Source organism: Azospirillum sp. TSH58 (assembly GCF_003119115.1).
Classification (GTDB): Bacteria; Pseudomonadota; Alphaproteobacteria; order Azospirillales; family Azospirillaceae; genus Azospirillum.
On record NZ_CP022363.1, the window covers coordinates 604693 to 662363 of the forward strand.

General features: G+C 69.3%; 37 protein-coding genes and 1 tRNA gene (2 of these 38 only partly in view). 21 read left to right on the plus strand and 17 right to left on the minus strand.

Annotated features, from left to right (window positions below):
- The 9 genes from TSH58p_RS02530 to TSH58p_RS02570 form a co-directional block, all read right to left on the minus strand.
- Nucleotides 1-965, minus strand: the 5' end (the start) of a protein-coding gene (locus TSH58p_RS02530) for an adenylate/guanylate cyclase domain-containing protein (protein ID WP_109068704.1). It extends 1177 nt beyond the left edge of the window; only the first 965 of its 2142 coding nucleotides appear in the window; its start codon is at nt 963-965; the stop codon falls past the left edge of the window.
- A gap of 53 nt (nt 966-1018) precedes the next feature.
- A complete protein-coding gene (locus TSH58p_RS02535) occupies nt 1019-1546 on the minus strand; it encodes an N-acetyltransferase (RefSeq protein WP_109068703.1) in 528 nt (175 codons plus the stop codon).
- Nucleotides 1543-4086, minus strand: a complete 2544-nt coding sequence (locus tag TSH58p_RS02540) for an MFS transporter (RefSeq protein ID WP_109068702.1) — start codon at nt 4084-4086, stop codon at nt 1543-1545. The genes TSH58p_RS02535 and TSH58p_RS02540 overlap by 4 nt, the downstream gene beginning before the upstream one ends.
- A gap of 2 nt (nt 4087-4088) precedes the next feature.
- Nucleotides 4089-5120: an ABC transporter substrate binding protein gene (locus tag TSH58p_RS02545; protein ID WP_247895485.1), complete on the minus strand. Its 1032-nt coding sequence runs from the start codon at nt 5118-5120 to the stop codon at nt 4089-4091.
- 157 nt (nt 5121-5277) lie between these two features.
- Complete coding sequence (gene alr, locus TSH58p_RS02550) at nt 5278-6459, minus strand: alanine racemase (protein WP_109068700.1); 1182 nt, start codon at nt 6457-6459, stop codon at nt 5278-5280.
- Nucleotides 6456-7520 carry a patatin-like phospholipase family protein gene (locus TSH58p_RS02555; RefSeq protein WP_109068699.1) on the minus strand — a complete coding sequence of 355 codons (1065 nt, stop codon included), beginning with the start codon at nt 7518-7520 and terminating at the stop codon, nt 6456-6458. Before TSH58p_RS02555 ends, alr begins: the two co-directional genes overlap by 4 nt.
- Before the next feature lie 79 nt (nt 7521-7599).
- Nucleotides 7600-8334, minus strand: coding sequence for an RNA polymerase sigma factor (locus TSH58p_RS02560; RefSeq protein ID WP_109068698.1), 735 nt, complete (start codon nt 8332-8334; stop codon nt 7600-7602).
- A gap of 499 nt (nt 8335-8833) precedes the next feature.
- Nucleotides 8834-8909, minus strand: a tRNA-Trp gene (locus tag TSH58p_RS02565).
- A gap of 336 nt (nt 8910-9245) precedes the next feature.
- A complete protein-coding gene (locus tag TSH58p_RS02570; RefSeq protein ID WP_158282570.1) occupies nt 9246-10004 on the minus strand; it encodes a molybdate ABC transporter substrate-binding protein in 759 nt (252 codons plus the stop codon).
- 591 nt (nt 10005-10595) lie between these two features.
- Here TSH58p_RS02570 and TSH58p_RS02575 point away from each other — a divergent pair.
- The 3 genes from TSH58p_RS02575 to TSH58p_RS02585 are packed head-to-tail and all read left to right on the plus strand — an operon-like array spanning nt 10596 to nt 32288.
- Nucleotides 10596-12155: a ShlB/FhaC/HecB family hemolysin secretion/activation protein gene (locus TSH58p_RS02575; RefSeq protein WP_247873881.1), complete on the plus strand. Its 1560-nt coding sequence runs from the start codon at nt 10596-10598 to the stop codon at nt 12153-12155.
- A 21-nt stretch (nt 12156-12176) separates the two neighbouring features.
- Nucleotides 12177-31514 carry a filamentous hemagglutinin N-terminal domain-containing protein gene (locus TSH58p_RS02580; RefSeq protein WP_109469063.1) on the plus strand — a complete coding sequence of 6446 codons (19338 nt, stop codon included), beginning with the start codon at nt 12177-12179 and terminating at the stop codon, nt 31512-31514.
- Between the two features lie 48 nt (nt 31515-31562).
- Nucleotides 31563-32288, plus strand: a complete 726-nt coding sequence (locus TSH58p_RS02585) for a SapC family protein (RefSeq protein ID WP_109070888.1) — start codon at nt 31563-31565, stop codon at nt 32286-32288.
- Nucleotides 32289-32371: 83 nt separating this feature from the next.
- Here TSH58p_RS02585 and TSH58p_RS02590 read toward each other — a convergent pair whose 3' ends face one another.
- Both TSH58p_RS02590 and TSH58p_RS33790 read right to left on the minus strand, forming a co-directional pair.
- A complete protein-coding gene (locus TSH58p_RS02590; RefSeq protein WP_109070887.1) occupies nt 32372-33142 on the minus strand; it encodes a hypothetical protein in 771 nt (256 codons plus the stop codon).
- A 176-nt stretch (nt 33143-33318) separates the two neighbouring features.
- Nucleotides 33319-33978: a hypothetical protein gene (locus tag TSH58p_RS33790; protein ID WP_247895486.1), complete on the minus strand. Its 660-nt coding sequence runs from the start codon at nt 33976-33978 to the stop codon at nt 33319-33321.
- A gap of 44 nt (nt 33979-34022) precedes the next feature.
- Here TSH58p_RS33790 and TSH58p_RS02600 point away from each other — a divergent pair, with 44 nt between their 5' ends.
- Complete coding sequence (locus tag TSH58p_RS02600; protein WP_109070885.1) at nt 34023-35477, plus strand: TrkH family potassium uptake protein; 1455 nt, start codon at nt 34023-34025, stop codon at nt 35475-35477.
- Here the strand turns inward: TSH58p_RS02600 and TSH58p_RS02605 are convergent.
- Entirely contained in the window at nt 35452-37089 is a 1638-nt protein-coding gene (locus TSH58p_RS02605) for a lysylphosphatidylglycerol synthase domain-containing protein (RefSeq protein ID WP_109070884.1), read from the minus strand. The two genes, TSH58p_RS02600 and TSH58p_RS02605, sit on opposite strands and share 26 nt — an antisense overlap.
- A gap of 107 nt (nt 37090-37196) precedes the next feature.
- On the opposite strand from TSH58p_RS02605, the gene TSH58p_RS02610 reads away from it, so the two are divergent.
- The 6 genes from TSH58p_RS02610 to TSH58p_RS02635 all read left to right on the plus strand — a co-directional run bounded on the left by TSH58p_RS02610 (nt 37197) and on the right by TSH58p_RS02635 (nt 43680).
- The gene (locus tag TSH58p_RS02610) at nt 37197-37436 is read left to right on the plus strand and encodes a hypothetical protein (protein WP_109070883.1); all 240 of its coding nucleotides are present in this window, start codon (nt 37197-37199) and stop codon (nt 37434-37436) included.
- Between the two features lie 132 nt (nt 37437-37568).
- Complete coding sequence (locus TSH58p_RS02615; RefSeq protein ID WP_109070882.1) at nt 37569-39557, plus strand: BCCT family transporter; 1989 nt, start codon at nt 37569-37571, stop codon at nt 39555-39557.
- A gap of 97 nt (nt 39558-39654) precedes the next feature.
- On the plus strand, nt 39655-41415 hold the full coding sequence (locus tag TSH58p_RS02620) for a sensor domain-containing diguanylate cyclase (RefSeq protein WP_109070881.1): 1761 nt from the start codon (nt 39655-39657) through the stop codon (nt 41413-41415).
- Nucleotides 41416-41499: 84 nt separating this feature from the next.
- Nucleotides 41500-41889: a hypothetical protein gene (locus tag TSH58p_RS02625; protein WP_109070880.1), complete on the plus strand. Its 390-nt coding sequence runs from the start codon at nt 41500-41502 to the stop codon at nt 41887-41889.
- A 109-nt stretch (nt 41890-41998) separates the two neighbouring features.
- Complete coding sequence (locus TSH58p_RS02630) at nt 41999-42775, plus strand: histidine phosphatase family protein (RefSeq protein ID WP_109070879.1); 777 nt, start codon at nt 41999-42001, stop codon at nt 42773-42775.
- 11 nt (nt 42776-42786) lie between these two features.
- Entirely contained in the window at nt 42787-43680 is an 894-nt protein-coding gene (locus TSH58p_RS02635) for an NAD(P)H-hydrate dehydratase (RefSeq protein WP_109070878.1), read from the plus strand.
- Nucleotides 43681-43691: 11 nt separating this feature from the next.
- On the opposite strand, the gene TSH58p_RS33540 is transcribed toward TSH58p_RS02635, so the two are convergent.
- Entirely contained in the window at nt 43692-43859 is a 168-nt protein-coding gene (locus tag TSH58p_RS33540) for a hypothetical protein (RefSeq protein WP_199230157.1), read from the minus strand.
- 205 nt (nt 43860-44064) lie between these two features.
- Here TSH58p_RS33540 and TSH58p_RS02640 point away from each other — a divergent pair, with 205 nt between their 5' ends.
- Entirely contained in the window at nt 44065-44316 is a 252-nt protein-coding gene (locus tag TSH58p_RS02640; RefSeq protein ID WP_109070877.1) for a type II toxin-antitoxin system ParD family antitoxin, read from the plus strand.
- Nucleotides 44317-44319: 3 nt separating this feature from the next.
- Nucleotides 44320-44670 (plus strand): type II toxin-antitoxin system RelE/ParE family toxin, encoded by a 351-nt coding sequence (locus tag TSH58p_RS02645; RefSeq protein WP_109070876.1) that lies wholly within the window; start codon nt 44320-44322, stop codon nt 44668-44670.
- Between the two features lie 30 nt (nt 44671-44700).
- Here TSH58p_RS02645 and TSH58p_RS02650 read toward each other — a convergent pair whose 3' ends face one another.
- Entirely contained in the window at nt 44701-46008 is a 1308-nt protein-coding gene (locus tag TSH58p_RS02650) for an MFS transporter (protein WP_109070875.1), read from the minus strand.
- A gap of 210 nt (nt 46009-46218) precedes the next feature.
- On the opposite strand from TSH58p_RS02650, the gene cyoA reads away from it, so the two are divergent.
- From cyoA to TSH58p_RS02695, 9 genes are all read left to right on the plus strand, one after another.
- Entirely contained in the window at nt 46219-47406 is a 1188-nt protein-coding gene (gene cyoA, locus TSH58p_RS02655; protein ID WP_109070874.1) for a ubiquinol oxidase subunit II, read from the plus strand.
- Between the two features lie 13 nt (nt 47407-47419).
- The gene (cyoB, locus tag TSH58p_RS02660) at nt 47420-49426 is read left to right on the plus strand and encodes a cytochrome o ubiquinol oxidase subunit I (protein WP_109070873.1); all 2007 of its coding nucleotides are present in this window, start codon (nt 47420-47422) and stop codon (nt 49424-49426) included.
- Nucleotides 49427-49429: 3 nt separating this feature from the next.
- Nucleotides 49430-50065 carry a cytochrome o ubiquinol oxidase subunit III gene (cyoC, locus tag TSH58p_RS02665; protein ID WP_109070872.1) on the plus strand — a complete coding sequence of 212 codons (636 nt, stop codon included), beginning with the start codon at nt 49430-49432 and terminating at the stop codon, nt 50063-50065.
- Entirely contained in the window at nt 50062-50457 is a 396-nt protein-coding gene (gene cyoD / locus TSH58p_RS02670; RefSeq protein WP_109070871.1) for a cytochrome o ubiquinol oxidase subunit IV, read from the plus strand. Before cyoC ends, cyoD begins: the two co-directional genes overlap by 4 nt.
- Nucleotides 50454-51188, plus strand: coding sequence for an SURF1 family protein (locus TSH58p_RS02675; RefSeq protein WP_199230156.1), 735 nt, complete (start codon nt 50454-50456; stop codon nt 51186-51188). Before cyoD ends, TSH58p_RS02675 begins: the two co-directional genes overlap by 4 nt.
- Nucleotides 51189-51371: 183 nt before the next feature.
- A complete protein-coding gene (locus TSH58p_RS02680; RefSeq protein WP_109070870.1) occupies nt 51372-52646 on the plus strand; it encodes an ATP-binding protein in 1275 nt (424 codons plus the stop codon).
- Nucleotides 52636-53169, plus strand: coding sequence for a response regulator transcription factor (locus tag TSH58p_RS02685; RefSeq protein ID WP_109070869.1), 534 nt, complete (start codon nt 52636-52638; stop codon nt 53167-53169). The genes TSH58p_RS02680 and TSH58p_RS02685 overlap by 11 nt, the downstream gene beginning before the upstream one ends.
- Before the next feature lie 138 nt (nt 53170-53307).
- Complete coding sequence (locus TSH58p_RS02690) at nt 53308-53661, plus strand: hypothetical protein (RefSeq protein ID WP_094307207.1); 354 nt, start codon at nt 53308-53310, stop codon at nt 53659-53661.
- A 205-nt stretch (nt 53662-53866) separates the two neighbouring features.
- A complete protein-coding gene (locus TSH58p_RS02695; RefSeq protein WP_014241890.1) occupies nt 53867-54151 on the plus strand; it encodes an HU family DNA-binding protein in 285 nt (94 codons plus the stop codon).
- A gap of 204 nt (nt 54152-54355) precedes the next feature.
- On the opposite strand, the gene TSH58p_RS02700 is transcribed toward TSH58p_RS02695, so the two are convergent.
- The 3 genes in view from TSH58p_RS02700 to napA are tightly spaced (at most 15 nt apart) and all read right to left on the minus strand, a layout consistent with a single transcriptional unit that may run on beyond the window.
- Entirely contained in the window at nt 54356-55030 is a 675-nt protein-coding gene (locus TSH58p_RS02700) for a cytochrome c3 family protein (RefSeq protein WP_109469064.1), read from the minus strand.
- The gene (locus tag TSH58p_RS02705; protein ID WP_109469065.1) at nt 55027-55521 is read right to left on the minus strand and encodes a nitrate reductase cytochrome c-type subunit; all 495 of its coding nucleotides are present in this window, start codon (nt 55519-55521) and stop codon (nt 55027-55029) included. Before TSH58p_RS02705 ends, TSH58p_RS02700 begins: the two co-directional genes overlap by 4 nt.
- 15 nt (nt 55522-55536) lie before the next feature.
- Nucleotides 55537-57671, minus strand: partial view of a periplasmic nitrate reductase subunit alpha gene (gene napA, locus TSH58p_RS02710; protein WP_109469066.1) — the 3' portion only. Its footprint extends 358 nt past the window's final position; 2135 of the gene's 2493 nt are visible here — the last part of the coding sequence; its start codon lies off the right edge, out of view; it ends in the stop codon at nt 55537-55539.

Below are 57671 nucleotides of genomic sequence, written 5' to 3' on the forward strand. Positions count from 1 at the left end.
AGGGTCGCGAACTCGACGATGTAGTCGCGGCCCAGCGGTCCCAGCGGGGCGATGAAGCGGTCGCCGGCCCCGCCGGCGCGGCGCTCCACCGCCTCGGCCACCACCGGATCGGGGAAGGACGCGGTGGTGTGGAGCGCCGCCGCCGCGCCGTCGCCGCCGACCAGCAGGTCGGACCGGTTGTGGCAGATCACCCGCCCGTTGCCGTCGATCACGAACACCGCGCCGGACGGCCCGATGCGCAGGGCGTCCAGCCGGGCCGCCAGCCTGTCCAGCGAGACGTCGGCCCCGATGGTGCCGATGGGCACCCCGTCGTCGGTGGCCATCCGGTAGGAGACGGTGACCACCGGGCGCCGGGTCGCCGGCAGGACGAAGGCGTCGGACATCACCGCCGTCCCCGCCTTCTGCGCCGCCACATACCATGGGGCGGTGCGCGGGTCCTCCGTCGCCTCCGTCCGCTCCACGCCGGTGACCTGTCCCCAGGAGCGCAGATAGAAATAGGAGTCGGCGAACCGGCCCGAGCTGGAATCCTGCATGCGCAGGGCGAGCGCGCTGCCCGGCGGCGGAGTGGCGGGGCCGAAGCGCCCGCCGTCGGGGGCCAGCCGCGCCATCTGGAAGAAGGCCCCGTCGCCGGCGAAGCCGACATAGAGGGAGGCGAGCTGCGGCAGGGTGGCCAGGGCATCGGAGAAGTAGCGCAGCGATTCGATGCGGCGCAGCCCGTTCCGGTCGATCCGTCCGAATCCGGCCATCGCCTCGGCGACGCGGGCCACCGGGCTGACCAGACCGTTCAGGTCGTTGGTGACCGTCTGGGTGGTGCGCGCGATGGACTGCGACGCCACCTCCAGCGCCGTGCGGGAGTTCTCGTGGTGGAGGTAGCTGAGCATCACCGCGATCAGCGGCACCGTCGTCAGCAGGAAGGCCAGCGCGATCCCCACGCGCAGGCGTATCCGGTACGGGGTTTGGGACATCGGGCGGTCTCCGGAAGGCCAAAGGGGCGGTGGCGACGATGACAAAGGGGGCCTCAGCCGCCGGCCGGGGCGGACAGGTCGCGCACGAAGAGGAGGCGGTCGTGCCCGTCGTGCTTGGGCTTGCGCGCGAAGACGCGCATGCCGACCGACAGCATCCCGCGCACGCTGGCGGTGTTCTCGGGCCGGACGGTGGCGAACCAGTAGCGGTGCCGGCCCGGCGGCAGGACCCCCTGCGCGGCGGTTTCGATCAGGCGCCGGTGCAGACCCTGCCCACGCCGGTCCGGATGCACCAGGATTCCGGTGAAATGCAGGGCCCGGTCGAGGTCCCCGTCCCGAAGGCCGTAATCCCGGCCCAGATTGTGGGTGGCCCGGCCGGGAAACTGCACGGCGAGGAAGGCGGCGAGCGCGCCGCCGGCCAGCGCGCCGAGCACCACCCCATGCCCGATCCGCGGGCCGGCCAGCATGTCCGACAGCTCGGACTCGCTGAGCGGGTGCATCAGCGGGCCGCAGGCCTCCCGCTGCAGCGCCAGGACGGCGCCCAGGGTGTCCGGGGTCAGCGGGGCGAAGCGCAGGCCGGTCATCGCCCTTCCTCCCGCCGCCGGCGCGCCGTGCGGGACGGGACGGTCCGCCGCCACGTCAGCAGGGCGAAGAGGAACAGGCTGCCGGCCAGCAGCCCGCCGATCAGGCCCACCCCCTCCGGTCCGGCGCCCAGCGGGACGGCGGCGGCCAGCGTGCCGAACAGCAGCGGCCCGGCGGCCTGCCCGAGCTTGCGGGTGTTGACGTGCAGGGCCAGCACGGAATCGCGCCGCCGGGCCTCGCGCGCCGCGAGAAGCTCGGCATGGCGGATCTGGGCGGACAGGCCGAAGCTCTCCGCCAGACCGATCGCGAACACCGTGGCGAAGGCCGTCCACAGCGACGCCTGGAGACCGAACAGGGCCAGCGCCCCGGCGATCATCGCCGCCGACAGCAGGGTCACCCCCGGGATCGGCAGGCGCCGCGCCGCCATCCGGGTCAGCAGCGGCCCGGCCAGCACGACGCACAGGCCGTGCAGCAGGTAGGCACGGCCCACCGTCGCCGACGACAGGCCGAGGTCCGCGATGAACAGCGGCAGATAGAAGGGCAGGAACATCGCCGCCACCGCGGTGGGCAGAGAGATCAGCGCCAGGAACAGCGGCACCTTAATGCGCCGTCGCCGTGGGTGAACCGTCCCGCATGGCGTGGGAACCGCCGCGGGTGCGCAGTGCGCGTCCGGCGAAACGGCTCCGGGCAGGCGGGGGATGCCGAAGGCGGTGTAGAGCAGCCCGGCGACCGGGATCAGCGCGCCGGCGGCGAACACCGTCACCGGCCCGTAGGTGGTGGAGAGCAGGGCGCCCGACACCGCCCCGCAGTTGACCCCGGCGTACATGCCGGCGAACAGGCCGGGTTGCAGAGCGGAGCTGTCGGCAACCCCGCGCAGCCGCCCGATCAGGGCGTTCGCGGCGATCAGCCCGGCCATGCCGCCCGCCCCGCTCAGCCCGCGGGCCAGGACGAACAGCAGCGGGTCGGCGGCCACCGCCGCCACGGCGGCCAGCGCCATGCCCGCCGCCGCCGCCGCGAAGCCGGCCAGCGAGACCGCCCGCCAGCCGAACCGTCCGGTCAGCCGTCCGGCGATCAGCGCCGCGGCGACTCCGCACAGCATCTCCGCCGTCAAGGGCGCCGCGGCGACCTGGGACGGCGACAGGAAGGGAAAGGGTTGCCCGCCGAAGCTGGTCATCAGCAGCGGCACGAAGGACACCGGCAGAAAGGCGCCGAAATACATCAGAAAGGCCGAGAAGCGGATGGAGCCGGCGAAGTCGCCGATTCGGACGTCCACGGCCTTGCCATGTCCGGCCCGCCCGTCGCCCGAACGGCGGGCCATCCGCGTCCGCCCGCCGAGCGCGCGGTCCATCTCGAACATGAACAGCAGCGAGGTGACGAGGATGGTCGCCATGTCCAGCCCGAACTCGCCCAGCTGCGCCGCCACCCGGTCGCCGTCGACCACGGCGACCAGTTCGCGGGTCTCGCCGCCGCGGTCCTGGGCGAGCGGCCAGCGCAGCGTCACGTCCGGCATGTCCGACAGGAAGGGAACGCCGCTCACGGTGTGGCGGGCCTCCTGGCCCGGCGGGGTTGCGCCGGGCACGGCCAGCTCGATGGAGCGGAGGGTGGGCATGCCGGCGCTGATGCGCTCGAAATAGCCGTCCACCCCGGCCAGGGACCCATAGTCCAGCCCGCGCCGGACCACCGACTCGACGTCGTTGCGGATCATCCGGGCGACGATCTGGGTCGCCTGTTCGGCGGCCTCCAGATGGGCGGTGGAGATCAGCGTGTAGCATTCCGCCGCCGCCGCGGTCTGGGCGGCCAGCATCGCGCCGAGCGCCAGCAGCCGGCGCAGGCGTTCCAGCCGGACCCGGCGGCCTTCCGACGCGCGGCGCAGCCCGAAGGCCATCGCCAGTCCGGTCAGGCCGAGGAAGCCGACCGTCCCCAGCCCCGTCCACAGGAGCTGCGGCAGGGTGCGGTCACGGAAATCCTCGACGCGGTCGTCCACCGTGGCGCTGTCGGACTGGATGACGAGAAAGCCGGCGGGAGCGTCGGCCGTCCGTCGGTCCTGCTCCCCGCCCCGCTCCCCTCCCTGTTCCGCGTCGCCGGGATCGCGGAGCGGCAGATAGAGGACGTAGGCGCCGCGGTCGGGGTCGTGCCGGAACCAGTGGGGGCGCCGCTCCAGTTCCGCGCGGGCGCGGCGCAGGGTGGCCTCCGGCAGCGGCTCCACGGGCCGCCCCCTGGCGGTGGCGACGACGCGCCCGTCCGCCACCGCGACCCCGATTCCCCGCGCCCAGGGCAGGTTGGCGGCGAGCTGGTCGAGGATCGCCTCCAGCCCGTAGAAGTCGTCGAGCGGCTTGCCGTAGCCCAGCGCGTCCTGGATGTTCTCCGCGGTCTTGCCGCCGACCACCGCGAAGGCGGCCATCAGCGTGCCCGCGTAATTCTGGCGGAAGGAGCCGAGGTTGATGCTCAGGCTGAAGGCCAGCGTCACACCCACCAGAAGCACGGACACCAGGAAGGCGCGGAGGGGGCCGGAGCGGCCGTGCGGGGCACCGGGCGAGGCCATGGCTAGAGCACTCCGTGCAGTGAATCCGCCGCCAGCAGAGCCGGGAAGGGGATGCGGTAGCCGATGGCCGCCGCCGTCGCGGCGTTCCAGGCGATGGAGGGCGTGTCGAAATAGACCTGCGGCAGGCGGCGCAGCGGCTCGCCGGCCATGACGCGGGCGAGGGTGGCGGCGCCGAAATGGCCGATGCCCGCCATGTCGGCGCGGGCGATGCTCATCAGCGCGCCGCGCTCCACCTCCTCCGGGCCGAGCTGCGAGAAGGTCGGGATGCGCTGCTTCAGGAAGGGCCGGGCCAGCGCGGTGAAGCGGTCCAGCGGCCAGCGCCCGTAGGTGATGTAGACGGCCTCCGCCTCGCGCGACAGCGCCTCCCAGGCGGCGGTCAGGTCGACCTCGTAGCGGTACTGGTCGAGATGGTCGATCGGCGCGCGGACGTGCCGGCGCACCAGCGTGAAGCCGATCCGCCCGGCCGTCGCCTCGATGTCGGGCAGCGAGGCGATGGCCCGTCCCGTCGGGCTGTCGTCGTAGGCGATGCCCAGCCGCCGGAACCGGAAGGTCTTGTGGAAGATGGACAGCTGGCGCTGGAAGCGCCGCGGGTCGAGATGCGCCCACACATGGTCGCGCCCGGTGTCGGTTTCCGAGGCGACGATCCCGGCGGCGATCGGGTTGGTGCAGGAAAAGGCGAGGACCGGCACCCGGTGGGCGTCGGTCGCCAGGGCGACGCCCGCCACCGTCCCCATGACGATCATCAGGTCGATGTCGCCCGGATCCTGCAGACGCCTCGCCAGCGCGGCGGCGGCGTCGGGGGTGAGATTGGTGGCGTGGGCGTCGGCGACGAACTCCAGAACCGGGCTGCCGGCGTGGGCGGCCAGCCAGGACCACAGGGCGGCGGTGTCGGTCTGGCCCGGACGGTAGGGCATGCCGGTCAGCCCGCCGGTCCAGCCCATCCGCTCCAACTCGCCGAGGATGGCGGCGAGCGTCGCGGCGTAGTTGCCGTAGGGCATGGATTCGGCGTAGCCGACGCGCCAGCGCCGCGGCACGTCGCGGACCGACGGGAGCGGCCGGGGGCGGCCAGCGCCGCGGCCGGCGGGCAGAGGGCGCCGAGGAGGACGCCGAGGCCGGCGGCGGCGGCACCGGCCATCCAGCCGCGGCGGGTGATCGCCGCGGCTCCGCAGGCATCGGGGGAGGAATGCGGGCTCATTCCGTCTGCTCCTCCCCCGCGGCGCTGGTGCGGTAGCGGCGGACGACCCGCGGCCCGAGGAGCGGGACCGCGCTGGGGCGCAGCCCGGACCGTGCCGCGATGTCCTCCACGGTGATCCGGTGATCGCCCTGCCGCCCGATCAGGACCGCCTCGTCCCCCGGCTGGACGCCCGGAATGTCCGTCACGTCGGCCAGCAGGCTGCTCATGAAGGGACGCCCCAGCACTGGCGCCGGGCGGCCCCGGATCAGCAGGACCCTGCCGGTCAGCCGGTGCAGGTGGTGGCCGTCGGCGAAGCCGAAGGGCAGCACCGCCACCGGCGTGCGCCGGGGAGCGGCGCCGGCGGCGGCGTAATCGGCGACGTCGCCCGGCTCCAGCGCCGTCACGCGGGTGATGCGGGCCTTCAGGCTCATCACCGGGGCGAGGGGGAGGGGCGACTCCCCGTCCACCATGCGGATGCCGAACAGGGCGGCCCCGCAGCGCACCGCCGTGCAGCCGAAGCGCGCCGCCGCCCCGGTCAGCAGGGGCCGGCCGAGCGCCGGGCTGCTGAGCGCGTGGACCAGCGGCGGCAGCAGCCCGGCGGCCCGCGCCGCCTCGACCGCCCCGCCGAACCGCTCCAGCTCCGCCAAGCCGCCGTCCTCATAGGGGCCATAGGCGCCGGACAGGTGGGTGTAGAGTCCCTCCAGCCGCAGCGCCGGCGCGGCGGCGACCGCGGCCAGCAGATCGGTCAGGTCCGCCGGCGGCGCCCCGAAGCCGGCGAAGCCGGTGTTCACCCGGACATGCACGTCGACCGTCCGTCCGGCGCGGTTGGCGGCGATGGCGAGCGCCCGCGCCTCCGCCGCGCTGGTGACGGTGGCGGCCAGCCGGTGCAGGGCGGGCAGCCGGAGCTGGCTGGACAGCGGCGGGTCGATGACCAGGATGGGGGCGGTGACGCCGGCCCGCCGCAGGGTGATGCCCTCGCCCATGTCGGCGACCACCAGCCCGTCGATCCCGAACCGCTGGAGCGCCCGCCCGACCGGTCCGGCCCCGTGGCCGTAGGCGTCCGCCTTCACCACGCCGAAGACGGCCTGACCGGGGGGAAGGCTGCGGCGCAGCCGTTCCAGGTTCCGGCCGAGGGCGTGCAGATCGATGTCCGCCCAGGCGGTGGTGCTGCCCCGCCGGCCCGTCCGCGTTCCCGTCATGCAAGGAACTTCGCGCTGATGTCGGTCGAGGATTCCCTGCCGATCTTGTCGAAGTGCTGATCCAGGAACTCCTCGGCCTTGTGGCGGCCCGTTTCGAACATGTAGGTCAGGAAGTCCCAGTCGGCGTTCAGCTTGCTGGTGACGCCCAGCTTCTCCACCACCTCTTCGGCATCCACGGTGTGGATGTGCATCTTCTTGTGCTTGTCCGGGCTCAGCTCGCCGGAATCGATCAGCTTGGAGACGAAGTCGACGACGCGCAGCTCGCGCATCATGCTGGAGTTGAAGCTGAGGGTGTTGACGCGGTCCATGATCTCGCGGGCGGTGCGCGGCGGCACCGGCACGCGGACCGGGTTGATCTGGACGATCAGGATGTCGCGGCTGTCGCACTGGTCGATCAGCGGGAACAGCGGCGGGTTGCCGGAATAGCCGCCGTCCCAGTAGAAGGCGTTGCCGACCTGCACCGCCTGGAACAGGAAGGGCAGGCAGGCCGAGGCGAGGACCGCGTCCACCGAGATGTCCTTGGGGCCGAACACCTTCAGCCGGCCGGCGCAGACGTCGGTCGCCGCGATGAAGGTCTTGCAGGCCGGCGCCTTGCGCAGCCGCTTGAAGTCCACCACGTCCGACAGCACGTCGCGCAGCGGGTTCATGTTCATCGGGTTCAGCTCGTACGGCGACATCATGCGCGACAGCGCGTCGAACATCTGCCAGAGCGGGGAGAAGTCCATGTTCCCCTTGCTGAACATCTTGTCGAGCGGGGTCGGCTGGAGCGGCCCCTTCTTCGCCTCGTCGGAGATGCGGCGCCAGAATTCGCGCAGCTTGCTCCGCGCCCCTTCGTGGCCGCCGATGGTCAGGCCATAGGCGGTGACGGCGCAGTTCATGGCCCCGGCGCTGGTCCCGACGATGCCGTCGATGGTCAGGCGCCCGTCCTCCAGGATGCGGTCGATCACGCCCCAGGTGAAGGAGCCGTGGGCGCCGCCCCCCTGCAGCGCGAGGTTGATCGGCTTGGCGCCCTTCCGGCTGGCGGGCTGGACGGCGGGGGCGGGCATGGTCTGGTCGGGCATGAATGGCTCCGGTCGGTGGCGTCTCGGGTTGGAGGCCGCCAGGGTTGGGACAGGGTGTGGGACGGGCGTGCGGTGCGGGTCAGAGCGCCGGTTTCATGGCCTTCGGAGGGGCCTTGGGCGGCCGCGTTCTCGTCAGCACGCCGTGCTTGGTGGCGCGCCGCGCCTGGGGGGTGTCGGGCGGCGGCTTCGCCAGCAGGTCGCGGTGATCGGGGACGGCGCTGCGCAGATAGCTGCGGATCTGCTGGATCCACTTGCGCGCCAGCTCTTCGGAGATCGACAGCTCCGCCGCGATGTCCGCATAGGGCTGCTCCTCGATGAAGCGCATGCGGGCGGCCTGGCGCATCCGCTCGTCCCGGATGCCGTCGAGCGATTCCAAAACCTTGACGAGCAGGGCGCGGTCGGCGTTGGTGCGTTCCGGGTCCATGGCGTCCCGTCCGCTGGACAGGTCGGCGATGGAGGCGATCTCGACGAGGGAGCCGACCAGGACGGGATGGCGCTGGTGGGCGCGGTGCCGGTCGATGAAGTGGTTGATGGCGGTGCGCCGCAACCAGGTGCGCGTCTTGATGATGGAGCGCGCGTAGAGGGGAAGGGATTCGGACAGGTTGATGCAGAGGCCGCTCAGGCAGTCGTGAATCTCCTGCCTGTTTCCTTTGCACAACCTTTGATATGTCCAAAACAGGTCGGTGTAATGGCGGCACCAGAAGACCCAGAAGGCGGTCTGGTCCCCCGTCGCGATGCGTTCCAGAAGGCTGGAATCGTCCAGCTGGTGGAGATCCTCCCCGTTGTGGGAGAGGAGCCGCGGCGATCTGGCCATGGACAGGGAAGGCCAGGGGCGTTTCGGTTCCCGCCGACGATCCGACGCCGTTCCGGTGGGGATGTCCCCCAAAGGTTGCGCTCTTTGTTGCATATCACGTCCCTTGCGCGTTTTGCTCAAGGGACGCTCGCCAAGTTCTATGCGTGAACGAACTGGATATACTTTTTTTCGAAATACCTATGTATTTCGTACGATCTTATCTAAAAAAAAGCCTATCCGGCTACAACCGCACTATGTCTTGATAATCAAGCCATGGCTATGCACCCGCAACCGGATGCGTCGATTCTATGGGTTCGCGGCGAAGGATGGCGGTGGGGATAGTAACGCCGTGCGGCACCGGGCCGTTCAGGGCTTCAAGGCTAAAGGTGTATTAACCAAGAGGCGCGAATGCTCGCCCGCCGTCCCGGCAATGTTTCCGGAATTCTATATTTCAGCCGGATGTCTATAATTCAGGAGATCGAAGCCGCTGTGCGCGGGGCCATCCGATGACTTTGTCGGATGGCAGGAGTGGAGGGGCTCGAACCCCCAACCCCCGGTTTTGGAGACCGGTGCTCTACCAATTGAGCTACACTCCTGTCGCCGCTCTGCAGCGGGAAGCCGCTTTTAGGCGATTTCAGAGCGTTGCACCAGGGGAAAATTGCGGCGATCGGGTTTGAAACGCTCTTTTCCCACGGGCATGGCGTGGAGCGGGTCACCGTGAGCGTGGCCGGGTCGGCGTCGGCCTTCCTGCGTGCAACAGGGCAAGAAAATATTTACCAAAGAACGTCATCGTTTGTCGCATAACGCCCGCTTCTGCTCGCCGTTCTGCAGAATTCAGCCGTTTTTGAAAGTATCGGTTTCAATTTTAAAAGATGACGGCGCCGTGGGCACGGTTGGAGCGGGAAGGGCGGCGGTCGGTGGCGGCTTTCGCGTCACGGGACGGCGAAGCCGTGATGCTCCAGGATCGCCTTGCCGGCGGGGGACAGGATGCTCTGGGCGAGCGCTTCCGCCCGCGCGCGGCCCGTGCCGTTCAGGACGGCCAGCCCGTAGTCGGCGCCCACCGCCATCGCCGCCGGCAGGGCGACGATCCTCAACCCCGGAATTTCCAGGGCCGCGAGCCGCGCGTTGGTGCGGTAGGTCAGGAACAGGTCGGCCTTGCGCCGTTCCATCAGCCAGCCGTAGGGGGTGCGGCCCTCCGGCGTCCTCTCGCTGTCCGGCCCGCCGGTGAGCCGCAGCGCCTTCGCGTCAAGGGCCGCGAAGCTGCCGGGGCGCAGCGCCTCGGCCTTGCGGAAGACGTCCCAGGCGTAATCGCCGGCGGGATCGGCCTGCGGTGTCGAGGTGCCGAGCCGAAGGGCCGGGTCGAGCAGGCGGTCGAGCAGCGTGTCCGCCGTGACATCCATCTCCGGCTGGGCGATGACGCACAGTTGGTTGCGCGCGAAGGGCCGGACGGCCGTCGCCCGTCCGGCGTCGGCCAGCGCGCGGGGATGCGCCATGTTGGCGGAGGCGAACAGACCGCCTTCCCCACTCCGCAGCAGCCGGGCCTTCAGCAGGCCGGAGGGGGCGAAGACCGCCGTGACCGGGATGCCGTCCCGCGCTTCGACCATGGCGGCCAGTTCGCCCAGCGCCGCCTTCAGGCTGCCGGCCGCGAACAGGTTCACCGCATCCCCCGGCCGCTCCGCCGTCCTGTCCATGGAACTCCCTGTCCGCGCCGCTTCCGCCCAAACGCCGTCGTCTCCATGCATAGAGCATGGAACGGGGGCGGAAAAGCGCGAGCAACACCGCGTCCCGCCATGACGTCGCCGCGCCGCGTCCGGCGTTCCTTGCCGTCGTTCTCTTTGCCGGAGTTCATCGGTTGGTCCGCACCCTTTCATGGAGGGTTGTGCGCACGGCACCCGCAATCGGCGTGGCATCCCGGCGGCGTTCCAGCACCGCCAATGACAAGGATGTGAATGTTACAAATTCCGACAATCTAGGACTAACACCCTCTCCGAAATCGTATGATAAAAATAGCTACCTCAGATGGAGATCCGATGGGATCTTCGTTAATCAAAGGTTAGCAACGACCCCCGCGCGAAGGTATCGGTCCCATGAATTCGTCCGCCAGAGCCGTCTCCCCCACTATCGTCCTCAAAGAAGAAGTGGGTAAGAGAAAAGCGTCCTGGCGGGCATTTCTCGCGGCGGGAGCTATTGCAGCGGGTTTTGCCGCCCCGGCTCTCGCGCAACAGGTGCCGGCCCAGCTCCCTTCGGGCGCTGAACCCCGTCCGGAGGCGCCGCGCCCGGTGATGCCGCTGCCCTCCGTGCCGGGCGGGGCGGTGACCGTCCCGAAGGCGCCCGCGGCGGAAGCCCCGGCGGGGGCCGAGAACTACCGCCTGACGCTGCGGGATGTCGCCATCGAAGGCGCCACCGCCTACAGCCAGGACAGCCTCAGGTCCGCGTACCAGGACATGCTGGGCCGCGAGGTGTCGGTGGCGGACCTGTTCAAGATCGCCAACGACATCGAGTTCCGCTACCGCAACGACGGCTTCATCACCAGCCGGGTCATCGTCCCGGCCCAGACGATCGAGGACGGCACCTTCCGCCTCCAGGTGGTCGAGGGCTTCGTGTCCGACATCACCTATCCCGACGACATCGGCCCGGCGCTGGCCGCGGTGAAGCGGCTGGTGGAGCCGCTGCGCGGGGTCAAGCCGATCAACGTCGCCGAGGTCGAGCGCCGCCTTCTCCTGGCGAACGACCTTGCCGGCCTGACCGTGCGCGCCAGCCTGGAGCCGGCGCCGGACACGCTCGGCGCCTCGGTGGTGGTGGTGAAGACGGACCGCAAGGCGGCGGACGCCCTGGTGTCGGTCAGCAACCGCAACACGCCCTATCTCGGCACGGCCCAGACGACCGCGACGGTGGCGCTGAATTCCTTCGGGCCGAACGCCGACACGGTGAACCTCAGCGGGCGCGTGTCCTCTCCGGCGTCGCGGGCCTGGTCGGTCGGCGCCGGCTACCAGGCGCTGGTGACCGGCGACGGTTTGACCTTCTCCGCCACCGGCTCCTACTCCAAGTCGCGGCCCGGCCTGACGCTGGACCCGCTGGATGTGGAAAGCTGGGTGGCCGCGGGCGTGGGCACGTTCAGCTACCCGGTGATCCGCTCGCGCCTGGAGAATCTCCGCGCCGTGGGCGAGTTCGAATACCGCGACGTGAACACCGACATCTCCGGCGACCGCTTCAACCGCGACCGTCTGCGCATCCTGCGCGGCGGTTTCAGCTATGACCGGACCGACGGCTGGGACGGCATCACCGCGGTGCGCGGTCTCGTGCACCAGGGTCTGGACATCCTCGACGCGACGAAGCTCGGCTCGGCCTACGCGTCGCGCGAGCGCGGGCGCAGCGACTTCACCAAGCTCACCGCCGACATCACCCGCGTGCAGCAGCTGCCGGCCAACTTCAGCATCCTGGCGACGGCCACCATGCAGGCCGCCGGCACGCCGCTGCTGGCCAGCGAGCAGATCGCGCTGGGCGGCCCGAGCTACGGCCGCGCCTTCGACGAGGGTGAAATCTCCGGCGACAGCGGCTGGGCCGGGTCGCTGGAACTGCGCTACACGCCGGTTCTGCCGGACAACGCCTTCGCGCAGGCCGTCCAGATCTACGGCTTCGTCGATGGCGGCGAGGTGTGGAACCGCTCCAGCCTGGAGCAGAACAGCCGGAATTCGCTGGTCTCCGTGGGCGGCGGTGTGCGCGCCAGCCTCGTGGAGCGGCTGTTCGCGACGCTTGAGATCGACAAGCCGCTGACCCGCCGAGTCGCGACCGAGGGCGACAAGGACATGCGGGTCTTCTTCAACATCACTGCGCAATACTGATAGGGCCGGGGGAAACAGGACATGGGCAAGGGCAACGTCACCACCACTCCCGGCATTACCGAGATTCCCGGCGCGCGCCGCCACCGCCAGACGCTGCGCCAGCGGCTGCTGCTGTCGTCCGCGACGGAGGCGCCCCAGCGCGGCGGCGGCACCCGGCGCCAGCGCCGCGCGGCGAAGGCCAAGGGGGGCATCGACTTCGCGCGGCTGGCCCTGCGCAGCGTGATCGGCGTGGCGCTGTCCACCCTGTTCGCGGGCGCGGCCTACGCCAACCCGCTGGAGGGCACCGTCACCGCGGGCGCGGCGACCATCCAGTCGGCGACCCCGAAGTCGATGGAGATCCTGCAGTCCACCGACAAGGCCATCATCAACTGGAAGTCCTTCAGCATCGACGCCGGTGAGAAGGTCACCTTCCAGCAGCCCTCGGCCTCCAGCGTCACGCTGAACCGGGTCACCGGCAACGACCCGTCCAAGATCATGGGCAGCCTGTCGGCCAACGGCACGGTCATGCTGGTCAACCCCAACGGCGTGGTGATCGGCGCCGGGGCGAAGGTGGACGTCGGCGGGCTGGTGGCGACCACCGCCAACATCTCCGACGCCAACTTCATGGCGGGCAAGTACCAGTTCGACCAAGCCTCCACCAAGCCGAACGCGATGGTGGTGAACGAGGGCGACATCACCGTCAAGGACAGCGGCCTCGCCGCCCTGGTGGCCCCGCACGTCCGCAACTCCGGCGTCATCCGCGCGAAGCTGGGCAAGGTCGCGCTGGGCGGTGCCGAGACCTTCACGCTCGACTTCCACGGCGACGGCCTGATCAGCTTCGACGCCAGCTCCGCCGTCAAGACGGTGGCCAAGGACGCGGACGGCAAGCCGGTCGCGGCGCTGGTCGTCAATTCCGGCGAGATCGCCGCCGAAGGCGGCAGCGTCACCCTGTCGGCGCGCGCCGTGAAGGGCGTGATCGACAACGTCATCAACACCGACGGCGTCATCAAGGCCACCTCGGTCGGCAGCGCCAACGGCAAGATCGTCCTGTCGGGCGGCGACACTGGCAAGGTCAGCATCGGCGGCACCGTCGACGCCAGCGGGCGCGGGGAGGGGCAGACCGGCGGCACCGTCGTCGCCACCGGCGCCGAGATCGCCGTCAAGAAGAACGCCCGCGTCGACGCCTCCGGCAGCAAGGGCGGCGGCGAAGTCGCCATCGGCAGCAAGACGGGCCGCTCCGGCACCTGGTCGGACAAGGTGACGGTGGAGGCGGGCGCCACCCTGTCCGCCGACGCCGTGAAGTCCGGCAAGGGCGGCACCGTGACGGTGTTGTCGCAGAAAAGCACAAAGCACGCTGGTAAAATCTCCGCCCGCGGCGGTGCGGAGGGCGGTGACGGCGGCTTCGCCGAGGTGTCCAGCCACAAGGACATCACGCTGACCGGCAGCGTCGACCTGACCGCGCCCAAGGGAGCGGCCGGGACCTTCCTGCTCGACCCGGAAAGCCTGCGCATCGTCAGCACCGCCGGCGGCAGCCAGGACGGCGCCGCGGCGGACGGCACGATCGGCGTCAACGATCCCAACCTGGGCAGCGGCGACGCCGTGAACACGGTGTCGAAGCAGGTGCTGGAGAGCATCGCCGGCAACGCGAACATCGTGCTGGAGGCGTCGGGCGAGATCAAGGTGGAGACCAGTCTCGACCTCCAGACCACGGCGGGCCACAGCTTCACCCTGCGGTCGCTGACCAGCAGCGGCATCGCCTTCTCCGACGCCAGCTACGAGATCCGCACCAACGGCGGCGACATCGTGCTGGAAGCCAACGGCATGGCCAGCAACCTGACCAGCATCGGGAAGCTGACGACCCGTGGCGGCGCGGTGCGGCTGACGGCCACCAACAACGTCCAGCTCGCCAACCTGATCGACACCACGCCGGTCTCGGGCAGCGCCGGGGCGGTCTCCGTCAGCGCCCAGAGCGGGTCCCTGACGGCGCTGGCCGCGGGCCGGATCGTCGGCGGCCCGATCACCCTGACCGCCGGTGGCGACATCGGCGCCAGCGGCGCGGCGGTGTCGACCAGCAGCAGCCAGCTCGCCCTGGTCACCGGCGGCAGCCTGTTCGTCACCAACGACCGGGTGCTGACCGACCTCTCCGTCATCAGCACGCACCGGACGGCCGGGGCCAACAGCCAGCTCTCCCTGCTGTCCACCGGACTGACCTTCGCCGTGACGGATTCGGTCGGCGGCACCGCGCTTGACATGGTCGGCCAGACCGGCGGCCTGAACAGCCTCGCCTTCACCAGCGACCGCAACATCCAGGTCGGCACGGTCAACGCCGGACCGGGGTCCGTCGCGCTGACCAGCACCGCCGGCAACATCACCGGCCTCGGCTCGAGCCTGCTGACCGGCGGTGCGCTGACGCTGACGGCCAAAGGCTCGTCGGGCAGCAACGGCGCCATCGGCACGTCGTTGCAGGCGCTGAACACCGCCGGCGCCAGCCTGACCGCCACGGCCGGCAGCGGCGGTCTCAACCTGTCGAACACCGGCGCGCTGGCCCTGGCCAGCCTGACCAGCGGCGGCACGACCACCGTCGCCGCCACCGGCAACCTGACGGTCGGCTCGGTGACCAGCGGCAGCACGCTGAACCTGACCAGCGGCGGCAGCATCCTGAACGACGCCGACGCCTCGACCACCATCAGCGCCTACAGCCTGGTCCTGAACGCCGCCGGCAGCATCGGCACCAGCGGCACGGCCCTGACCGCGGGTTCCTACAACATCGACGCCACCTCCGGCGCGGGCGGCGTCTTCCTGGCCACGTCGGGCTCGGCGGTGCTGGGCTCCATCGTCTCGACCAACGGCGACGTCGCGATCACCACCGGCGGCACCACCACCATCGGGACGATCACCAGCGCCAACGGGACCAGCAGCATCGCCGTCACGGCGAACGGCACGGTGTCCGACATCACCGCGACCACGGTCGATGCCGGGGCCAACGGCAACGTCACCCTCACGACCGCCAACGGCAGCATCTCCGCCCTGTCCGGCACGATCACCGGCGACAACGTCACCCTCGCCGCCGGGGGCAACACCTCCACCGTGATGGTGAACACCGCGGCGAAGCGGCTGACGGTCACCAACAGCGGGGGCAACGTCACGGTCTCGCAGACCGGCGCGGTGACCGTTGACAACATCACCTCGTCCGGCTCGTCGGTCTCGCTCACCGTCACCGGCGGCGCCGCCACGCTGGGAACGATCAAGGCCTCGAATTCCGGCGCGATCTCCGTGACGGCGACCGGCGGCGCCATCCTCGGCAAGGACGCCAGCAACCGGCTGTCCGCCGGCGCCATCGCGCTGAGCACGGACGGCGCCATCGGCAGCGCCGCCACCCATCTGCGCACCTCGACGGGGTCGCTGACGCTGACCAACGTCGGCGATCTGTATCTCGACAACAGCGGCGTGATCCTGACCGGCCTGTCGATCACCAACCGCCATGTCGGCGGGGCGAGCAACGCGCTGGAACTCACCTCCGAATACTTCAACTTCTCGGTCAACGACAACGGCACCGCGACCATCCTGGAAGCGGTCGGCAGCCCGAAGCTGTCCACCCTCAGCTTCAACAGCGACATCGACCTGATCGTCGGCGATCTGGCCACGGTGGGGACGGGCGGCACCGTCACGCTGACCTCCACCACCGGCAGCATCCGCGACGACGGCAGCGCGAACACGCGGATCGACGCCGACACCGTGACGCTGAGCGCCGCGGCGGGCAATCTGGGTGACGCCTCCGCTCCGCTGGGGCTCAACGCCACGAAGCTGACTCTGACCACCGGTGGCGATCTGCACGTCACCAACCTGTCCGACATGGCGACGCTGAGCATCGTCAGCACGCATGCGGACACCACGGTGGTGAACAGCTATTCGATCACCGCGCCGAACTTCGCCTTCAGCCTGACCGACAACGCCACCAACGGCTATCTGCTGAGCACGCTGGTGGACACCACCGGCATGATCTTCTCCTTCAAGGGCGACCGCGACATCCGTCTGGGCCGGGTCGATCTGACTTACAAGAAAGGCGTCCTTCCCGACAACGGGACGCCCTCGCCCGGCGAAACCTACAGCATCTTCAACGCCGAGACGACGAACGGCTCCATCCTGGACGACGGGTCGAAGACCACGGTGGTGCTGGCCGGGTCGGTCAACCTGAAGGCCAGCAAGGCGATCGGCAGCGGCACCGGGACCGAGTATCTGGACGTCGTCACCCCGGTCCTGAACGCCCGCGCGTCGGACGGCGGCATCTACGTCACCCTGCCGACCTCGACGGGCGTCGACAACCAGAAGAACCTCATCACGCTGGGCAGCAGCTTCTTCAGCGCCGCCAACAACCCCATCGTGGTGACGGCGACCTGGGGCGACATCGCCTTCGGTTCCAGCTTCTCCTCCAGCGCCAGCAGCAACATCACGGTGACGGCGACCAACGGGTCGATCCTGAACCCGAACAGCGCCTATCTGTCCAGCGGGTCGGGCACGCTGACCCTCACCGCCGGGAAGAACATCGGCTCGTCGGACAAGGCGGTGAACGCCCAGGCCGGTACGGTCGTGGCCAGCGCCGGCGGTTCGATGTGGCTCGGCTTGGGCACCGGCCCGACGAGCCTGGACAGCCTGACGGCCGGCGGCGACATCACCGTCACGAAGTCCAACGGCGTCATGACCGTCGGGTCGGTCAACGCCAACAGCGGCGCCGGAACGGTCACGCTGACGAACACCAGCGGCAGCATCCAGGACGATGCGGACAGCACGACCGTCATTGCCGCCGGCAAGGTGATCCTGAGCGCCAACGGCAGCATCGGCGGCACCAACGCGCTGAACCTGGCGACGGCGAACCTGTCGATCGCGACGGGCGGGTCCATCGGCATCACCAACACGATGGCGCTGACCGACCTCACCCTGACGCGCGGCTCCTACTCCGGCGGCACCATCGGGATCAGCACGGTCAACGGGCAGGTCTTCACCCTGTCGGACAGCGCGTCGCAGTCCACGATCCAGACCGTCACCAGCAACACGGCGCTGAACTTCGCCTTCAATTCCTCGCGCGCGATCAGGGTCGGTACGGTCAACGTCGGAACGGGCGGCAGCGTCGCCATCGTCTCGTCCAACGGCGTCACCAACACCGGCAGCGGCAGCAAGATCACCGCGGGCAAGGTGTCGATGGAGGCGGGGGCCTCCTCCTCCGTCGGTGATTCGACCCTCTACGGCGCCATCAGCCTCGACACCGGCGACCTGTCGGTGACCGCCGGGCGCGACATCTACGTCGACAACAACGGGCGCGCCTTCAACAGCCTGGCGATCACCAGCACGAACGCCACCACGGCCAACGCGACCAAGAGCAACTTCTCCATCGGCAGCACCGGTGCGCAGATCTACACGCTGACCGACAGCGGCACGACGCATACGATCGACATCACAGGTGCGGGCAACAGCAACTTCAGCTTCTCCGGCAAGAAACACATCGTGGTTTCCGAGATCGTCGCCACCGGCGGCTCGGTCAGCCTGACGACGGCGGGCGGCGGGGAGAACTCGACGATCACCATGTCGGGCGGCGGGACCATCGCGGCGTCCTCCGTCACCCTGTCGGCCAACGGCAGCGGCACCAACGGCGGCTCCATCGGCACCAGCACGCGGGCGGTGAAGACCTCCGCCTCGTCGCTGACCGTGGTGAGCAACGGCGACATCTACCTCAACAACAGCAACACCGCGCTGACCGCGCTGGATGTCACCGTCACGCACAAGTCGTCCACCGCCACGGGGACCTACCAGTTCAACGCCCTCGGCTCCAACCGCAGCTTCACGGTGACGGAAGCCAGCGGCATCCAGACGCTGGCCCTGTCCACGCCGAGCAGCGGCGGCAACGCCTATATGAACCTGCGCTACAGCGTGGATCGCGGCATCGTGGCCGGCGCCATGGACGCCGGCACCAACTCCACCGGGTCGGTGGCGCTGATCTCCACCGGGTCGGCCACGGGCGCGTCCGGCGGTCCGTCGATCAACGGGTCGGGCACGATCACGGCGGGCTCGGTCTCCCTGACCGCGACCGGCAGCAACGGCAACATCGGCGGCACCAACCAGGTGCAGACCAGCACACAGAAGCTGTCCATCGCGTCGGGCGGCAACGTGACGGTCAGCAACAACACAACCCTGACCGACCTGACGCTGGACTTCCGGCACAACAAGTCCGGCGGGGGCAGCAACGCCTATTCCATCAGCTCGACCGGCCTGACCGCCAGCTTCAGCGATTCGTCGTTGCAGGAAGGCCTGACGGTGACGAACGTCACCCAGAGCGGGCTGAAGCTGAACATCAGCAACGACAAGGCCATGCGGATCGCCAAGATCGATGTCGGAAGCACCGGCACCGTCGATCTGACCGCCAATTCCGGCACGTCCGCCATCAGCGCCACGAACAGCAGCGGCACGACCGTCACCGCGGGCAGCCTGACGCTGAAGGCGACCAGCGTCGAACACACCACCAGCGGTTCCTACTTCACCACCCAGATCAACACCCTGTCGGCCAACCTGACGGGATCGCTGAAGCTCAGCAACTCCGGCACCCTGACGCTGAACGATGTGAAGGCCGGCTCCTCGGCGGACATCAAGGTGACCAACAGCGGGTCGCTGCTGCAGTCCGGAACCAAGCCGCTGCGCGCGGACAAGGTGATGCTGACGGTCGAGGGGGGCTCCATCGGGGCGTCCGGCACGCCGCTGCTGACGGAGACGCGGATCCTGGAGGTGACCGCCGGGCGCAACGTCCATCTGACGAACAGCGCCGATCTGCACGCCATGAGCCTGGATGTCAGGCACGCCTCCACCGGCGCGCAGAACGTCTACGACATCCGGTCCGAGGGGCTGACCTTCGCGCTGACCGACAGCAACACCGGCAGCCAGTACACCCTCGGCAGCGTCGTGGACGCCAGCGGCCTCGACTTCTCGTTCAAGAGCGACAACAGCGTCGCCCTGGGGACGATCAACGGCGGCCTGTCCCGCAAGGTGTCCATCGAGACCACCGGCACCGGCAAGGACATCCTCAGCAACGGCAACTCGCAGGTGACCGCCGGCACGGTCACCCTCACCGCGACCGGGACCATCGGTCAGGCGGGATCGTCCTCCAGCCACATCGCGACGATGGCCGACACGCTGGCGCTGAGCACGGCGACCGACGCCTTCGTGGACAACGGCCGGGACCTGACCGCGCTGTCGCTGACCAGCTCGCGGACGACCGGCGCCGGCACCTATCAGATCACCGCGCCGCAGCTCGTCTTCACCATGACGGACGACGGCACCACCACGACGCTGACCGAACTGACCGACGCCACCGGTCTCGCCTTCAAGCTGGACACCCAGCACGCGCTGTCCATCGGCACGCTGAACGTGCAGAGCTGGGGCACCGTCGACCTGACCAGCGCGGGGAACATCCTGGGCGCCGCCTCGGCGACGGCGGGCAACCCGGCCAACCGCATCACCGCGGGCACCGCGACCCTGAGCAGCGGTGGTGGCGCCATCGGCTCCTCCAGCAACAAGATCCACCTGTCGTCGTCGTCCGCGACCTTCAACGTCACCGGCGACCTCTACGTCGAGTCCGATACCCGCATCGGCACGCTGAAGATCAAGAGCACCTCGTCGAGCATCACCAACCGCACCTACAGCCTGGCTTCGGTCGACACGGCAGGCGCGGCCATCGCGCTGAGCGGCAGCGAGAGCAGCAGCGCGATGGCGCTCGCCTCGCTGACCGACGGCAGCGGCGTGCGCTTCACCTTCGACAGCCACCGCAAGATGATCGTCGGCGGTCTGGACGTCGGCAAGACCGGCACGATCAAGCTCGTCGCCTCCTCCGGCATCGTCGGGACCGGCGCCCCGAACCTCAAGATCAACGCCGGCATCGCGGAACTGAACGCCTCCTCCGGCTCGGTCGGCGAAACCGGTGGGCAATTCGTCGGCATCACCACCGGCAACCTCACGGTGAACGCCAACAACGGCGCCGTCATCAACCTGCACGGTTCGACGGTCGTCGACGCCATGAACCTGGGCGGCGCGCTGACCCTGAACAACTCCACCGGTGACATCGCGCTCGGCTCGATCTCGATGAACGGTGCCAACGCGGTCATCAACAACCAGGGCGGCTCGATCCTCAGCGGCACGATCAGCGGCAGCAATCTGGTGAACCTGACGGCGACCGGCTCCATCGGCAACGTCAGCGCCATCTCGATGCAGGCCAGCTCCACCAGCACCACGCTGACCGCCAGCGCCGCCGGCAGTATCACGGTGTCGGAGGGCAAGAGCCTGATCGCCCAGTCCGTGGTCAGCACCGGCGGCGGCGCCATCACGCTGAGCACCGGCTCGAGCGGGACCAGCCTCCTGACGGTCGGCACCATCACCACGACCGGAAAGGTGTCGCTGACCAGCAGCGACGGCAACATCCGCGCCAACAGCGGCAATCTGGTGAGCGGCAGCAGCGTCGAGCTGTCCGCGGTCAAGGGCGGCATCGCCGACACGGGCTCCACGCTCAACGTCGCGACGACCGATCTGACGATCAAAACGCCCGGCACCTTCACCGTCGCCGACACGCTCGATCTCGCCAAGCTGACCATCGACCGCACGCCGTCCACCGGAACCACCACCTCCGGCACGATGAGCCTGACGGCCACCAACCTGAGCTGGAACGTCACGGACAGCGGCGGCGTCACCACCTTCACCACGCTGACCGACAGCACCGGCCTGGACTTCACCTTCAAGGCGCCGGGGGCCATCGCCATCGGCACGGTGAACACGGGCGCCTCCAGCACGGTCAGCCTGACCGCCACGGGCAACAGCGCGACCGCCGGCAACATCACGGCGGTGAACAACAGCTCCATTATCACCGCCGGCTCCCTGAAGCTCGACGCGCAGAAGAAGACCAACGAGCAGAGCAACAGCAGCACCATCGGCAGCGCCGCCACGGCGCTGGGCATGAACGTGTCCAGCCTGACCGCCAGCAGCGGCACGGGCGGCCTGTTCGTGAAGAACGCGGCGGGGCTGAATCTCAGCTCCATCACCACGGGCGGCGCCCTGACGGTGATCGCGGCGACCGGCGACCTGACCGTCTCCAACCTCTCCTACGACAGCAGCAAGGCGCTGACCCTGACGGCGACGGCCGGCCGCATCCTCAATGGCGGCTCCAGCCTGAGCCTCGGCAGCGGCAGCGCCACGCTGACGGCGGGGGCCGGCATCGGAACGGCGGACTCGGCGTTCAAGGTTTCGACGTCCAGCACCGGGGCGCTGACCACCAACGTCACGGGCGCGGGCGGCGTCTATCTCAACATCGCCGGATCGCTGTCCGGCGGGCTGACGGCCGCGGTCCAGAATGGCCCGGTGGTGGTGTCGGCCAGCGGCAACATCACGCTGACCAACGTCGCCATCGCCACGGACGCGGCGGGCAACAGCATCACCGTGACCTCGACCGGTGGTTCCATCACCGCCGGGACGGTGACGGCGGGCGCCAACAACGGCTCGGTCACGCTGAGCGCCACCGGCAACGGCGGCAAAATCCTGGCCGCCAACGGCGGCTCCACGGTCACCGGCAAGACCGTCGCGCTGAACGGCGCCGGCGGCATCGGCACCTCCTCCGCCCGCGTCGGCGTGGGCGGCGCCCAGGTGCAGGTGAACGGCGGGTCGGGCGACATCTATCTGGGCACCACCGGCGCCACCGCGCTGGCCTACGCCGCGACGACCGGCGGCAAGATCGACGTGCAGGCCGGCGACCGCCTCCAGGTGGTCAACGCCAGCACCGGCGGCGGGGCGATCTCCATCTCCTCCACCGCCGTGGACGCCGACATCATCGCCGGCGGCATCAACGCCGGCACCGGGGCGGTCACCCTCAGCTCCACCGGTGGCGGCGTCTATGACGACGGCCTGGCCGAGACGCGGATCGTCGGCGGCTCGGTGGCGCTCACCGGCGGCAAGGGAATCGGCACCTCCAGCCGGTCGGTCCAGACCACCACCGGCAGCCTGACCCTGGCGAGCGCCAACGGCAGCGTCTACGTGACCGACGACACCGCCGCCGGCGTGACCGTCGCCTCGGCCACCGCCTCCAGCGGCTCGGTCACCATCGCGTCGGCCGGGACGATGACGGTCCAGTCGGTGTCGGCCAACACCACCAGCGGCGCGGTCGCCCTGACCGCCGCCGGGTCCATCCTGGGCAGCGGCAACGGCACCCACGTGACCGGCCATTCGGCCAGCCTGACCGCCACCGGCGGCAGCATCGGCGCGGTGACCGACGCCGCCACCGGCGCCGGCACGCCGATCAAGATGAACGTGGCCAGCCTGACCGGCCTGACGGCCAACGGCGCCACGCCGGTCATCTCGGTCGACAACGTCAACAGCGCCGCGCTGACGCTGGGCAACAACCTCGTCACCCTGGGGGCGGGCGGGTCCGCCTACATCCGCACGGCGGGCAACCTGGACGCCAGCGCCGGCCTGTCGATGACCAGCGGCAACCTGCTGCTGCAGTCCGGCGGGGTGCTGACGCTGCCGACCGCGGCGATCAACCTCGGCACGGGCGCGCTGACCCTGAAGGGCGCCACCGACGTGGTGGCCGCGGGGGCCTCGCCGCGGTCGCTGTCGATCACCGCGGGCTCGCTGACCTTCGCCAGCGGCTCCAACGGCGGCAACACCACCCTCAACACCACGGTCGGCACCATCGACGCCAGCCTGACCGGCTCCGGCAAGAACCTGACCGTCAACAACACCGGCACCCTGACGGCGGCGACCCTCAGCGCCAACGGCACCGTCACCGCCACCAGCAGCACCGGCATGACGGCGACCTCGGTGACCGGCGCCGGCACGGTCAGCCTGACCGCGACGACGGGCGACCTGACGGTCGGCACGGTCAGCGCAGGGCCGAGCGGCACCATCAACCTGTCGGCGGCGGGCGGCAGCCTGCTCACCGGCAACGGCACCAGCCTGACCGGCGGCACGCTGAACCTGACCTCCAACAGCGGGATCGGGACCAGCACCGCCGCCTTCACCAGCACCATCGCCAACATCTCGGCGATGGTGACCGGGACGGGCGGAATCTATCTGGCCGGCACCAGCTTCAACCTGGGCAATCTCGCAACCACCAACGGCGACATCGCGGTCACCGCCAGCGGCGCCATCACCGACACCAACGCCACCACCGGAATCAACGCCGGTGGCAGCGGCACCATCTCCCTGGTTTCCACGGGCGGCGCGGTCAGCCTGACCAAGGCGGTGACCAGCACCGGTCCGGACGACACCCGGGCGAGCGTGACGGTGCAGGGCACCAGCATCACCCTGGGCACCGTCACCAGCACGGGCGCGCAGACCTACACCGGCAACACCACGCTGGGCGGCGCGCTGTCCGGCAAGTCGGTGACCGTCACCGGGAACCTGGCCCTGTCGGGCGGCAACCGCACGGTGACCGCGACCGGCGGCGACCTGTCGGTGACCGGCACGCTGACCGGCGGCGGCTACGGGGCGACCCTGAACGCGGCGCAGGGCGGCGTGACGCTGGGCGGAGCGGCCAGCAACCTTGCCTCCCTGTCGGCCACCGCCGGGACCATCGGCCTGCGCGCCGTGACGACCACGGGGGCGCAGACCTACACCGGCGCGACCAGCCTCCAGGGCGCCTACAACACCGGAAACGGCGCCTTCACGGTGACCGGCGCGACGACGCTGGCGGGCGGCACCACGGTGAACTCGGGCAGCGGGAACGTGCTGTTCAGCGGCACGGTGAACGGGGCCAACTCCCTCGTGATCACCAGCAGCGGCGCCACCCAGTTCTCCGGCACGGTGGGCGGCACGACGGCGCTGACGACCCTGACCATCGACGCCGGCGGCACCAGCAGCCTGAAGTCGGTGACGACCACCGGCGCCCAGACCTACAGCGGCACGGTGACGTTCGACGGCACCTACACCACCGGTGCGGTCTTCGCGGCCATCGGCGCGGTGACGCTGGCCGGCAACACGACGGTGGACGGCACGTCGAGCGTCGTGTTCATGAACACGGTGGATGGCGCCTATGCCCTGGCGGTCAACAACCAGGGCATGGCGCAGTTCAACGGCGCGGTGGGCGGCACGACGGCGCTCGCCAGCCTGACCACCAACGCCGGCGGCACCAGCAGCGTGAAATCGGTGACGACCACCGGCGCGCAGACCTACAACGACGCGGTGACGCTGGACGGCACCTACAGCACCGGCAGCGGCGCCTTCACCGCCAACGCGGCGACCACGCTGGCCGGGGCGACGACGGTGAACGGCGGGGCGGTTCTGTTCGCCGGTACGGTGGACGGCGCCCAGGCCCTGGTCATCAACAGCAAGGCCGCCACCCAGTTCAACGCGGCGGTGGGCGGCACGACGGCTCTGGCGAGCCTGACCACCGATGCCGGCGGGACGAGCAGCCTGCGCGACGTCACGACGACGGGTGCCCAGACCTACAACGATGCGGTGACGCTGAACGGCACCTACACCAGCGGCGGTGCCTTCACCGCCAGCGGCGCGGCGACGCTGGCCGGCGACACCACGGTGAACGGCGGGTCGGCGGTTCTGTTCGCCGGCACGGTCGACGGCGCCCACGCCCTGGCGGTCAACAACAAGAGCACGACGACCTTCAGCGGCGCGGTGGGCGGCACGACGGCTCTGGCGAGCCTGACCACCGATGCCGCCGGCACCAGCAGCCTGAAGTCGGTCACGACGACGGGGGCGCAGACCTACAACGACGCGGTGACGCTGGACGGCACCTACACCGGCGGCACGGTCACCACCAACGCGGCGGCGACGCTGGGCGGGGCGACGACGGTGAACGCCGGGACGGCTACCTTCAACGGCACGGTGAACGGCGCCCAGGCGCTGACCATCGCCGGGACGGGGACGGCGCAGTTCAACGCGGCGGTGGGCGGCACGACGGCTCTGGCCAGCCTGACCACCAACGCGGGCGCCACGGTCAGCCTGCTGAACGTCACCACCACCGGCGCCCAGACCCACGGCGCCGCCACGACCCTGAACGGCATCTACGCCACCAGCACCGGCGCCTTCACCGCCAACGGCGCGGTGACGCTGGCCGGTGACACCACGGTGAATGGCGGGTCGACGGTTCTGTTCGCCGGTACGGTGGACGGCGCCTACGCCCTGGCGGTCAACAACAAGGGCGCGACGCAGTTCACCGGCACGGTGGGCGGCACGACGGCCCTGGCGAGCCTGACCACCGACGCCGGGGGCACCAGCAGCCTGCGCAACGTCACCACCACGGGGGCGCAGACCTACAACGACGCGGTGACGCTGAACGGCACCTACACGACCAGCACCGGCGCCTTCACCGCCAACGGTGCGGCGACACTGGCTGGCGATACGACGGTGAACGGCGGGTCGGCGGTTCTGTTCGCCGGCACGGCGGACGGTGCCCAGGCCCTGGTCATCAACAGCAAGGGCGCGACGCAGTTCACCGGCACGGTGGGCGGCACGACGGCCCTGGCGAGCCTGACCACCGACGCCGCAGGCACCAGCAGCCTGCGCAACGTCACCACCACGGGTGCCCAGACCTACAACGACGCGGTGACGCTGAACGGCACCTACGCCACCAGCACCGGCGCCTTCACCGCCAACGGTGCGGCGACGCTGGCCGGCGACACCACGGTCAACGGCGGGTCGGCGGTTCTGTTCGCCGGCACGGTGGACGGCGCCCAGGCCCTGGTCATCAACAACAAGGGCACGACGCAGTTCACCGGCACGGTGGGCGGCACGACCGCCCTGGCGAGCCTGACCACCAACGTCGGCGGCACCAGCAGCCTGCGCAACGTCACCACCACGGGGGCGCAGACCTACAACGACGCGGTCACCCTGAACGGCACCTACACGACCACCACCGGCGCCTTCACCGCCAACGGTGCGGCGACGCTGGCTGGCGACACCACGGTCAACGGTGGGTCGAGCGTGCTGTTCGCCGGCACGGTGGACGGCGCTCAGGCCCTGGTCATCAACAGCAAGGCGGCGACGCAGTTCACCGGCACGGTGGGTGGCGCGACGGCCCTGTCCAGCCTGACCACCGACGCCGCAGGCACCAGCAGCCTGCACAACGTCACCACCACGGGTGCCCAGACCTACAACGACGCGGTGACGCTGAACGGCATCTACACGACCACCACCGGCGCCTTCACCGCTAACGGTGCGGCGACGCTCGGTGGCAACACCACGGTGAACGGCGGGTCGGCGGTTCTGTTCGCCGGCACGGTGGACGGTGCCCAGGCCCTGGTCATCAACAGCAAGGGCGCGACGCAGTTCACCGGCACGGTGGGCGGCACGACGGCCCTGGCGAGCCTGACCACCGACGCCGGCGGCACCAGCAGCCTGAAGTCGGTGACGACGACGGGGGCGCAGACCTACAACGACGCGGTCACCCTGGACGGCACCTACACCGGCGGCACGGTCACCACCAACGCGGCGGCGACGCTGGGCGGGGCGACGACGGTGAACGCCGGGACGGCCACCTTCAACGGCACGGTGAACGGCGCCCAGGCGCTGACCATCGCCGGGACGGGGACGACGCAGTTCAACGCGGCGGTGGGCGACACGACGGCTCTGGCCAGCCTGACCACCAACGCGGGTGCCACGGTCAGCCTGCTGAACGTCACCACCACCGGCGCCCAGACCCACGGCGCCGCCACGACGCTGAACGGCACCTACGCCACCAGCACCGGAGCCTTCACCGCCAACGGCGCGGTGACGCTGGCCGGTGACACCACGGTGAACGGCGGGTCGAGCGTGCTGTTCGCCGGGACGGTGGACGGCGCCCACGCCCTGGTCATCAACAGCGAGGCGGCGACGCAGTTCACCGGCACGGTGGGCGGCACGACGGCCCTGGCGAGCCTGACCACCGACGCCGCGGGCACCAGCAGCCTGCGCAACGTCACCACCACGGGCGCCCAGACCTACAACGACGCGGTGACGCTGAACGGCACCTACGCCACCACCACCGGCGCCTTCACCGCCAACGGTGCGGCGACGCTGGGCGGCGACACCACGGTGAACGGCGGGTCGGCGGTTCTGTTCGCTGGCACGGTGGATGGCGCCCAGGCCCTGATCATCAACAGCAAGGGCGCGACGCAGTTCACCGGCACGGTGGGTGGCACGACGGCTCTGGCGAGCCTGACCACCAACGTCGGCGGCACCAGCAGCCTGCGCAACGTCACCACCACGGGTGCCCAGACCTACAACGACGCGGTGACGCTGAACGGCACCTATGCGACCAGCACCGGCGCCTTCACCGCCAACGGTGCGGCGACGCTCGGTGGCAACACCACGGTCAACGGCGGGTCGACGGTTCTGTTTGCCGGTACGGTGGACGGCGCCCACGCCTTGGCGGTCAACAACAAGGGCACGACGCAGTTCACCGGCACGGTGGGCGGCACGACGGCCCTGGCGAGCCTGACCACCGACGCCGGCGGCACCAGCAGCCTGAAGTCGGTGACGACGACGGGGGCGCAGACCTACAACGACGCGGTCACCCTGGACGGCACCTACACCGGCGGCACGGTCACCACCAACGCGGCGGCGACGCTGGGCGGGGCGACGACGGTGAACGCCGGGACGGCGACCTTCAACGGGACGGTGAACGGCGCCCAGGCGCTGACCATCGCCGGGACGGGGACGACGCAGTTCAACGCGGCGGTGGGCGGCACGACGGCGCTCGCCAGCCTGACCACCAACGCGGGCGCCACGGTCAGCCTGCTGAACGTCACCACCACCGGCGCCCAGACCCACGGCGCCGCCACGACGCTGAACGGCGCCTACAGCTCGGCCGACAGCGCGATCACCTTCAACGGTGCGACGACGCTGGCCGGGACCACGGCGGTGGATGCCGGTTACGGCACGATCACCTTCAACGGGACGGTGAACGGCGCCCAGGCGCTGACGGCGACCTCGACCGGGGCGATGGTGTTCAACGCGGCGGTGGGCGGCACGGCGGCGCTGGCCAGCCTGACCACCGGCACGGGCTACACCAGCCTCGTCGACGTGACCACCACGGGCGCCCAGAGCTACGGCGGGGAAACCAGCCTGATGGGCACCTACACCACCGGCAACGGCGCCTTCACCGTCGCCGGCCCGGTGACGCTGGCGGGGGCCGCCACGGTCGACGCCGGCAGCGGTGCTGTGACCTTCAACGGCACGGTGAACGGCGCCCAGGCGCTGGCCATCAACGGCAGCGGCGTCACGCAGTTCAACGCGGCGGTCGGCAACACGACGGCGCTCGCCAGCCTGACCACCGACGCCGACGGCACCACCAGCCTGAAGTCGGTGACGACCAGCGGTGCCCAGACCTACAACGACGCCACGACGCTGAACGGCGCCTACAGCTCGGCCGACAGCGCGATCACCTTCAACGGTACGACGACGCTGGCCGGGACCACGGCGGTGGATGCCGGTTACGGCACGATCACCTTCAACGGGACGGTGAACGGCGCCCAGGCGCTGACGGCGACCTCGACCGGGGCGATGGTGTTCAACGCGGCGGTGGGCGGCACGGCGGCGCTGGCCAGCCTGACCACCGGCACGGGCTACACCAGCCTCGTCGACGTGACCACCACGGGCGCCCAGAGCTACGGCGGGGAAACCAGCCTGATGGGCACCTACACCACCGGCAACGGCGCCTTCACCGTCGCCGGCCCGGTGACGCTGGCGGGGGCCGCCACGGTCGACGCCGGCAGCGGTGCTGTGACCTTCAACGGCACGGTGAACGGCGCCCAGGCGCTGGCCATCAACGGCAGCGGCGTCACGCAGTTCAACGCGGCGGTCGGCAACACGACGGCGCTCGCCAGCCTGACCACCGACGCCGACGGTACCACCAGCCTGAAGTCGGTGACGACCAGCGGTGCCCAGACCTACAACGACGCGGTGACCCTGGACGGCGCCTATCAGGCCGGCACGGTCTTCACGGCGGCGCAGGCGGTGACGCTGGGCGGCGACAGCCGGATCACCGGCACCGGCGGGATCGTTCTCGCCTCGACCCTCGACGGCGGGCGGGCGCTGACGCTGACCAGCGGCGGCGGCGACATCCTGCTCGGCGGCGCGGTCGGCGGCACCAGCCGTCTGGGGGCGCTGACGGTCAACGGCGGCGGCACCACCACCGTCGCCGGCGCGGTCAAGGCGGCCTCGCTGGCCACCGACGCCACCGGGATCACCATCCTGAACGGCGGCAGCGTGGACACCACCGGGGCGCAGAGCTACGCCGACGCGGTGACGCTGGGGGCCGATACGGTCCTGACCGGCACCCAGGTGTCGCTGTCCGGCGGCATCGACGCGGCAACGGCGGGCCGTCAGGGCCTGACCATCGCCGGCAACGCGGCGCTCACCGGCACCCTCGGCACCCGGCAGGCGCTGGCCGCGCTGACGGTCGGCGGCGAGACGCTGCTGACCGGCGCCACGGTGGTCACCAGCGGGGCGCAGACCTACGGCGGCGCGGTCCGTCTGGCCGGCACCGCATCGACCCTGACCGGCAGCGGCGTCACCTTTGCCGGGACGCTGGACGGCGGGCAGGCCCTGACCGTCAACAGCGGCACCGCCGACGCCGTCTTCGCCGGCGTGGTCGGCGGGACGGAGCGGCTGGGCGCCCTGACGGTGAACAGCGCCGGCCAGACCCGCTTCGCCCAGTCGGTCCGCGCCGCCTCGGTCGTCACCGACGCGGCGGGCACGCTGGCCCTGAACGGCGGCTCCGTCGACACCACCGGGACCCAGACCTACGGCGAACGCGCCGTGCTGGGGACCGACACCCGCCTGACCGGCAGCACCGTCGTGCTGGCGGGCGGGCTGGATGCCGCCACCCGCGGCGGGCAGGGACTGACCATCGCCGGCAACGCCGTCGTCAACGGCGCCGTCGGCGGCACCCAGGCGCTGAGCCGCCTGTCGGTGACCGGCACCGCCGCCCTCAACGGCGGCGCGGTGACCACCGTGGCGGAGCAGAGCTACGACGGCGCGGTGACGCTGGGGACCGACACCCTCCTGACCGGCGGGACCGTCTCCCTGCGGAACGGCGGCAACGCCGCCAACGCCGGGGTGCAGGGGCTGACGGTCGACGGCGACGCCGTCCTGGCCGGGGTCTTCGGCGAAACCGGAGCCCTGCGGCAGACCGCCGTCAGCGGCGCCACCCGCCTGGACGGCGCGGCCGTCACCACCAGCGGGGCGCAACGCTTCGGCGGTGCCCTGACGGTGGCCGGCGCCAGCGCGCTGACCAGCACCGGCGGCGACCTCGTGTTCGGCGGGGCCGTCGACAGCGCCAACCGTTCCGCGCTGGCGCTGAACGGCGCGTCCATCCGGGCTTCGGGCGACATCGGCGCGTCGGGCCTGATGGGCGACGTCACGGTCCGGGCCTCGGGCGGCGTCTTCTACGACGGCGCGGTGACCGTCGGCTCGCTGACCCAGACGGCCGGGGGCGAGAGCCGCTTCGCCAAGGCGCTGACCGCGACCGGGACGGACGGCCTCCGCCTGACCGGCGCCGGCTTCACCTTCGGCGCGGCGGTGAACAGCGCGGGCTCGCTGGCCGTCGTCACGACCGACGGGGCCGGCACGGTGACCTTCGGTCGCGATGCCACGGTTGTCACGGAGGGGGGCTTTACCCAATCCGGTGGATCGGGCATTGTTCTGCCGGCCAGCATCACGGCCAAGACCGGTCCGATCACGCTGGGTGCCGTGGCGTCCCTGCCGGACGGCCAGGCGTCCATCGCGGCGGGCGGCCCCATCACCATGGCGGGGCTCCAGGGCAAGGCCACCATGCTGACCATGGCGTCCGACGGCGGGGCGCTGCTCATCGGACAGGAGACCGGGACCGCCTTGCAGAAGATCGACGTGCTGAGCCTGAGCGTCCCCAAGGCCGGTTCCGCCCGGATGTTCGGCACCGTGGCCGGCAAGACGGACGCGTTGGCCGCCAGCGCGATCGACAGCCCGCTGCGGGCCGCCCCGTACTTCATCAACAACACCCCCTGGGGTCCGACGCAGCAGGTCAGCCGGGTCGCCGCCACCGTCGTGGTGGTGGTCCCGGTTCCCAGCACCCCCGGCGTCGCCAGCCTGTTCACCGGCACGGTGACCCGCGCCGGCCTCACGCCGAACGCCCTGAGCGCCTACGCCGCGCCGCAGGTTCTGACCCTGGCCGGCACGACCCCGTCGCTGACCGGCGCCGGGGCTCAGCCGGAGGTTCTGTCCACCGGTTCGGGAATGGGCGGGCCGGACACTGGCGGTTCGGCCGGCGCCGGAACCACCCCGGGCACCACCCGCGCCGGCGCGCAGCCCGAGGTCCTGACCACCGGTCCCGCGGCGTCGGCCAACGGCAACCAGCAGACGGAGGAGGAGGAGGCGCGCTGAGGCGCGCCTTCTCCCCGCGGCAGACTTTTACCCTTTGGATAGCGAACGATGACCAACCCGACCCTGCCCCTGTTCTACAAGAGCCCCCGCCCGCTGGTGGCCGCCCGCGACGCCGATCTGTCGCTGCGGACCGAGCCGAACTTCGCCTTCGCGGCCGCCACCAACTCGGTGCCGCTGATGGCGGCGGAGTTCCCCGCGGCCTGCAAGCAGTTCCCGATCCTGTTCTCGGAGGGCCCGACCGCCCAGCCGGTGGCGCTGCTCGGCCTGCGTTCGGGGGAGAACCTGTTCGTCGACGCGAACGGCGCGTGGGAGGAGGGGGCCTACATCCCCGCCTATGTGCGCCGCTACCCGTTCATCTTCCTTGAGAGCGAGGACAAGTCCCAGCTCACCCTGTGCATCGACGAGGCGGCGGACTCCGTCGTTCCGGGTCGGGACAACCCCTTCTTCGTCGACGGGCAGCCGTCCGCCCTGACCAACAACGCCCTGGAGTTCGTCAAGGAAGTCCAGGCCCAGAGCGCCTACACCACGCAGTTCGTCGAGGCGGTGACCGCCGCCGGCCTGATGTCGGAGAAGCGCGCCGACATCACCCTGAACAACGGCGAGCGGCTGAGCCTCGCCGGCTTCAACGTGATCGACGAGGCGGCCTTCAACCAGCTTCCCGCCGAGACGCTGGTGGAATGGCGTGACCGCGGCTGGCTGGGGCTGGTCTACGCCCATCTGATTTCGGTCAGCAGCTGGTCGGGTCTCGTCGACCGCCTCGCCCTCCGGGGCTGAGCCGGTCCGGCCGGCCGGAAACGGAAAGGGCGGCGCCACCGTGGCGCCGCCCTTCTTCGTTGCGGACCGGCGAAGGCCGCCGATCAGAAACCCTTTTCGATCTTGAAGACGTCCGGCTCGTTCGGCTTCTCGATGTAGGAGAGCTGGAGCGACGGCGGCAGGGCGGGGGTGTCGTCCGAAGGCTTCGGCGGGACCGCGAGGGTCAGCAGGCTCATGCGCCCCTGGCTGTCGGTGCCGCGGAAGACCACCACCTGCGACCCGTCGCCGACCGGTGCGTTGAGCAGCATCCCTTCCTGCCGGTAGCCCTGCGCCACGAAGTAGTTGCGCAGCGCGTTGGCCGCGCCGACCAGGGCGTTGGGGTCGACTTTCGGATTCACCGCGCCGCCCCACAGGATGTTGACCTGGAACAGCTTCTGCGTCGAATGGCCGAGGATGTAGGCGACGACCGCCGGGCCGGCGCCGGTCTGCAGGTCGTCGACCTTCACGATCAGGCTGGTGGTCCGCTCCGTCGCGTTGGTCTCGCGGCGGATGTCCTTGCCCTCGATCTTGAAATCCTTGGTGATGGCCTTCGCGACCTCGTCGCCGGTCATGCCGAAGCGGGCGGAGCGGAAACCGGTGACCTTGGCGGCGGGCGCCGTCTCGGCCGCGCCGGCCGGAGCGGTGGTGGCCGGAGCGGCTTGGGCAGTGGGAGCGGCAGTGGGAGCGGCAGTGGGAGCGGCAGTGGGAGCGGCAGTGGGAGCGGCAGTGGGAGCGGGGCTGCGATCGGTGGTTGCGGCCTGAGCGGCGCCCGCCAGGGTTCCGGCCAGGGCGAGGGCGGCAAGGGACAGCCCCAGGGCCGGTCGGTGAAACGGCATAATGGAAACTCCACAGGACATCGAAGCCATTCGGTCGGCGGATCAAGGCAAGTACAGCCGTTCGCCCCTCTTCCGGACAAGGCGGCTCCGGACGAGGCGACCGGCCAAATGCGGTTGCTTCGAACGACAGTTTAGCAAAATCCGGCCCTCTTCCGGGGGAATTTATGACCGGACTCTCATGTCCTTTTTCCGACGCGGAAGGTGCCGGCGAAGTTCTGGACCTTGTCCGACGACACGGAGAGCAGCGCCTTCGTGACCGCCGCCGGACGCCGGGCCTGTGCGGAGGCGATCTCCGCCACGAGGCGCTCCAGGGCCGGGGTCGCGCTGCGGTAGCGGATGCGATGGTCCCCGTCCGTATCGATCAAGTCAGCCTGCTGAAGATTCTCCAAGACTTCCTGGAGGATGAGCGTGCTGCTGCGTGATTCGCGAATGACTTCTTCCGAATTCCACGTCCGATCCGGGTCACGCCGCAAAATCAGCAGGATCTCCAGAGTCCACACCGTCTTGATCGAATGCTGAAGAAAGATCAGGGCATCGTCCGAAAGCACGCCGCCAGTCCATTGTCTGTTCCAGTTTCCTGCGGGTCCCGGCCGTCCGGGAAGGCTCGACGATTTGAGCCGGAAGTCGGGGCGGAGTGTGCACAGGATGTCCTCCGCCGTCCAGCCCCGCGCCCCTCTTTGCGGAGGCGCATCCGGCCCGTTTCCAGACATCTTTCGGAGTATTGCGGTGCTCTCTGGGTGAATTGACGGCGCATCGCTGGCTTGATCCGGCCCTTTGGGGTAATCCGAAGGAAAAATCGCCGCGCTTCGCGCTTCGGCAATGCCGAGCCGGCGCAATCGTGACAATTTAGGCCGCAATTCCGATCGGCTATGGCCTGTGCATGACTGGTTTCGACACCCGCCCCGTCTTCTTCATCATCGGCGCGCTTCTCAGCGTCCTGGCCGTCGCGATGCTGCTTCCGATGACCGTCGATCTGGCGGCCGGCAATCCGGACTGGATGGTCTTCGCCATCGCCTTCGCCCTGACGCTGTTCTTCGGCGTCCAGTTCATGCTGGCCAACCGCATGGACCGGATCGCGCTGAACCTCAGGCAGGCCTTCCTGCTGACGGCCCTGTCCTGGGTCGTCATCTGCGCCTTCGCCGCCGTGCCCTTCATGGTGTCGCAGATCGACCTGTCGGCGGCCGACGCCTATTTCGAGGCAATGTCGTCCCTGACCGCCACCGGGGCCACGGTGATCTCCGGGCTGGACGGGCTGGCGCCGGGGCTGCTGCTGTGGCGGTCGCTGCTGCAATGGCTGGGCGGCATCGGCATCATCGGCATGGCCATCGCCATCCTGCCCTTCCTCCAGGTCGGCGGCATGCAGCTCTTCCGCTCGGAATCCTCCGACCGGTCGGACAAGGTGACGCCGCGGGCCAGCGACCTCGCCATCGCGGTGGGCTGGATCTACCTGTGCCTGACCGCGGTCTGCGCGGTGATGCTCGCCTATGCCGGAATGTCCTGGTTCGACGCCGTCAACCACGCGATGACCGCCGTGTCGACCGGCGGCTTCTCCACCCGCGACGCGTCCATCGCCAGCTGGAACAGCCCGGCCATCGAGTGGGTCCTGGTGATCTTCATGGTGCTGGGCGGCATGCCCTTCGTCCGTTTCATCAGCCTCGCCCAGGGGCGGGCGGCCAGCTTCTGGGCGGACACGCAGATCCGCTGGTACCTCGGCTTCCTCGCGGCGGTGTCCTTCGGCATGTCGGTCTGGCTGACGCTGACGCGGGGAGTGCCGTGGGACGACGCCATCCGCGTGACCACCTTCAGCGTCGTCTCGGTGGTCACCACCACCGGCTACGCCTCCATCGACTACGAGCGGTGGGGGCCGTTGGCGTCGGTGGTCTTCTTCATCCTGACCTTCGTCGGTGGCTGCACCGGATCGACCTCGGGCGGGCTGAAGATCTTCCGGTTCGAGATCCTCTTCATCGTGCTGCGCGCTCTCCAGCGCCGCCTCTACAGCCCCAATCTGGTGATCCCGCTGAACTACAACGGCAAGCCGGTCAGCGCCGACGTGATGATCTCGGTGATGAGCTTCGGCTTCGTCTACCTGATGTCGGTGTTCGTCCTGGCCTTCGTCCTGGCCTTCCTCGGGGTGGACGTGGTGTCCGCCCTGTCGGGGGCGGCGACCGCGGTCAGCAACGTCGGCCCCGGCCTCGGCCCGACCATCGGGCCGGTCGGCAACTACGCCACCATGCCGGACGGCGCCAAATGGGCTCTGGCCGCCGGCATGCTGCTGGGGCGGCTGGAGTTCTTCACCGTCCTGGTCGTGCTCAGTCCGTCCTTCTGGCGGCGGTGAGCGGGCCGGGGGGCTTCTCCTCCCGCTCCCGCTCCTGCGGGTCGCGGCTGGCCGCCGACACCAGATGGACCAGGGCGGCGCCGAGCGCGATCACCCCGACCGCCACCGACGCCCGCAGGAAGCGGGAGGCGTCGCCGTGCAGGGTGAAATGCCACCACAGCTCGTCGCTGAAGGCGATGTGCTTGTAGGAGAACAGACCCAGCCAGAAGGCGCTGGCCAGCGCCACCCCGGTCGCGATGAACCAGCTCGGCGTCAAAGGGTTGCGCAGGATGTTGCCGCGGCGGTGGAACTCCTTGCGGGCGGGCAGCAGGGCCAGGAAGATCAGCCCGGGCACGATGGCCTCCGGCCAGTCGCCGCCCTTCAGCAGGGCCGTGGCGCAGCCGGTCGCCAGCAGCACCAGCGACAGCACCCAGGCGGCGTGCAGCCGCCGCTGCACCGCGTGGGCCAGCAGGATCAGCAGCACCCCGGCGACGCTGCCGGTGAAGTGCGACATCTCCACCAGCGGCAGCGCCGTGGCGTCGAAGGGGGCGGGCAGCGTCTCCTCCGGCGTGGCGCGGGAGAACAGCAGGAAGGCCCCGGTGATGAAGATGCAGGCGGCCAGCACCAGCGGCACCGCCGGGCTGACGGCGGCGGAGATGCCCCGCGACAGGCCGCCGATGCGGCGCCGGGCCTGGAAGGCCTCGACCCCGCCGAACATCAGCCCGGCGATCACCAGCGGCGCCAGATAGTAGATCAGCCGGAAGACCAGCAGCCCCGCCATCACGTCGTTGCCGGGCATCGCCGGGGTCAGGCTGACCAGGACGATGGCGTCGAACACCCCCAGCCCGCCCGGCACATGGCTGATGATGCCGGCGACCAGCGCCAGCCCGAAGGCGACCAGAACGTCGGCGTAGCTCACCGCGTCGCTCGGCGGCAGGCACAGATAGAGCACCAGCGCGGCCAGCGACAGGTCGCACAGCCCGAGCAGGAGCTGCCGGACCGCGATGGACGGGCGGGGAAAGGCGACGGCGTGCCCGAACACCCGCAGCGGCCGGCGCAGCCAGAAGCCGCCCACCCCGTAGGCCACCAGGACCGCCAGCGCCGCCAATCCCAGCAGGGTGGCGCTTCCCGGCGGGACATGCAGTGCCTTCAGCGCCGTGGGGTCAATCAGCATGACCACTGGCATCACCGTCGCCAGCCCGAGCATGAAGGTGGTGACGACGAACAGCGTCACCTGCGCCACCTCCACACCGCCCAGCCCGTGGGGCGCGTAGAGGCGGTAGCGGACCGTCGCCCCGATGATGCTGGCGAAGCCCAGGCTGTGGCTGAAGGCGTAGCTGGTGAAGGCGGTGAAGGCCACCCAGCGGTAGGGCAGGGGCCGCCGCAGATGGCGCAGGGCCAGCAGGTCGTAGAGCGTCAGCAGCCAGTAGCTGACCGCCGCCGCCGCCGAGGCGGCGAGAAGCTGCGTGCCCGTGATGCGGTCGAGCGCCTGCCGGATGTCGGCGACGCTGTACTGCTCCAGCCAGCGGTTCAGGATGACCAGAGCCCCGGCGAGCAGGGCCAGGATCAGCACCCCCGTGCCGTAGCGCAGGAGCCGCTGGGTCCAGGTCTGGGGGCTTTCGGTGTGGGCCATGGCTGACAGGATCGCTCCGGGCGCCTAGGATGACGGGGCTTAGGACAAGAACAACACCGCGCAACGAAAAAGCGCATGGCCGGGCAGGGTTCTTCGGGAGGCAACGGATGCATCTTGTGCTTTATCTCGCCACCGGCCTGTCGGGGACCAACACGCTCATCCTGCTGCTCGCCTATCTCTGGGACAGTTCGGTGACGCTGTTCGGCGCCACCACGGGCTATGGCCTGCGGCCGGACGGGGTGTCCTTCACCCTGTCGCTGTTCACCACGGTCCTGCTGGCCTGGTACGCGCTGGTCCTGCGGCGCCGCCTTCGGTCGGAGCGGCGGAAGGGCGACCGTTCGGCGTGACCGGCCGCGGCGCCGCTCGCCGGAAGCATGAGCGCGGCGTTTTTTTGGAAACTCCGGCCGGGTTGATCCGTTGTGTGGGCCAAGACGCCGCGCCTCGGATTCGGGTGCGCTGCCCGGACCCGGAGAAAAACCATGCACGGGATCAACAAAACGGTTTCCTTCACCGCGGGAGGGCTGATTCTTCTGTTCGTCCTTTTCGCCAGCGTCTTCACCGAATCATTCGGCGCGCGGGTTTCCGCCCTCCAGTCCGCCATCGTCGGCAACTTCGGCTGGTTCTACATTCTGTCCGTTGCCGGCTTTCTCTTGTTCGCTTTTTGGTTGTTCTTCAGCCCCTATGGATCGATCAAGCTCGGCAAGGACGACGACGAGCCGGAATTCAGCTACCTGACCTGGTTCGCCATGCTGTTCAGCGCGGGCATGGGCATCGGCCTTCTGTTCTACGGCGTGGCCGAGCCGGTGCTGCATTTCGCCAACCCGCGGGTCGGGGAGGCGGGCACTCCCGACGCGGCGCGGGAGGCGATGAATCTGGCCTTCCTGCATTGGGGGCTGCACGCCTGGGGCATCTACATCACGGTCGGCCTGTCGCTGGGCTATTTCGCCTACCGGCACGACCTGCCCCTGACCATCCGGTCGGCGCTCTACCCGCTGCTGGGCGACCGGCTGCGCGGCTGGCCGGGCCATCTGGTGGACATCGTGGCGATCGTCGGCACGCTGTTCGGCATCGCCACCTCGCTGGGGCTTGGGGTCATGCAGATCAACGCCGGGCTCGACTATCTCGGGCTGGTCGGCGTCGGGACGGTGCAGCAGATGGTGCTGATCGCCGTCATCACGGCAATCGCCACCGCCTCGGCGGTCAGCGGCGTCGGGCGCGGCATCCGCCGGCTCAGCGAGCTGAACATGCTGGCGGGGCTTCTGCTCCTGCTGTTCGTCTTCCTGCTCGGCCCCTCCGTGTTCCTGCTGTCCACGCTGGTGGAGAGCATCGGGCGCTATCTGTGGACCTTGCCCTACACCAGCTTCCGCACGCTGCCCTACACCGGGGCGGAGTGGCAGGCGAGCTGGACGATGTTCTACTGGGGCTGGTGGATTTCCTGGGCGCCGTTCGTCGGCATGTTCATCGCGCGGGTGTCGCGCGGGCGCACGATCCGGGAGTTCATCGGCGGCGTGCTGTTCGCCCCGGTGGCGCTGACCTTCGTCTGGTTCACCGTGTTCGGCGAGACGGCGATCCACATGGAGATGTTCGAAGGCGGCGGCATGGCGGCGGCGGTTCAGGAGAGCGTGCCGACGGCCCTGTTCGTCATGCTGGACCGCCTGCCGCTCAGCGTGGTCACCTCGGCGCTGGCGACGCTGATCGTCGTCACCTTCTTCGTCACCTCGGCCGATTCCGGCGCCCTGGTGATCGACATCATCGGCTCCGGCGGCAACCAGGACCCGCCCATCGCGACGCGCATCTTCTGGGCGGTGCTGTCCGGCGTGGTGGCGGCGGTGCTTCTCCTCGTCGGCGGGCTGCAGGCGCTTCAGACGGCGGCGGTGACGACGGCGCTGCCCTTCGCGGTGGTCATGGTGCTGATGTGCGTCGGGCTGGTGACCAGCCTGCGGGGGGAGCGTCGGGCGGGGCCGGACCGGCGGGTCGCTCGGGTCGCCACCGCCTCGGAGGGCGGCGCCCCGGTTCAGCCGGTGGGCGACGGCGACTGGCGCCAGCAGCTGGCCGCCGTGATCGGGCGCAAGGCGGCCATCGCGGCGGCGGCCCCGCCCGGCGCGGCCGGGGCGCGGCGCGAAGTCGCCCGCTACATCGCCGACACGGTCGAGCCGGCCTTCCGCGACATCGCGGCGGAGCTGGAACGGCTCGGCCGCCGGGCCGTCATCGAGGTCGGCCCCTTCAACGCCGGTCTGGCCGTCCTGCGCGACGGGGAGGAGGAGTTCAGCTACGACATCCGCGCGCGGGCCTACCACCCGCTGACCTTCGCCTTTCCCGAGCTGAAGGCGGGGGATGACCGGTGGCAGATGCGCGTCGAGGTGATCCTGCGTGGAGGCTTGCACAAACAATTGTTGCCGGCTCTCGCCGGGCGGGAAGCAATCGTCCGCGATTTCGTGCAGGAGTATGGAAAGTGGAGAGGCTGGTGAAAGAGCGCGGTCTCTTGCGGTAGCAGGAGAAGCTTGCCTCGAATTATGCTAGAAAGCCGTTCGGTGCATTCTTCGTGCCGAGGCGGCGGCGACCACCATGGGTCATCAGGCAAATCAGAACCAGTCCGGGGCCGGCGCCCCCGGCGGGGAGTCGCGCGCGTCGGCGGGCCGCGCGGTGACGGCCCCGATGGCGGCCCCGGTGGCGCCCTCGATGACGGTTGCCGATCTTCCCCTGCTCGACGGGTTGTGGGCGCCGGTCTGGCTGTATGACGGCGGCCGCGGACGGATGGTCTGGGGCAACCGCGCCGCGTTGGAGCTGTGGAACGCCGCGTCCCTCGCCGACTTCCAGGCCCGCGATTTCGGCAGCCAGCCGGAGGGGGCGCCGCAGGCCGAAGGGGAATCGGCGACGGGACGCTGGACCTTCTACCCCAAGGGCCGCCCGGTCACCGCCTGGGTGCGGCGCAGCGGCATGGCGCTGCCGGACGGCCGCCTGGGCATCCTGCACGAGGCGCAGCTCGCCACCCCGTCGGTCGATCCGGACCATGGCGGCACCGACACCGAGGCGCTCGACCGCGAGCGCGCCATGCTGCAAAGCCTGATCGACTCGATGCCGGACATCGTCTTCTTCAAGGACGTGAACGGCACCTACCTCAAGGTCAACCGGGCGATGCTCGACTACGCGGGGCGCCCGCCGCTGGGGCTGACCGACCACCGGCTGTTCGACGCCGAGACGGCGGCGCGGCGGCGGCGGACCGACCAGATCGCCATGCAGAAGGGCTTCTCCCGCAGCGAGGAGTGGTTCGTCCACCCCGACGGGCGCCGCGTGCTGATGGAGACCGCCAAGGCGGTCTGCCTCGACCGCAGCGGCAAGATGCTGGGCGTCGTCGGCATCGCCCGCGACATCACCGAGCGGCGGCAGACGGAAAAGCAGCTTCTGCGGCAGCACGCCCTGCTGCAGGGGATCATCGACACCATCCCCGACGCCGTCTTCTTCAAGGACCGGGATGGCGTGCTGCGCAAGGCCAACCGCGCCTTCGCCTCCTGGAGCGGACGGCCGCTGGAGCAGCTGGTCGGGTTGGGCAGCCACGAGATCTGGCCCCCCGGAATGGCCGAGGGCATCCGCGCGGGCGACGCCCTGGTCTATGCCGAGGACCAGCCGCGCCGCAACGAGGAGAGCATCCCGCTGCCCGATGGCGGGCAAATCTGGGTCGAGATCCTGAAGGCGCCGATTCGCGACGCCGGCAACGAGCTTCTCGGGCTGGTCGGCATCGGACGGGACATCACGCTGCGCAAGGCCGCCGAGGAGGATCTGCGGCGGAGCGAGGCGGAGAAGGACCATCTCGCCAACCACGACGCCCTGACCGGCCTGCCCAACCGCCGCCTTCTCTTCGACCGGCTGGACGTGGCGCTGGCCCGCTCGCGGCGGTCCGGGCGCCCGCTCGCCCTGCTGTTCATCGACCTCGACGGGTTCAAGGCGGTCAACGACCGCATGGGCCACGATTGCGGGGACGAGGTGCTGCGCATCGCCGCGGCGCGCATCGCCGATTGCCTGCGCCGCAGCGACACGGTGGCCCGCGTCGGCGGCGACGAGTTCACCGTCGTGCTGGAGGATGTGACCTCCGCCGCGGACGCCGGAAGCGTGGCGGCCAAGATCGTGGAAGCCGTTGCGCTGCCCATCCCGGTGCAGGGGATGACCGCCGTGATCGGCGCCAGCATCGGGATCGCCCTGTCTCCGGCCGACGGGGCGGACGCCCGCGGTCTGCTGGTGGCGGCGGACGGCGCGATGTACCGGGCCAAGCAGGCGGGCCGCGGCACCCACGTCTTCTACAAGGACATTCCCCACAGGAATCCGGACTGACCGGGAGCGGAATCCGCTTGCGGAGTCGGAACAAAAGAAGAACAATACCCACCTGACCGGTTCTTGACGGGAGAGGATGGGATCATGTTCGTCTGCGTCGATGGTGACCGCACCACCCGCCTGCGCCAGTGGGCCTGGCTCGACATCGGTGCTGGTATGGGCGGTGCCGGGACGGGTCCCGGCGAACGCCGCCTCGTCGGCTGGAGCGTCACGGACGAGGCGTGGCTCGTCTCCGAGCCGATCGGGGTGGTCGCCACCAGCCCGCTCGGCCGTCCGCCGGGCTGGGCGGTGACCGACAACCGCCGGCAATATCTGCTCGAACAGCCCGGCCTGCCCCAGGGCGACGAGCCGCTGGCCGCCATCGACTGCCTGCGGGCGAACGGCAGCCTCGACCCGGCGGCCCCCATCAGCATCGTGCCCTGGCGCCCCGGCAAGTCCACCGCCGAACGCATCTTCGAGCGCCGGACCGCCTGATCGCGGCCTGATCGCGGCCTGATCGCGGGCGGAAAGACGCGCCGCTGCGTGACGGAACGGCCATTTTCCCGTTGAAAGCCGTGGTTGAGGCGGGAAGGGATCGTTCACCATGCAGCAGCGCTGGCCGCAGAGGCTGTGGATCGTCCGTCACGGGGAAAGCGCCGGCAACGTCGCGCGCGACGCCGCCTACGCCGCCGGGCTGGGGCGGATCGACATCGCCGAACGCGACGTGGACGTGCCGCTCAGCCTCCAGGGGGAGCAGCAGTCCGCCGCGCTGGCGCGCTGGTTCGCCGCGCTGCCGCCGGGCGAACGGCCCGATGTGGTGCTGACCTCCCCCTACCGACGCGCCCGGCGCACGGCGGAGATCATCCACGCCGGGGGCGGCCTGCCGGTCGAACCCACGGAGTTCGTGGTGGACGAGCGGCTGCGCGAGAAGGAGTTCGGCATCCTCGACCGGCTGACCGCCGTCGGCATCGCGCAGGAGCATCCCGAGCAGGCGGAGTTCCGCCGCATCCTCGGCAAGTTCTACTTCCGCCCGCCGGCCGGGGAAAGCTGGTGCGACGTGATCCTGCGGCTGCGCAGCGCGCTCGACACCATCAGCCTGCACCATGGCGGGCAGCGGGTTCTGGTGGTCAGCCATCAGGTCGTCGTGCTGTGCCTGCGCTACCTGCTGGAAGGCATGACGGAGGAGCAGATCCTCGCCATCGACCGCGAGGGCGACGTGGCGAACTGCGGAGTCACCGAATACGCTTTCGATCCCGACCAGGGGCACAGCGGGCGGATGCAGCTTCGCCGTTACAACTTCGTCGCCCCGCTGGAGGTGGCCGGGGCGCCGCTGACCGCCGAACCCGATGCCGAACCCGATGCCAATGTGGCCGCCCGATGAACGCTGTTCCGATGAGCGACTCGATTCCGGTCACCCGCGACCTGTTGCGCTCCATGCCGCTTCCCCATCCGGGCGAGGGCGCCGACAAGGACGGGCGGGGCCGGGTGCTGGTCATCGGCGGCAGCGTGGAGGTGCCGGGGGCCCTGCTGCTGGCCGGCACCGCGGCGTTGCGCGCCGGGGCGGGCAAGCTCCAGATGGCCACCTGCCGCAGCGTGGCCCCGCATCTCGGGCTCGCCGTGCCGGAGGCGCTGGTGCTCGGCCTGGGTGAGACGGCGGAGGGCGGCATCGCCCCCGACTGCGTGGGCATGCTGTGCGAACGGGCGGCCCGCTGCACCGCGGTGCTGATCGGTCCCGGCATGATGGACAAGCGGGCGGTCGCCGCCCTGACCGGCGCCCTGATCGCCGGGCTGGACGGGGAGGGCGGCCCCGTGCTGGTCATCGACGCGGAGGCGTTGATGGGTTTGGACGACGCCAACGTGGCGCTGTGCCGCCGCGACGGGCGGACGATCATCACGCCGCACGCCGGGGAAATGGCCGGCCTGTCCGGCATCAGCCGGGAGGAGGTGGAGGCCGACCCGCCCGCCGCCGCCCGCCGTGTTGCGGACCTTCATAAAGTGATCGTTGTGCTGAAAGGGGCCTGCACCCACATCGCCACGCCGGACGGGCGGCTGTGGGCCTATGACGGCGGCAATGTCGGGCTCGCCACCTCGGGCTCGGGCGACACGCTGGCGGGCGTCATCGCCGGGCTGGCCGCGCGGGGCGCCGACCCGGCCCAGGCGGCGATCTGGGGTGTGCATCTGCATGGCGAGGCGGGCAACCGTCTGGCCCGCCGCGGCCCGCTGGGCTTCCTGGCCCGCGAACTGCTGGCCCAGGTGCCGGAGATCATGGCCGAACTGTCGGTCTGAGACCGCCGGTTTCAGAACACCAGCTTGGCGGCCTGGTAGAGGATGACCCAGGGCGCGGCGATCAGCCCGCTCCAGACGGCGATCAGCGGCAGGCCGCGCAGTTTCTTGGCCGGGGCGCTGAGGGGGAGCGGGAAGGAAACGGTCTCGGTGGTGCCGACAGCGGGATTGTACTGGGACATGATGACCTGCCGATCTGTGTGTAAGGGCAGGATGCGCGCCGATCTCTTAACGACGATTAAAGTCGGGGGTAGCCGCTGTGCGGGATTCGGGTGTACCGCCGCCGGGTAGCGAAGCGCGTTCGAGTGAGAAATTTCGGAGAGTCCGGGCGTCTTGACAAAGATTGCCAATCGTCCCGAAATGTCCTTCGGAAGAAGGAGGTGGTCCATGCCGACGATGAACATCAGCCTGCCCGAAGCGCTGGCCGCCTTTGTCGAGCGGGAGGTGGCCAGCGGCGGCTACGCGTCGCAGAGTGAAGTCGTGCGTGAGGCGCTTCGCCTGCTCCATCGGGAAAAGGCGGTCGAGCTTGAGAAGCAGGAGATGCTCCGGCGCGCCATCCTGGTGGGCGTCGACGACTGGAGGACTGGCCGCCTGGACGACCGCCCCATTGCCGACATCCTGAACGACATCGAGGACTGACCCGTGGTCGCCTACCGCGTCACCGATGCGGCGAAGCGGGACTTCGCGATGGTCCTGCGGGAAACCACGGAACGCTATGGGGCGCAGCAGAGGGACGTTTACAAGGGATTGATCGCCAAGGCGGTCGAGATGATTGCCGAAGACCCCGCCCGGGGCGGCTCCTGGGACCGTGGGCGGATTGTGCCCGGTCTGCGCGCCTTTCACCTGGACCATGCCGCCGGCCGGCGCGGTGCGGCGGCCCATACACTGTATTACGCTGTGGACAAGCGGCCCGCTGAGCCGCCGGTCGTCGTCGTTCTGCGCCTTCTCCATGAAAGGATGGAACCGGACCGCCGCATCCCGCAAGGGGCGTGAGGCTGGTCCGGTTCCCGACGCCCGCTCAGGTCACTTCGCCAGCGTCTTGTTGAGCCACAGGGCCAGCAGCGTGCAGACCGCGCCCGACAGCAGATAGGCGCCGGCCGAGAACAGGCCGTAGTTGGCCGACAGCACCAGCGCCACCAGCGGCGCGAAGCCCGCCCCGAACAGCCAGGCGAGGTCCGACGTGATGGCCGCGCCGGTGTAGCGGTAGCGCTGGGTGAAGCCCGAGGCGACCACGCCCGACGACTGGCCGAAGGACAGGCCCAGGATCACGAAGCCGACGATCATGAAGACCAACTCGCCCAGCGGACCGCCGTTCAGCAGCAGGGGCGCCACGCCGCTGAACACGGCGATGGCGGCGGCGCAGCTCCCCAGCAGGGTGCGGCGGCCGATGCGGTCGGCGATCCAGCCGGAGGCGATGATGGCCCCCAGGCCGAAGAAGGCCCCGACCACCTCGATCATCAGAAAGTCCGCCGGGGTGTCCTGCGTGTAGAGGAAGATCCAGGACAGCGGGAAGACGGTGACCATGTGGAACAGCGCGAAGCTGGCCAGCGGGGCGAAGGCGCCCAGCACGACGCGCATGCCCTCGTTGCGCAGCATTTCGGTCACCGGGACCGGCTGAAGCTCGCGGCTTTCGAACAGGTGGGTGTATTCCGGCGTCACCACGATGCGCAGCCGCGCGAACAGCGCCACCACGTTGATGGCGAAGGCCACGAAGAACGGGTAGCGCCAGCCCCAGCTGAAGAAATCCTCCGCCGACAGGTTGCCGGCGAAATAGGCGAAAAGGGCGCTCGCCACGATCAGCCCGATGGGCGCGCCGAGCTGCGGAATCATCGCGTACCAGCCGCGGCGGCTCTCCGGCGCGTTCAGCGCCAGCAGGGAGGCGAGGCCGTCCCAGGCGCCGCCCAGCGCCAGACCCTGGCCGATGCGGGCCGCCGCCAGCAGCCAGATCGCCGCCGCGCCGATCTGCTCGTAGCTCGGCAGGAAGGCGATGGCGACCGTCGAGGTTCCCAGCAGGAACAGGGACAGGGTCAGCTTCGCGCCACGCCCGTGCGCGCGGTCGATGGCCATGAACAGCATGCTGCCCACCGGGCGGGCGACGAAGGCCAGCGCGAAAATCGCGAAGGACCACAGCGTTCCGGTCAGCGGGTCAAGATAGGGAAAGACCAGCTTCGGGAAGACGATCACCGAAGCGATGGCATAAACGAAAAAATCGAAGAATTCGGACGTCCGTCCGATGATGACGCCAATCGCGATTTCACCGGGATTCACCCGGTGGTCGCGGGCATTGACCAGTCTTGCGTCCCGTTCGGTCGCCGTGGTCGATGATCCCATGGTCCCCCCACCGTCTGGCAATTGCGTCAGAGGGAATTAAATAGGCACCGCAACGGCATTCTGCCACGCCCATGGACGCATTGCCTTGATGTGCGTCAATGGCTGCGCGGAATCGCGGCGCATTGGACAAATTGTCCAATGTCCGACCCGGCCCGTGGGGGTTAGCTCTTCGCCCAAATCCAAAGCGAACCCCTGCTGACAGGTCCTGCCTTGACCCGTTTCCGCGCCTTGGCCCTCCTGCCGCTGATAGCGGTTTTGAGTGGCTGCAACCTTGTGGTGATGAGCCCGTCCGGCGACGTGGCGAGCCAACAGGCGAACCTCATCACCATCTCCACCCTCCTGATGCTGCTCATCATCATTCCGGTGATGGCGCTGACGGTGCTGTTCGCGTGGCGCTACCGCCAGTCGAATAGCACGGCCGATTACGACCCGGATTGGGACCATTCGACGCAGCTCGAGTTGGTGATCTGGGCGGCCCCGCTGCTCATCATCATCTGCCTGGGCGCCATCACCTGGATGGCGACCCACCTGCTCGACCCCTACCGCCCGCTCGACCGCATCGCCGCCGGTCGCCCGGTTCCCGCCGACACGAAGATGCTCGACGTCAACGTCGTGGCGCTCGACTGGAAGTGGCTGTTCATCTACCCGGAATACGGCATCGCCACGGTGAACGAGGTGGCCGCCCCGGTGGACCGGCCGATCCGCTTCAACATCACCTCCTCGACGGTGATGAACTCCTTCTACATCCCCGCGCTGGCCGGGCAGATCTACGCCATGGCCGGCATGGAGACGAAGCTGCACGCCGTCATCAACGAGCCGGGCAGCTACAAGGGCTTCTCCGCCAACTACAGCGGCGCCGGCTTCTCGCACATGCGGTTCACCTTCCACGGTCTGGCCGCCGACGGCTTCGACAAGTGGGTGGCGGACATCAAGGCGGGCGGCGGCAAGCTCGACCGCGACGGCTATCTCCAGCTTGAGCGTCCCAGCGAGAACGAGCCGGTGCGCCGCTACGGCGCCGTCGATTCGGGCCTGTTCAAGGCCATCGTCGGGATGTGCGTCGAGCCGGGCAAGATGTGCATGCACGACATGATGGCCATCGACGCCAAGGGTGGCCTCGGCCTCGCCGGCATCGACAACGTGATGCCGCTGATGCACGACAAGCTGTCCCGCCGCGGCACCGCCGTTCTCGGCCCGGCGCCGGTCTATGTGGCCGGCATCTGCTCGACCGAGGAACTGACCGGCCGCGCCGTCGAGTCGTCGCTGGGCGTGCTGAACGCACCCGCCGACGAGTCTCCGATTTCCGGCCCGATTTCCGGCGCGGGTCTGCCGCGCTCCTCCATCACGCCGATCTCCGCGCCCGCCCCTGCGTTCGGGCCGCGGCTGACGGCCAATCCCTGAGCGGCCCACCGCCATGATCGACACATCGACCGTCGCCACCCACCCGCTCTTCGGGCGTCTGACCCTGGAGTCCTTCCCCTATCACGAGCCCATCGTGGTCGCGACCTTCGTCGCGGTCGTGCTGGGCGGCATCGCGCTCGTCGCGGCGCTGAGCTATTTCCGGTTGTGGGGCTATCTCTGGAAGGAGTGGTTCACCACCGTCGACCACAAGCGCATCGGCATCATGTACATGGTGCTGGGCCTGATCATGCTGCTGCGCGGCTTCGCCGACGCGATCATGATGCGCCTCCAGCAGGCCATCGCCTTCGGCGGCAGCGAGGGCTACCTCAACGCGCACCATTACGACCAGATCTTCACCGCCCACGGCGTCATCATGATCTTCTTCGTGGCGATGCCCTTCGTCACGGGCCTGATGAACTACGTGGTGCCGCTGCAGATCGGCGCCCGCGACGTGTCCTTCCCGTTCCTGAACAACTTCAGCTTCTGGATGACGGTGGGCGGTGCGGTGCTGATCATGGTCTCGCTGTTCGTCGGCGAGTTCGCGCGCACCGGCTGGCTGGCCTATCCGCCGCTGTCCAACATCGCCTACAGCCCTGAGACGGGCGTCGACTACTACATCTGGGCGTTGCAGATCGCCGGTGTCGGAACAACATTGTCCGGCATCAACCTGATCTGCACGATCGTCAAGATGCGCGCCCCCGGCATGACCATGATGAAGATGCCGGTCTTCACCTGGACGTCGCTCTGCACCAACGTGCTGATCGTCGCCTCCTTCCCGATCCTGACCGCCACGCTGGTCCTGCTGTCGCTGGACCGCTATGTCGGCACGAACTTCTTCACGAACGATCTCGGCGGCAGCCCGATGATGTACGTGAACCTGATCTGGATCTGGGGCCACCCGGAAGTCTACATCCTGATCCTGCCGGTCTTCGGCATCTTCTCCGAAGTCACCTCGACCTTCTCGGGCAAGAAGCTGTTCGGCTACACCTCCATGGTCTACGCGACGGTGGTCATCACGATCCTGTCCTACCTGGTGTGGCTGCACCACTTCTTCACCATGGGGTCGGGCGCCAGCGTGAACTCGTTCTTCGGCATCACGACGATGATCATCTCGATCCCGACGGGTGCGAAGATCTTCAACTGGCTGTTCACCATGTACCGCGGCCGCATCCGGTTCGAACTGCCGATGATGTGGACCGTCGCCTTCATGCTGACCTTCGTGATCGGCGGCATGACGGGCGTGCTGCTGGCCGTTCCGCCGGCGGACTTCGTCCTGCACAACAGCCTGTTCCTGATCGCCCACTTCCACAACGTCATCATCGGCGGCGTGCTGTTCGGCCTGTTCGCCGGCATCTACTACTGGTGGCCCAAGGCCTTCGGCTTCCGCCTCGATCCCTTCTGGGGCAAGGTCTCCTTCTGGTGCTGGGTGATCGGCTTCTGGGTCGCCTTCACGCCGCTCTACGTCCTGGGCCTGATGGGCGTCACCCGCCGCCTGCGCGTGTTCGAGGACCCGTCGCTCCAGATCTGGTTCCAGATCGCCGCCTTCGGCGCCGTTCTGATCGCGGCGGGCATCGGCGCCTTCCTCGTCCAGATCGCCGTCAGCGTCTGGAAGCGCCGTGAGCTGGTCGACCGCACGGGCGATCCGTGGGATGGCCGCACGCTGGAATGGGCGACCTCGTCGCCGCCGCCGGACTACAACTTCGCCTTCACGCCGATGATCCACGACAACGACGCGTGGTGGGACATGAAGAAGCGCGGCTACAAGCGTCCGCTGGGCGGCTTCAAGGCGATCCACATGCCGAGCAACAGCGGCACCGGCGTGATCCTGGCCGGGATCAGCGTGGTCCTCGGCTTCGCCCTGGTCTGGTACATCTGGTGGCTGGCGGCGGTGAGCTTCGTCGCCCTGCTGGCGGCCGCCATCCACCACACCTTCAACTATCACCGCGACTTCCACATCCCGGCGGACGTGGTGGTGCGGACCGAGAACGAGCGGACCCGTCTCCTCTCCGGGCAGGTGTAAAGCATGAGCACGACCCTGACAGCCGAGCGGAGCCGCAGCCAGGCTCCGACCTTCCACGTCGTCGAGGAGCACGCGCACCCCGAAGGCTCCAGCACCATGCTGGGCTTCTGGATCTACCTGATGAGCGACTGCCTCATCTTCGCGGTGCTGTTCGCGACCTACGGCGTGCTCGGCGCCAACTACGCCGCCGGGCCCGCGCCCAAGGACCTGTTCGACCTGCCGCTGGTGGCGCTGAACACCGCCATGCTGCTGTTCTCCTCCATCACCTATGGCTTCGCCATGCTGGCGATGGAGAAGGGGCGGGTGTCGCAGACCCAGCTGTGGCTGGCGGTGACCGGCCTGTTCGGCGCCGCCTTCCTGGCGATCGAGCTGTACGAGTTCGCCCACCTGATCCACATCGGGGCGACCCCGCAGCGCAGCGCCTTCCTGTCGTCCTTCTTCACGCTGGTCGGCACCCACGGCCTGCACGTCACCTTCGGCCTCGTCTGGCTGGTGACGCTGATGGTGCAGGTCAACAAGCGCGGCCTGATCCCGGCCAACCGCCGGCGCCTGATGTGCCTCAGCCTGTTCTGGCACTTCCTGGACGTCATCTGGATCGGCGTCTTCACCTTCGTCTATCTGATGGGAATGCTGCGATGAGTTCTCACGCCGAACATCACGCCGGCCATCACGGGGCCGACCACCACGGTCACGGCGAGCATGAGGGCGCCCACGGGACGCTCGGCAGCTACCTGATCGGCTTCGTCCTGTCGGTGATCCTGACGGTCATTCCCTTCTGGCTGGTCATGGACGGGACGATCCTGGACAAGAACATGACCGCGATCGCGATCATGGCCCTGGCCGCCGTCCAGGTCGTCGTCCACATGATCTTCTTCCTGCACATGAACGGACGTGCGGAAGGCGGGTGGACCATGCTGTCGCTGATCTTCACGATCATCGTCGTGGTCATCATGCTGGCCGGTTCGCTATGGGTGATGTACCACCTGAACACCAACATGATGCCGATCCACGACCCGAGCCAGTTGCCGTGACCGGCACGGCGACCCACCGTCCGCGCCGGGGGCTGATCCTTCTCGGCGTCCTGGTGCTGGCGGGCGTCGCCGTCTTCACGTCGCTCGGCGTCTGGCAGGTCGAGCGGCTGTTCTGGAAGCTGGACCTGATCCAGCGGGTGGAGGAGCGGGCGCAGGCCGCGCCCGTTCCCGCCCCCGGCCCGGAGGACTGGCCGGCCGTCACCGCCGCCTCCCAGGAGTACCGGCGGGTATCCGTCACCGGCCGCTTCCTCAACGACAAGGAAACGCTGGTCCAGGCGGTGACCGAGCGGGGCGGCGGCTTCTGGGTGCTCACCCCGTTGCGCACCGACCGGGGCTTCACCGTGCTGGTCAACCGGGGCTTCGTGCCGCCCGAGCGGCGCAGCACGGACAGCCGCCCGGACGGGCTGATCGACACGGACACCACCGTCACCGGCCTGCTGCGGGTGACGGAGCCGGGCGGCGGTTTCCTGCGCTCCAACGATCCCGCGCAGGACCGCTGGTACTCGCGCGACGTGGCGGCCATCGCCGCGGCCCGCGGCGTGGCGGAGACGGCCCCCTATTTCATCGACGCCGAGGCCAGCCCGCAGGGTGGCTTTCCGGTCGGTGGGCTGACCGTTCTGAAGTTCCGGAACAACCACCTCGTGTATGCGCTGACCTGGTTCGCCCTGGATCTCATGCTGATCGCCGCGGCCTTCTATGTCGTGCGCAGTGAAAGGCGCCGCCGGGGTTGAAGAAATAAACTCTTTTTCTTCATGGTTTTTCGCCGGTTGGAAGCAGGCATCTTGCCGACTCTTCCACCCGGCTTTTTTGTGCTATCAAAGGCACCCGGATTCCGTGGCAAGGCTGCCAAGCCGGGGCTTCGTGCCCATATAAGTGGGGACCGAAGGAAGCCGGCGAAGGGCCAGACGTTTTCCGTGCGCGACACCACCGACAAGAAGAACCTGTTCCTGCTGGTGCAGTTGCGCTGGCTCGCCGTCGCCGGGCAGGTGGTGACGATTCTGATCGTGCACTACCAGATGGGCATCACCCTGCCGCTCGATCAGATGGGCGCGGTGATCCTGTTCCTGGTCGCGCTGAACATCGCCAGCGTCCTGCATCTGCGCCGCCAGACCTCGGTGTCGAACACCCAGCTCTTCCTGGAACTGCTGATCGACGTGTCGGCCCTGACGGTGCAGCTCTACCTCAGCGGCGGCGCGTCCAATCCCTTCATTTCGCTCTACCTGCTCCAGATCACGCTGGGGGCGGTGCTGCTGGAGGCGTGGTCGGCCTGGGCGCTGGTGCTGGTCGCCACGGCCTGCTTCACGCTGCTGATCGGCGCCTACCGCCCGCTGGCCCTGCCGCCGGGGCTGGAGGGGCTTCTGTTGGGGCTGCACATCCAGGGCATGTTCCTGTGCTTCGTGCTGACGGCCAGCCTGATCGTCCCCTTCATCACCCAGATCACCCGCAACCTGCGCGCCCGCGATGCCCATCTGGCCGACCTGCGCCAGCGCTCCATGGAGGAGGACCACATCGTGCGCCTCGGCCTGCTGGCTTCCGGCGCCGCGCACGAGCTGGGGACGCCGCTCGCCACCCTGTCGGTGATCGTGAACGACTGGCGGCGGATGCCCGTGGTCAAGGGCGACCCCGACATGGCCGAGGACATCGCCGAGATGCAGAACCAGATCGACCGCTGCAAGACCATCGTGTCCGGCATCCTGCTGTCCTCCGGCGAGGCGCGGGGGGAGGGGACGCTGCGCACCACCGTGACCGCCTTCCTGGACGATCTGGTGGAGGAGTGGAAGTCCAGCCGGTCCCCGGCCTGCGTCGACTACGACAACAGCGTCCGCTCGCGGGAGCGGATCATCTCCGACCTCGCGCTGAAGCAGGTGATCTTCAACGTCCTGGACAACGCGCTGGAGGTGTCTCCCGGCTGGGTCGGCATCGCCGCCGGGCGGCAGGGGGACAGCCTCGTCCTCACCGTCAACGACGCCGGCCCCGGCTTCGAGGAGCGGATGCTGGCGGAATTCGGCAAACCCTACCGGTCGAGCAAGGGGCGGCCCGGCGGCGGGCTAGGCCTCTTCCTGGTGGTCAACGTGGTGCGCAAGCTGGGCGGCTCGGTCGCCGCGCGCAACCGCCCCGGCGGCGGCGCCTCCGTCACCATGACCCTGCCGCTCGCCGCCCTGTCCGCGGGAGAGAGCCATGGAGACTGACCGTTCCCTCGTGCTGGTGGAGGACGACGCCGCCTTCGCCAAGGTCCTGCGCCGCTCCTTCGAGCGCCGGGGCTACCGGGTCTACTGGTGCGACAGCCTGGACGGGCTGCGGGCGCTTCTGGAGACGGTGCCCTTCGCCTACGCGGTGGTGGACCTGAAGCTGGGCAACGGCTCCGGCCTGGAATGCGTGCGGGAGCTGCACGCCAGCGACCCGGAGACGCGGATCGTCGTCCTGACCGGCTTCGCCAGCATCGCCACGGCGGTCGAGGCGATCAAGCTGGGCGCCTGCCATTACCTCGCCAAGCCGTCGAACACCGACGACATCGAGGCGGCCTTCGAGCGGACGGAGGGCGACCCCTCCATCGCGCTGGGGGCGCGGGCGACCTCGCTGAAGACGCTGGAGTGGGAGCGCATCCACGAAACCCTGGCGGAAACCGGCTTCAACATCTCCGAAACCGCCCGCCGCCTGGGGATGCACCGCCGCACCCTGGCCCGCAAGCTGGAGAAGAAGCAGGTGCCCTGAAAGGTGCCCTAAATCCGCTTTCTCCTGTCCAGTCGGTCAAAGGATGCGCATGGCCGCTGGACAATGGCGGCCAGTCCGCCCATTTTTCACGGCCTGTTACAGTCGTGTGTCATACGCAGCAGCAAGGAGCAGTGTGAAGTGTCTCTTTCCACGTCGAGCAGCAGCCCCGCCGATCCGCGGACCGAGGCCCGCCGTCTTCTGACGGACGCCATCTCCACGTATCTCCAGTCGTGCAAGGATCTGGCTGCTGCGACCGAACGCGCGACCGAGACGAGCGGCAGCATCGACACCCAGGCCCGCCGCAAGGCTTACCAGACTCTGACCGAGCTGGGCGATCAGGTCCGTCTCGCGCAGCGCCGTCTCGTCACCGCGGCCAAGCAGGCCCGCCGCGTCATGCCGGTGGCCGAGATCGAGGAGGTCGCCAAGAAGCTGGACAAGCGCGACACCACGGAAAGCGCCGCCGTGCTGGTCAAGGCCGCTCTGGTCAACTGACGTCGGTCGGGGGAGGGCTCGCCTGTTCGGCATAGTCGAATCCGCCGGAAGGGCGGGAATCGCCGAATTTTTGCGGGTCACAGCGTCGCGCCCGGTCGAATCCGGTCGGGAGCATCTTGCGCGCGGACGCCCGTCAGGGTAGGTCAGAGGCGCCTGGAGCCCTGGAACATGCTGGGGTTCCGCCACGAACAAGGGGAATTTGGGAATGACGAAGGCCGATCTCATCGACGCGATCGCCGGCAAGCTGGGCGGCACGAAGGCCGACGCCGGCAAGGCGCTGGACGCGGTTCTGGAGAGCCTGCAGGACGCGCTGGTCAAGGGGGAGACGGTCAAGCTGCCGGGCTTCGGCCAGTTCGAGATCGCCGAGCGCGGCGAGCGCACGGGCCGCAACCCGCAGACCGGCGCGGAGATCAAGATCGCCGCCTCCAAGGCGCCGAAGTTCTCCGCCGGCAAGGCCCTCAAGGACGCCGTCAACGGCAAGGCCGAGTAAGTCGCCTGCCTTCTCCCCTCCGCTCACGCGCAGACAGCGTGCTTGCGCTGACGTGACAGGCGGGCCTTTGGTCCGCTGAAGGCGGGGAGGAAAGGTTGCCCGTGAAGCGGGCGGGTGAGGAGGACGTGCCTGTGCCGGACACACCGCCACGCGCACCCCCTCACCCTGACCCTCTCCCCGGAGGGAGAGGGAATTCCATTGTGTTCAATGCGGGTTCGCCGGCCCCGGCGTGGCGTCGGCCAGCCAGCGGCCGAGCGGGTCGTCCGTTTCGGTTGACGCCTCGCTCCAGCCGGGCGGGACGCCGTCCATGTTCGGCAGGCGGTGGGCGATGCCCTTGTGGCAGTCGATGCAGGTCCGCTGACCGCTGAACAGATATTGCTGATGGATGCGCGCCGCCCGCGCCCCCTGCTTGGTGATGTCCATCGACTCCGCGCTGTGGCAGTTGCGGCATTCCAGGGAGTTGTTGGCCTTCAGCCGCGCCCATTCATGCTCGGCCAGCTCGCGCCGCTTCTCCAGGAACTTGTCGCGCGTGTTGATCGTGCCGAAGATCTTGCCCCAGACCTCCTTCGAGGCCTGCATCTTGCGGGCGATCTTGTCGGTCCAGTTGTGGGGGACGTGGCAATCCGGGCAGGTCGCCCGCACGCCGGAGCGGTTGGTGAAGTGGATGGTGGTCTTCAACTCCTCGAACACGTTGTCCCGCATCTCGTGGCAACTCGTGCAGAACTTCTCGGTGTTGGTGACCTCCAGCGCGGTGTTGAAGCCGCCCCAGAACATCACGCCGGCCAGGAACCCGCCCAGCGTCAGGAAGCCGAGGCTGAGGTAGCGGCTCGGCCCCGCGATGATCCGCCAGGGCCGCAGCAGATAGTCGGGCAGCTTCATCGCCGGTCACCCCCGTCCGACGGGCGGCTGATGAGGCTGTCCATGTCCTTGAAGGTGTTCGGGACGATGGGCTGGGCCATGGTCTGGGGAACGTGGCACTGCGTGCAGAAATAGCGGCGCGGGCTGACCGCGCCCAGGGTCTGCCCCTCGCGGTCCACATAGTGGGTGATGCTGATCATCGGCGCCTGGGTGGCCCCGGTGAACTGGCGGCTGTGGCAGGTCAGGCACTGGTTGTTGTTCAGGCTGATCTGGTAATCGCGGATGTTGTGCGGGATGACCGGCGGCTGCTCCGGATAGTTGCGGGCGACCCGCCGGTCGTCGGTGACGTCGGCGGGGATCGGCGGGGCCGGGTCCTCGTCGGTGAACTGGATCGGCGGGCGGAAAGGCTCCCTGACCTGACCGGTTCCCTGACCGGTTCCCTGGGCGGCGAGCAGTGCCGGCACGAGGCAGGGCAGGGCCGCGGCCAGCGCGAGCATGAGATGACGGCGCATGGTTGCGGTCCTCCCTCAGACGGCCACGATCTTGACGGCGCACTTCTTGAAGTCCGTCTGCTTGCTGATCGGGTCGGTGGCGTCGAGCGTGCATTTGTTGATGAGGCGTGCCGAATCGAACCAGGGCACGAAGACGACCCCGCGCGGCGGCCGGTTGCGCCCGCGCGTCTCGACCCGGGTGCGCATCTCGCCGCGGCGCGACATCACCTTGACCTCCGACCCACGGCGCAGCCCCCGCGCCTGCGCGTCGTCCGGGTGCATGTAGACCAGCGCCATCGGCATGGCCTTGTAGAGTTCCGGCACCCGCATGGTCATGGAGCCGGAGTGCCAGTGCTCCAGCACGCGGCCGGTGACCAGCCACAGGTCGAAGTCCTTGTCCGGCGATTCCGCCGGGGGTTCGTAGGGGAAGGCGAACAGGTTGGCCTTGCCGTCCGGGTTCCCGTAGAAGCGCACCCCCTCGCCCTTCGGGACGTAGGGGTCGAGCCTCTCCCGGTAGCGCCACTTCGTCTCCTTGCCCTCGACCACCGGCCAGCGCAGCCCGCGGACCTCGTGATAGGTGTCGAAGGGCGCCAGATCGTGGCCGTGGCCGCGCCCGAAGGCGGCGTACTCCTCGAACAGGCCCTTCTGCACGTAGAAGCCGAATTCCTTCGACTCCGGGTTCTCGTAGGCGGGGTTCAGCTCCGACACCGGGAAGCGGTCGACATTGCCGTTGCGGAACAGCACGTCGAACAGGGTCTTGCCGCGGAAGTCGGGGTTGGCGTCGAGGATCTCCTTCGGCCACACCTCGTCGGTGGTGAAGCGCTTGGAGAATTCCATGAGCTGCCAGAGGTCCGACCGCGCCTCCCCCGGCGCGTTGACGAGCTGGTGCCAGAAATGGGTCCGCCGTTCCGCGTTGCCGTAGGCGCCCTCCTTCTCAACCCACATGGCGGCGGGCAGGATCAGGTCGGCGGCGGCGGCGGTCACCGTCGGGTAGGCGTCCGACACGACGATGAAGTTCTCCGGGTTGCGGTAGCCGGGATAGGTCTCGTTGTCGCTGTTGGGCGCCGCCTGGAGGTTGTTGTTGACCATGATCCAGTAGGCGTTGAGCTTCCCGTCCTTCAGCATCCGGTCCTGCAGGACGGCGTGGTAGCCGATCTTGCCGGGCAGCAGGCCCTTGGGGATCTTCCAGCCCTCTTCCACGTGGGAGCGGTGGGTCGGGTTGGTCACCTGCATGTCGGCGGGCAGGCGGTGGGCGAAGGTGCCGACCTCGCGCGCCGTGCCGCAGGCCGAGGGCTGGCCGGTCAGCGAGAAGGGGCTGTTCCCCGGTTCCGAGATTTTTCCGGTCAGCAGGTGGATGTTGTAGACCATGTGGTTCACCCACACGCCGCGGACATGCTGGTTGAACCCCATGGTCCACAGCGACATGACCTTGACCTTCGGATCGGCGTACATCTCGGCCAGCGCGAGCAGCCGCTCCTTCGGGACCTTGCTCAGCTCCGCCGTCTTCTCCAGCGTGTACTCGCTGACGAATTGGGCGAATTCGTCGAAGCTCATGGGCTTGGAATCGGTCGGGTCCTTGGCGTTCGCCGCGCGCACCTCCAGCACGCTTTCGGGGCGCAGGCCGTAGCCGATGTCCTTCTGCCCCAGGCGGAAGCTGCAATGCTTCTCGATGAACTCCTTGTTCACGCGCCCGGTCTGGATGATGTGGTTGGCGATGCAGTTCAGGATGGCCAGGTCGGTTCCCGGCTCGAAGATCATGGGCACGTCGGCCAGTTCGAAGCTGCGGTGCTCGAAGGTCGAGAGGACGGCCACCTTCACGTGGTTGTGGGCCAGCCGCCGGTCGGTGATGCGCGTCCACAGGATGGGGTGCATCTCCGCCATGTTGGAGCCCCAGAGCACGAAGGCGTCGGCGTGCTCGAAATCGTCGTAGCAGCCCATCGGCTCATCCATGCCGAAGGTGCGGATGAAGGCCACGGCGGCCGACGCCATGCAGTGGCGGGCGTTGGGGTCGAGGTTGTTGGTGCGGAAGCCGGCGCGCATCAGCTTGGACGCGGCGTAGCCCTCCCAGATCGTCCATTGGCCGGACCCGAACATGCCGACGGCGTCCGGCCCCTTCTCCTTCAGCACCCGCTTCCACTGGCGGGCCATCTCATCGAAGGCCTCGTCCCAGG

Bases quoted from the DNA above. Each gene is read 5' to 3' on its own strand.
- alr (WP_109068700.1), bottom strand. From the start codon at position 6,459: ATGACGGGAACGCGGACGGGCCGGCGGGGCAGCACCACCGCCTGGGCG.
- TSH58p_RS02705 (WP_109469065.1), bottom strand. From the start codon at position 55,521: ATGCGCCGTCATCTCATGCTCGCGCTGGCCGCGGCCCTGCCCTGCCTC.
- TSH58p_RS02610 (WP_109070883.1), top strand. From the start codon at position 37,197: ATGCATCTTGTGCTTTATCTCGCCACCGGCCTGTCGGGGACCAACACG.
- TSH58p_RS02540 (WP_109068702.1), bottom strand. From the start codon at position 4,086: ATGGCCTCGCCCGGTGCCCCGCACGGCCGCTCCGGCCCCCTCCGCGCC.
- TSH58p_RS02605 (WP_109070884.1), bottom strand. From the start codon at position 37,089: ATGGCCCACACCGAAAGCCCCCAGACCTGGACCCAGCGGCTCCTGCGC.
- TSH58p_RS02570 (WP_158282570.1), bottom strand. From the start codon at position 10,004: ATGGACAGGACGGCGGAGCGGCCGGGGGATGCGGTGAACCTGTTCGCG.
- TSH58p_RS02620 (WP_109070881.1), top strand. From the start codon at position 39,655: ATGGGTCATCAGGCAAATCAGAACCAGTCCGGGGCCGGCGCCCCCGGC.
- TSH58p_RS33540 (WP_199230157.1), bottom strand. From the start codon at position 43,859: ATGTCCCAGTACAATCCCGCTGTCGGCACCACCGAGACCGTTTCCTTC.
- TSH58p_RS02625 (WP_109070880.1), top strand. From the start codon at position 41,500: ATGTTCGTCTGCGTCGATGGTGACCGCACCACCCGCCTGCGCCAGTGG.
- TSH58p_RS02640 (WP_109070877.1), top strand. From the start codon at position 44,065: ATGCCGACGATGAACATCAGCCTGCCCGAAGCGCTGGCCGCCTTTGTC.
- cyoC (WP_109070872.1), top strand. From the start codon at position 49,430: ATGAGCACGACCCTGACAGCCGAGCGGAGCCGCAGCCAGGCTCCGACC.
- TSH58p_RS02575 (WP_247873881.1), top strand. From the start codon at position 10,596: ATGCCGCTGCCCTCCGTGCCGGGCGGGGCGGTGACCGTCCCGAAGGCG.
- TSH58p_RS02635 (WP_109070878.1), top strand. From the start codon at position 42,787: ATGAGCGACTCGATTCCGGTCACCCGCGACCTGTTGCGCTCCATGCCG.
- cyoB (WP_109070873.1), top strand. From the start codon at position 47,420: ATGATCGACACATCGACCGTCGCCACCCACCCGCTCTTCGGGCGTCTG.
- TSH58p_RS02590 (WP_109070887.1), bottom strand. From the start codon at position 33,142: ATGCCGTTTCACCGACCGGCCCTGGGGCTGTCCCTTGCCGCCCTCGCC.
- TSH58p_RS02560 (WP_109068698.1), bottom strand. From the start codon at position 8,334: ATGGCCAGATCGCCGCGGCTCCTCTCCCACAACGGGGAGGATCTCCAC.
- TSH58p_RS02585 (WP_109070888.1), top strand. From the start codon at position 31,563: ATGACCAACCCGACCCTGCCCCTGTTCTACAAGAGCCCCCGCCCGCTG.
- TSH58p_RS02695 (WP_014241890.1), top strand. From the start codon at position 53,867: ATGACGAAGGCCGATCTCATCGACGCGATCGCCGGCAAGCTGGGCGGC.
- cyoD (WP_109070871.1), top strand. From the start codon at position 50,062: ATGAGTTCTCACGCCGAACATCACGCCGGCCATCACGGGGCCGACCAC.
- TSH58p_RS02630 (WP_109070879.1), top strand. From the start codon at position 41,999: ATGCAGCAGCGCTGGCCGCAGAGGCTGTGGATCGTCCGTCACGGGGAA.
- TSH58p_RS02685 (WP_109070869.1), top strand. From the start codon at position 52,636: ATGGAGACTGACCGTTCCCTCGTGCTGGTGGAGGACGACGCCGCCTTC.
- TSH58p_RS02600 (WP_109070885.1), top strand. From the start codon at position 34,023: ATGACTGGTTTCGACACCCGCCCCGTCTTCTTCATCATCGGCGCGCTT.
- TSH58p_RS02535 (WP_109068703.1), bottom strand. From the start codon at position 1,546: ATGACCGGCCTGCGCTTCGCCCCGCTGACCCCGGACACCCTGGGCGCC.
- TSH58p_RS02580 (WP_109469063.1), top strand. From the start codon at position 12,177: ATGGGCAAGGGCAACGTCACCACCACTCCCGGCATTACCGAGATTCCC.
- TSH58p_RS02650 (WP_109070875.1), bottom strand. From the start codon at position 46,008: ATGGGATCATCGACCACGGCGACCGAACGGGACGCAAGACTGGTCAAT.
- TSH58p_RS02615 (WP_109070882.1), top strand. From the start codon at position 37,569: ATGCACGGGATCAACAAAACGGTTTCCTTCACCGCGGGAGGGCTGATT.
- TSH58p_RS02555 (WP_109068699.1), bottom strand. From the start codon at position 7,520: ATGCCCGACCAGACCATGCCCGCCCCCGCCGTCCAGCCCGCCAGCCGG.
- TSH58p_RS02700 (WP_109469064.1), bottom strand. From the start codon at position 55,030: ATGAAGCTGCCCGACTATCTGCTGCGGCCCTGGCGGATCATCGCGGGG.